This is a genomic window from Mesorhizobium hunchu (assembly GCF_040081975.1).
In the GTDB taxonomy this organism is placed as follows: domain Bacteria; phylum Pseudomonadota; class Alphaproteobacteria; order Rhizobiales; family Rhizobiaceae; genus Mesorhizobium; species Mesorhizobium hunchu.
In genome coordinates, this window is sequence record NZ_JBEBMG010000016.1 from 1 (window position 1) to 54,927 (window position 54,927).

Below are 54,927 nucleotides of genomic sequence, written 5' to 3' on the forward strand. Positions count from 1 at the left end.
CTCGCCGATCTCCTTGTTCGAATCCTCGAGAGCGGCAAGCGCCGAGCCCTTGACGATCGGAATGTCGTCGCCGGGGAACTCGTACTTCGACAGAAGCTCGCGAACCTCGAGCTCGACCAGTTCCAGAAGCTCCGGATCGTCGACCTGGTCGACCTTGTTCAAAAACACCACGATCGCCGGGACGCCGACCTGGCGGGCCAACAGGATGTGCTCGCGCGTCTGCGGCATCGGGCCGTCGGCCGCCGACACCACCAGGATCGCGCCGTCCATCTGCGCCGCACCGGTGATCATGTTCTTCACATAGTCGGCGTGGCCGGGGCAGTCGACGTGCGCATAGTGACGCGAAGGCGTCTCGTATTCCACATGCGCCGTCGAGATGGTGATGCCGCGCGCCTTCTCCTCAGGAGCCGCGTCGATCTGGTCGTACGCCTTGAACTCCCCGAAGTACTTCGTGATCGCAGCCGTCAGCGACGTCTTGCCGTGGTCAACGTGACCAATCGTGCCAATGTTCACATGAGGCTTATTACGCTCGAATTTACCTTTTGCCATAGTCTCTTTCCTTGAGGCTTTCCCTTGGACGGCGTGACCTTTTCACTCGGATGCGGGGCGCTTAGCGACAAAGGCTCTAAAACACAAGCCTCTTGTGGCCTGGGCGACCAAGGCCGCAGGCCCCATTTCGCGAAACGGCGAGCGTCGGCGGGGATGGATCCATGCCGATATAGGCGTTCGCGGCAGCCGCGCAAGGCCGCCGCTCGTGCCGTGGCACGCAACCGCGGCTAACCGATTCTCCCGCAGGTGAAGGAAGAAGCCGGTGGCGAAGAAAATCCGGAGGTTAGGCGCGCCGGCCGGTGATGGCGTGATAGGCCCACAGCACGACGATCGCGCCGATGACCGCGACGATCAGGCTGTAGATGTTGAGGCCGGTGACCCCGGAAGCGCCGAATGCGCTGAAAATCAAGCCGCCGACGATCGCGCCGACGATACCGAGCGCGATATCCATGATGATGCCCTGGCCGCTCTTGTTGACGATCTTGCTGCCCAGGAAACCGGCTATGACGCCGAGAATGATCCAACTGATAACGGACATGTCGTTCTCCATCTGCCCCCGGCGCCAATCATTTTCATATGATCGGCCCGGGCTCAAGTCAGGCTTGAAATCCGGCGTGGATGCGCCATTGTCTTCGACGGGCCGGGATGAACCTTTCTGGAGGTCTGCAAATGGGACTTTTCGACAACGCCGTGCCAGGCGGAAACATCGGCAAGCCGCTGCTCATTGCGCTCGGCGCGCTGCTCGTCGGCAAGATGCTGAGCGGCGGCGGCGATGAAAAGGCGGGGCAACCGCCCGCCCCTGCCCCGGCAGGCCAAGCTCCGGCGGACGCATCGACGGCGGACGGCGGCTTGCTGGGCGGTCTCGGAGGCCTGCTCGACCGGCTGAAGAATGCCGGACACGGCGAAGCCGCAGATTCCTGGGTGGGTGCCGGGCAGAACAAGCAGATCGACGCCGGCGCACTCGCCTCGGCGCTCGGACCCCAGGTGATCCGCGAAATAGCGCAGCGGACCGGCATGGACGAACAGGAATTGCTCAAGCAGTTGTCGGCAGCCCTGCCGGGCGTCGTCGACAAACTGACGCCGAACGGACAGGTGCCCCCGCATCACCAGGTCGCCACAGCGCTCAACACCTGAGCGATACCCAAGGGCCGGAGCGGCGTCGCTCCGGCCGCAGCGGACTTTTTTTTGCCGCCGGCGCCTCAATCGGATTTGAGAAGGCGCGCCCCGATCAAAAGGAAAGCGTGTCGATGACGATCAGCGGTCCAGGCACGCCGTCCTTTTTCATGGAACGAGGGCGCAACTGAACGAGGGCGACCTGATCGGCCCCGGCTACGCCTCCAATTACGGCAGCCGCAAAACCGCCCGCTACGTCTATTTCAGTGCGACGATGCACGCAGCCATATGGGGCGCCGAACTCGCCCAGGGCAACGGACGCGAGCGGATCTACATCGTCGAGCCGACCGGCCCTTTCGAGGACGACCCGAACCTGACGGACAGGAAGTTTCCAGGCAACCTGACGAAATCCTACCGCGCCCGCGACCCGATCCGCATCGTCGGCGAGGTGAAGGACTGGGAGCGCCACTCGGTCGAGGACCTACGGGCCATGAAGAACCGCCTTGCCGAGCTCAAACGACAGGGAATCGAGGCGATCGAGGATTAGCATCGGGCCGCAAACCGTCGTTTTCCGGCGAATATCGCCGGGAGCGCTGAATTGACGCGAAAGCAAAACCGTCGGAAATTGCCCGCCCCTTCCGCGCGCAGGATCGTGCCACCATGGCGAAATGGACCATCGAACCCTTGTCCGAGACCGGAAGCATGGAGCGCGCGCCGACCGAAGTGACGGCGAGGACCGCGCTCGCAGCCGCGAAGAAGGTTCTCAAGGAGAACCTGCACACCGACCACGCCCGCGGCGGTCGCCTGCGCGCCAGGGCGATAAGGCAGACAGAAGCCGGCGATCCACCCGAGATCGTCTATCTGTATCGGTGACAGCGCCTTGATCTGACATCCAAGGGCCCCTCCTTGGCAGGAGATCACGATGCACCTGACCTCATCGAAGCAGCCGCAATGGTCTGCGCTCTGCAGCATTTTTTGTCGCATCGCCACGACGGCTAAAAGTGGTAAACTCGATACCAGTTTGGAGTCGAGACATGGAAGAAAACCAAAACGGAAAGCCCGTGGTATTGTCGAGCGAAGCCGCCAGTGGCCGCGACAGCACGGCCAGCAGCCTGATGCCCATGCTGATCGCCGGTCTCGTTCTGATCGTCATCGGCGCGATCGTGGTAATGGAATTCGTCTGAACCGACGCGCAGATTCTTTTAAATCTGCCCTTTGGTAGAATGGCGGCCTGATGGAGTTCAAGTCGGGTTTGCCCGCCTGAGATGCCGTTTTTGCAGCCTTTGAGAGGCCGACTGTTCTGACGGACCGGCAACCGTGGAAGCGGCTCGGCGCTGATACGGCGCGTAGGGACCGATTGTTCTCAGAAGGACTTCGCCAAAAGAATTGGAGCGGGTACCGGGAATCGAACCCGGGTATTCAGCTTGGAAGGCTGCTGCTCTACCATTGAGCTACACCCGCGCCGCACTGTCATGCCACGCTGCCGATGCAAAAGCGAGGGCGTTTCGCGTGGATCGCGCGGCTCCGGTACGACAGTGGTGGAGGGGGCTGGATTCGAACCAGCGTACGCATAGCGAACGGATTTACAGTCCGTCTCCTTTAACCACTCGGACACCCCTCCGTACTGTCGCCGGAGCCATGCAACGAGGCATTTTCGCCTGCTTTCGGTTCCGCAGCGCGGCCTCGAAATCAGCGATGGGCCTTATGGCGACTGGGCGATGCGGTGTCAACCACGCCGCCCGGCTTTTCCTGCTTTCCCGGCTAGAAAACCGCGAGATATTTCAGCAGAGAAATGATGCCGATGATGATGATGACGATCTGCGCGATCTGCCGCGTGCGTCCGTCGAGCGGCAGACGTTGGACAAGGTAGAGAACCAATATGATCACCAGAAAGGTGATCAGAATGCCAATCAGAACCGAAGCGCCCAAAATGTCCTCCTGAATTTGTGTCGTTCAGGCCACCGTCGGCCCGTGAGCTGATGAGCACCCGATCGGGTGCTGCCTTGCCCGGACAAAACGGAAGACGTAGGCAAACGTTCCCTTGGCGGCTATAGAGCGCTCATGGTGGACCACAAAGACAAGCGCCGCGGAACGAAAGCTGAAGGCGGCAGCACCGGCTCGCCGAAGGATTCGCACTATGCACGCCTTCGGCGCGCGCATCGTGACGAGAAGGCCGGCGGCGCGCCGCAGCACCGCCCGCGCCCCAGGATCGAGCCAGGCGACGGCCCCGCCGACGGGCTGGTGTGGCTCTATGGCCTGCACACGGTGCGTGCCGCGCTCGACAATCCGGCGCGGAAAATCAAGAAAATGCTGGTCACGCGCAACGCCGCCGAGCGGCTGGCGATTGCCGACCTGTCCGCCCTGCCCTTTCCCGCCGAACTGGCCGAACCACGCGACATCGACAGGCTGACCGGGTCGGACGCCGTGCATCAGGGCGTGCTGATAGAGGCCGAGCCGCTGCGGCCGAAACGGCTCGACGCCCTGGGCGAAACGAATCTGTTGCTGGTGCTCGACCAGGTGACCGACCCGCACAATGTCGGGGCGATCCTGCGTTCGGCGGTCGCCTTCGGCGCCGGCGCGCTGATCACCACGGCCCGTCACAGTCCGACCGAAAGCGGTGTTCTGGCGAAATCGGCTTCCGGCGCGCTGGAACACATCGACCATATCGAGGTGCGCAACCTCGCCGAGGCGCTCGGCGAACTGCACCACGCCGGCTTCCAGACCATCGGCCTTGATTCGGAAGGGCCGGCGGAACTGGAAAAGACGTTCTCGGGAAAAAAGATCGCGCTCGTGTTGGGAGCAGAGGGCAAGGGCCTGCGCCAGAAGACGCGCGAGACAGTCAATGCGCTCGCCCGGCTCGACATGCCGGGCGCGATACGGTCGCTCAACGTCAGCAACGCAGCGGCGGTGAGTTTGTATGTGGCGGGGAAATGGCTCCGCGGCTCCCCTCCCCCTTGAGGGGAGGGTGGCAGGCCGCAGGCCTGACCGGAGGGGTCGCCGGCCGTAGAGCGTGACCTCGAAATTGACGTCGGAGCGGTTGAGGTTATCCCTCCCGGCCGCTGCGTGGCCACCCTCCCCTCAAGGGGGAGGGAAAGATGGCGCTAAGCCACCTCATGCCCCGCCATCCCCTCCAGCGCCTTGACTAGCCCTGAGTGATCGTCCTTCGCCCCCCCGTTGGCCGCGCAGGCGTTGAAAAGCTGCTGCGTTGTCGAGGTGTTGGGCAGCGCTACGCCGAGCGACCTCGCGCCCTCCAGCGCCAAGTTCAAATCCTTCTGGTGCAGTTCGATGCGGAAGCCGGGCGCGAAGGTGCGCTTGATCATGCGCTCGCCATGCACTTCGAGGATGCGCGACGAGGCCAGGCCACCCATCAGCGCCTGCCGCACCTTGGCCGGGTCGGCGCCTGCCTTGGAGGCGAACACCAGCGCCTCGGCGACGGCCTCGATGGTCAGGGCGACGACGATCTGGTTGGCGACCTTGGTAGTCTGGCCGACGCTGTTGGGGCCGACCAGCGTGATGTTCTTGCCCATCTTTTCGAACACAGGCTTGGCGCGGTCGAAAGCCTTGCCTTCGCCGCCGACCATGATGGTCAGCGAGGCCGCCTTGGCGCCGACCTCGCCGCCGGAAACCGGCGCGTCGAGGTAGTCGCAGCCGAGTTCGTTGATCTTTTTTGCAAATTCCTTGGTGGCGATCGGCGAGATCGACGACATGTCGATGACCAGCTTGCCTTTGGACAGGCCTGACGCCACGCCGTTCTCGCCGAACAGCACTTCGTCTACCTGCGGCGTGTCCGGCACCATGGTGATGACGATGTCGGCGGCCTTGGCGACAGCGTTCGAGCCGGTCACCGCCTTGAGGCCCTTGGCGACGAGGTACGCCGGCGGCTTGCCGCGATGGTCACTGGTGACGACGCTATAGCCGGCATCCAGCAGATGCCCCGCCATCGGCGCGCCCATGATGCCCAGCCCGATGAAGCCGATTGTGTCCATTGGTGTTATCCTTTCAAAATCTGACGCGGAACCCCTCCCCCTCACGGGGGAGGGATCACGCCGCAGCCTTGCCCGCGAATTCCCTGAACCAGCCCAGCCCAGCCTCGGTGCCGGCCTTCGGCTTGTATTCCGCGCCTATCCAGCCCGTGTAGCCGAGGCCGTCGATGAAGTCGTACAGGAAGGGATAGTTGATCTCGCCCGTCCCCGGCTCGTGACGGCCGGGATTGTCCGCAAGCTGGATATGCGCAATGCGGCTGAGGTTCGCCTCGATGGTCCGGGCGAGATCCCCCTCCATAATCTGCATGTGATAGATGTCGTATTGCAAATAGAGGTTCGGCGAGCCGACCTTTTCCAGGATATCGAGCCCCTGCTTCGTGTTGGTCAGGAAGAAGCCGGGAATATCGCGCGTGTTGATCGGCTCGATCAGCAGCTTGATGCCTTCCTGCCCGAGCTTTTCGGCGGCGAACTTGAGGTTCGCGACGAAGGTTTCCTCCAGCCTGGCGCGGTCGACGCCGGCCCGCGCGATGCCGGCAAGGCAGTTGACTTGGCCGCAGCCGAGCGCCTTGGCATAGGTAATGGCATTGTCGATGCCGGCGCGGAACTCGTCCACGCGGTCCGGCAGCACGGCGATGCCGCGCTCGCCGCCGGCCCAGTTGCCGGACGGCACATTGAACAGCACCTGGGTCAGCCCGTTCTTCTTCAGCCGCGCGACCACCTCGTCCGGCGTGTGGTCGTAGGGGCCGAGATATTCGACGCCCTTGAAGCCGGCGCGGGCAGCCGCGTCGAAGCGGTCCAAAAAGTCGTGCTCCTGGAAGAGCATGGAAAGATTGGCTGAAAATTTCGGCATTCTTTTTGTCTCCATATGTCCGGCAAGGACATCAATCTCAGCGTGCGTCATCCCGGCCAAGGAAGCGAAGCGACTGCGAGCCGGGATCCATTCCGTAACCTAGCCGTTGTTCCGGAATGGATCCCGGATAGCCATGCTTCGCTCCGCTTCGCACGGCTTCCGGAATGACGAGCTTTTTGCCTCAATCCAGCAGCACGATGGCCGTCGGCGCGTCCTCGTTCTTTTCGGCAAGGTCCTCGAATTCGGTGATATTGTCGATCTCGGTGCCCATGGAGATGTTGGTGACACGCTCCAAGATGAATTCGACGACGACCGGAACCTGATGCTCTTCCATCAGCCGCTTGGCCTCGGCGAGCCCTGCCGCGCAATCCTCCGGCCGGCGCACGCGCACCGCCTTGCAGCCCATCGCCTCGGCGACCGCGACATGGTCGACGCCGTAACCGACCTCGGCATGGCCGACCGTGTTGATATTCTCGAAGGCCAATGAGACCTCATAGTCCATCGAGAACCCGCGCTGCGACTGGCGGATCAGGCCGAGATAGGCGTTGTTCACGACGACGTGGATGTAGGGCAGCTTGTGCTGCGCGCCGGCGGCCAGTTCCTCGATCATGAACTGGAAGTCGTAGTCGCCCGAAAGCGCCACGATGTTGGCGTCCGGCCGTGCGGCACGCACGCCGAGCGCCGCCGGAAGCGTCCAGCCGAGCGGGCCGGCCTGGCCGCAGTTGATCCAGTTGCGCGGCTTGTAGACGTGCAGGAACTGCGCCCCGGCGATCTGGCTGAGTCCGATGGTCGAGACATAGGTGGTGTCGCGCGGAAAAGCCTTGTTCATCTCCTCGTAAACGCGCTGCGGCTTCATCGGAATCTGGTCGAAATGCGTCTTGCGCTTCATCGTCTTCTTGCGATGCGCGCATTCCTTGGCCCAGCCAGACCAGTCGCGCAGCTTGCCAGCCGTCTTCCATTCGGTGGCGACGTCGAGCAGCATCTTCAGCGCCGCGCCAGCGTCGGAAACGACACCGAGGTCCGGTGCGAAGACCCGGCCGATCTGCGTCGGCTCGATGTCGATATGGACGAACTTTTTCCCCCTGGTGTAGGTGTCGACGGAGCCGGTGTGGCGATTGGCCCAGCGGTTGCCGATACCCAGCACGAAATCCGACGCCAGCATGGTGGCGTTGCCGTAGCGGTGCGAGGTCTGCAAGCCGCACATGCCGGCCATCAGCCGGTGGTCGTCCGGGATCGTGCCCCAGCCCATCAGCGTCGGGATGACCGGGACGCCGGTGATCTCGGCGAACTCGATCAGAAGGTCGGAAGCATCCGCATTGATGATACCGCCGCCGGCGACGATCAGCGGCTTTTCGGCCGTATTGAGCATGGCCAATGCTTTCTCGGCCTGGGCGCGGGTCATCGCCGGCTTGAAGGCGGCAAGCGGCTCGTAGGCGTCGATGTCGAATTCGATCTCGGCAAGCTGCACGTCGACCGGTAGGTCGATCAGCACCGGGCCGGGACGCGAGGAGCGCATCAGGTGGAACGCCTTCTGCAACGCCATCGGCACCAGATAGGGCTCCATGACGGTCACCGCCCACTTCGTGACCGGCGCCGCGATGGCGGCGATGTCGACCGCCTGGAAATCCTCCTTGGTCAGCCGCGCGCGCGGCGCCTGTCCGGTGATGCACAGAATGGGAATGGAATCGGCGGACGCCGAGTAAAGCCCGGTGATCATGTCGGTGCCGGCCGGGCCGGACGTGCCGATGCACAGGCCGATATTGCCGGCGCTGGCGCGGGTGTAGCCCTCGGCCATATGCGAGGCGGCCTCGACATGGCGGGCGAGAACGTGGCGGATGGTACCCCTCGCCTTCAGTGCCGAGTAAAGCCCGTTGATAGCCGCACCCGGCACGCCGAAGCCGCAGGTGATGCCTTCCTTTTCGAGAACGAGAACTGCCGCATCGACGGCGCGCATCCTGGCCATGTCAGCCTCCTGCCGGTGATCCTTGATGGCGGCAATCTGCCAGCAGGCACGCTATTTTTCAATTTTTTCAAAATATTTTTTCATTATTGATTTTTTCATGTTACATTTTGATTTTCATCGGTTTTCTGTTTTTCAGTTTGCTCGACTAGGAAATTACAAAAAAATTTTTCATTGCGGCTTTTCGCGCATTCACCGACAGTAGGTCATGGACCAGGCAGAAAAACGCCAGCGTGGGCGGCCGCGCGCCTTCAATGCGCCGCAGGAAACCGCATCCGTCCAGTCGCTCGACCGTGCGCTGCGCATTCTCGCCATCGTGGCGGACAGCGCGGGCCTTTCGCTTTCCGAGATCGCCAACACGTCCGGTGTCCCCGCCCCCACCGCCTACCGTATGCTGACCACGCTGGAGGCGCACGGCATGGTCGAGTTCGACAAGACGAACCAGCTCTGGTCCGTCGGCGTCGAAACCTATCGCATGGGCTCGGCCTTCCTGCGCGGTCGCAAGCTGGTGGATCGTGCCCGCATCATCATGCAGGACCTGATGGAAAAGACCGGCGAGACGGCCAATCTCGGTGTCGCCGAAGACGATTGCGTCGTCTTCGTCAGTCAGGTCGAGACGCACCAGGCGATCCGCGCCTTCTTCCGACCGGGGACGCGCAGCCCCTTCCACGCGTCGGGCATCGGCAAGGCCGTGCTCGCCCACCTCGACGGCGACCGTGTCGCGGCGATCGCCAGGCGGACCGGACTGGAGGCCTTCACCGAAAAGACACTTGCTACCCTGCCCGCCCTTTCACACGACCTGGCCGGGATTCGTGCGCGCGGTTGGGCGATCGACGACGAGGAGCGAAACGAGGGCATGCGCTGCGTGGCGGCTGCCATCTTCAACGAGTTCGGTGAGCCGGTTGGCGGCGTGTCCGTCTCCGGCCCGACCGTGCGGGTCACGCCGGAGCGGGCCGCCGCGATCGGCCCCCAGGTGGAGGAAGCGGCCCGCCAGATCACGGCGATGATCGGCGGCAGGCGCCGCTGAAGGCGCAGGCGACGCCTCAACCCATGCCGGTGACATGGCGCAGCCAGAACGCCATGACGATAAAGGCGACGAATGCCGTGACACCGGTCCAGTCGACATCGGCCCGCCGTGCCGCCTCGATGGCCTTCATGGCCGCGAACCAGACCAGCGCGGCAAGCACAAGTACGATCAGCAAGCGGATCATGCGCACTCTCCCACCAATCATTCCATATCGTTCATATGGGGTGGAAAGCGGGCGAGTGCAGGTCGCCGTGAGCAAAGGGCGAAGCCGGCAGCCTTCCGGAGTTCTTCAGCCTCTTTACTGACGCGGCAGATGTGCTAACCGGAGACCGTGCCCTTGTAGCTCAGCGGTAGAGCAGCGGTTTTGTAAACCGAAGGTCGGGAGTTCAATCCTCTCCGGGGGCACCAGTCTTCATTGCTTTTCGCCAGTAGGCCGTTCGTCTCAATCCATCCTGGCCAGGCCCGGATTTGCACAAGGCGCGCCTGCCGCATCGTCGCAACGGCTGGACGCGGACTGGTCCGGACGCTGCGCGTCTGATTGGCGCACCAGTTCGGCAAAGCCGAGCGCGAAACCGACGACGAGGATGAAGACGATGAACAGGCGTGAAAAAGGCAAAACGGTTTCCCGACCGATTGGCCCCCGCCACCCGAGTGGTATGGACTAACATACCGGTCACGGCTTTACGACTGCTTAAGGTCGCGATTAACCCTCATCTTTTCTTTCCCCGAGAAACCGAACGGGAATCCGGCGAGGCCGCCTGTCCCTATGCAGGCGCGACCGCCCGTGCTACCTCGGCGCGGCACTGCCGCAGCACAGCGCCGCCGGAGATCATGAGCAGCACCAGCCGTCTCGCCTTCATCTCGTCCGACAGCCCCGACGCCATCGCCGCACGCGAGGCGCTGATCGGCCGCTATGGCCAGCTTCCGATGGAAGAAGCCGACGTGATCGTCGCCCTCGGCGGCGACGGATTCCTTCTTCAGACGTTGCGCGAGACCATGGGCAGCGGCCAGAAGGTCTACGGCATGAACCGCGGCACCATCGGCTTCCTGATGAACGAATACCGGGTCGGCGGGCTTGCCGAGCGCGTCGCCGCCGCGGTGTCCGAAACGATCAGGCCGCTCGAGATGGAAGCCGTGACGACCAGCGGCGAAACCGTTTTCGCGCTGGCGATCAACGAGGTGGCGCTGTGGCGCCAGTCCTACCAGACGGCCAAGATCCGGATCGCCGTGGACGACCAGATACGGCTGGAGGAACTGTCCTGCGACGGCGTCATGGTCGCCACGCCCGCCGGCTCGACGGCCTATAACCTTTCCGCGCACGGCCCCATCCTGCCGCTCGACGCGCCGCTGCTCGCGCTGACCCCGGTCAGCCCTTTCCGGCCTCGCCGTTGGCGGGGGGCGCTGCTGGCGAACAAGGCCACGGTGCGTTTCGACATTCTGGAAGCGGACAAGCGGCCGGTGAACGCGGCCGCCGATCATACCGAGGTGAAGGCCGTCGCGACCGTCACGGTGCGCGAATCGCCCGACCGCACCGCCACGCTCCTGTTCGATCCGAGCCATTCCTGGAATGAACGGATACTAGCCGAGCAATTCCGATACTGATTCGCACCGCGCATTAACGCTGGTGGTTAAGGTTAGGTTATGATTGGCAGCTTCATGACAACCCTTTAAGTTGACAAATTGCGGGGCAACGCCTATCGCGGTGCACCATATTGCAGGTGCGGGGCGCCTGCCACGGCGCTCTGCGCCGCGCTCCTCCGAAAGCGAAGACAGCCAGATTTTGTCCTCAGACACCCAGACCGCGCCAGAAGCGTTGCTTTTTTCGGACCTCGGCTTGTCGCCGAAGGTTCTGTCCGCAGTTACCGATGCCGGCTATACGCAGCCGACGCCGATCCAGGCCGGCGCGATCCCGCATGCCTTGCAGGGCAAGGACGTGCTGGGCATCGCCCAGACCGGCACCGGCAAGACGGCGGCTTTCGTTCTGCCGATGATCACCCGGCTGGAAAAGGGTCGGGCACGGGCGCGCATGCCGCGCACCCTCATCCTCGAGCCGACGCGGGAACTGGCGGCGCAGGTCGAAGAGAACTTCGTCAAATACGGCAAGAACCACAAGCTGACCGTGGCGCTGCTGATCGGCGGCGTCTCGTTCGACGAGCAGGAACGCAAGCTCGAACGCGGTGCCGACGTGCTCATCGCCACGCCCGGCCGCCTGCTTGATCATTTCGAGCGCGGCAAGCTGCTCTTGACCGGCGTGGAAATCCTCGTCATCGATGAGGCGGACCGTATGCTCGACATGGGCTTCATCCCCGACATCGAGCGCATCTGCAAGCTCATCCCCTTCACTCGTCAGACGCTGTTCTTCTCGGCTACGATGCCGCCGGAGATCACCAAGCTGACCGAGCAGTTCCTGCACGCGCCGGTGCGCGTGGAGGTGGCGAAAGCAGCAACCACCGCCTCGACGGTGACGCAACGACTGGTCAAGTCTGGTTCCAAGTCCTGGGACAAGCGCGAGACCCTGCGCAATCTGATCCGGGAAGAAGGCGACGGCATCAAGAACGCCATCATCTTCTGCAATCGCAAAGTGGAAGTGTCGGAGCTGTTCCGCTCGCTGGTCAAGCACGAATTCGACGCCGGCGCCCTGCATGGCGACATGGACCAGCGCGCGCGCATGACCATGCTGGCCAATTTCCGCGACGGCAAGCTCAAGCTGCTGGTCGCCTCCGACGTCGCAGCGCGCGGGCTCGATATCCCCGACGTCAGCCACGTCTTCAACTACGACGTGCCGATCCACGCCGAAGACTATGTCCACCGCATCGGCCGCACCGGCCGCGCCGGGCGCTCCGGCAAGTCCTTCACCATCGCCACCAGGTCCGACACCAAATATGTCGACGCCATCGAGAGGCTGATCGGCAAGGAGATCGAGTGGCTGGACGGCGATCTCTCGACCCTGTCGGCCAGTGACAGCGAGGACGAAGCGCCGCGACGCGGTCGCGGCGGCGCGAAGCGGTCCAGTCGAAAGGACGGTGAGCGCAGGGACGGGGATCGCAAGACGCGCGGCAGAACCGACGAAAAGGCCGAGAAGCCGTCGAAGCGTGAGGCGACCGACGGTGACGAGCGCCGCACCCGCAAGGCTGCGATCCGTTCCGATAACGCCGAGCGCAAGTCTGCCGACGAAGACAGGGCTCAGCGCGAGATGCGCGGCAGCCGACGCCGCCGCGATGACGAGGACGACGACAACAAGGTCGTCGGCTTCGGCGAGGACGTACCGGCGTTCATGAATATCCCCGTCAAGGCCTGACCGCTGCCGGCAAGCTTGCGGTGCCGACTTCCCGCCTGGGAAAAACCTGACCCTATATGAAAACGGCCCCTCTGAGGGGCCGTTCATTTTTCTGCCTGTGCTCGAACCGCTCAGGTCAGCGGCGAAAGCTGGATTTCCACGCGACGGTTCTGCGACCGGCCCTCGGCCGTCGCGTTCGAGGCGATCGGGCGCGACTCGCCGAAGCCGGTGACGGCGAAGCGGCGCGAATCGACGCCCTGCGCCGACAGGTAGTTGGCCACCGCCAGCGCGCGGCGCTGCGACAGGTCGAGATTATGCTGCTCGCTGCCGGTCGAGTCGGTGTGTCCGAACACGTCGACCAGCGTCTGGTTGTACTTCTTCAGCACCAGCGCGACCGAATTCAGCACCTGATAGAACTCGGGCTTCACCGTATCCTGATCGGTGGCGAAGGTGATGTCCGACGGCATGTTCAGGATGATCTGGTTGCCGTTGCGGGTGACGCTGACGCCGGTGCCCTGAAGCTGGGCCCGCAGCGCGTTTTCGTTCTGGTCCATCACGGAGCCGATGGCGCCGCCGGCCAGTGCGCCGACGCCCGCACCGATCAGCGCGTTGCGGCGGTCGTTGCCGCCGGCAAGCGTGCCGAGCGCGGCGCCTGCCAGGCCGCCGAGCACGGCGCCGCCCGCCGTATTCGAAACCTTCTGTTCGCCCGTATAGGGATCGGTGGTGCAGGCGGCGACGAGAAACGACGTCGCCATCACGGCAAGTACGGCCTTCTTCATAGGTTTCCCTCTCACATTACAGGCGCATCGATGCCGCCCGGTCGTCCTTCGGCGCGACTTGTAGCACACAATGCGGCGAAATGCGGACACGGCCGATGCCGCGATCCACGGCTTTTGCCGCATTTGTTCGTCAGCGGGCCCCGATATGCCCCTGCAAGCAACCTCGAAGTCGCCCGGTCAATCCAGGTCGGCGACCGGCTGGCCGCTGCCACCCTCGATGCGCTGGGAGAGCGACGCCTCCATGAAATCGTCGAGGTCGCCGTCGAGCACGGAGGACGGACTGGTCGATTCGACGCCGGTGCGCAGGTCCTTCACCAACTGGTATGGCTGCAGCACATAAGAGCGGATCTGGTGCCCCCAGCCGATGTCGCTCTTCGAGGCTTCCGTTGCGTTGGCGGCGGCCTCGCGCTTCTTCAGCTCTTCTTCGTAGAGACGCGAGCGCAGCATTTCCCATGCCTTGGCCCGGTTCTTGTGCTGGGAGCGCTCCGCCTGGCAGGCGACCGCGATGCCGGTGGCCAGATGGGTGATGCGCACCGCCGAGTCCGTCGTGTTGACATGCTGGCCGCCCGACCCGGACGAGCGATACGTATCGATGCGAACATCGGATTCCGACACATCGATCTCGATCGAATCGTCGATCACCGGATAGACCCAGGCCGAAGCGAAGGAGGTGTGGCGCCGCGCGTTGGAATCGTAGGGCGAGATGCGCACCAGCCGGTGGACGCCCGATTCCGTCTTGAGCCAGCCATAGGCGTTGTGGCCCTTTATCAGCACCGTGGCCGACTTGATGCCGGCTTCCTCGCCGTCGTGGATTTCCAGCACCTCGACCTTGAAGCCGCGGCGCTCGGCCCAGCGCGTATACATGCGCAGCAGCATGTTCGCCCAGTCCTGGCTCTCGGTGCCGCCGGCGCCGGCGTGGATTTCGAGATAGGTGTCGTTGGCGTCGGCCTCACCCGACAGCATGGTCTCGATCTGGCGCGCCCTCACCTCGCCCTTCATGGAGCGCAGCGCCGCCTCGGCTTCCTCGACGATGGAAGCGTCGTCTTCTTCCTCGCCGAGCTCGATCAGCCCGATATTGTCGTCCAGCGCCTGCGTCAGCCCCTTGACCGCGCCGATGCCGTCTTCGAGACCCTGGCGCTCGCGCATCAGCTTCTGCGCTTCTGCCGGATCGTTCCACAGCGCCGAATCCTCGGCGCGCGCGTTCAGGTATTCAAGCCGCTTGAGAGCCTGATCCCAGTCAAAGATGCCTCCTCAGCAGGGTAATCGCCTGCCTGATCTCGTCGATGATGTTCTGCGTTTCCGCGCGCACGATGCTGTTCCGATGCAAGAGGTTGATTGGTCGGCGCGATACATAGGCAGCGCACCGGAGCGTGTAAAGCGAAATGGATCGGAGAGGCGTCGGCCAACCGGCTACCGCGTCATCCCGAAAATCAAAGCCATTCTCACGCAGATCGTCATTCCGAGGCCGCGCAGCGGAGCCCGGAATGACGTAAGTAGAAGCACTCAACCCGCCCTCACGGCCGGGATGACGAAAGGCGTCAATAAAGTCCGCCGCCGCCGCCCTGGATGGCCTGCGCCGCCCCGGGAGACAGCGCCGCGCCGGGGCCGTTAGAGCCGTCGTCGCCCATGCCGATCACCCAGTAGCTGTCGGCCGGACCGGTGCCGGGCTTGAACGCCTCGATGAACGCGCCCGGGTCGCCCGGATTGGCCCTCATGCCCGTCTTGCGGTTGATGGCGATGAGCTTCATACCTTCCGGCACCTTGAAGTCGATCTTGGGCTGGCCGACAAGGTAGGTCTTCATGAAGTTCTTGAAGATCGGCGCGGCGAGGCCGCCGCCGGTGGCGCCGTGGCCGAGGCCGCGCGGCTGATCGTAGCCCATGTAGAGGCCCACCACGATGTTGGGCGTGAAGCCGATGAACCAGGCGTCCTTCTCGTCGTTGGTGGTGCCGGTCTTGCCGGCGATCGGATAGCCGAGCTGCGAGACCGTCACCGCCGTACCACGCTGGACGACGCCCTCCATCATGGAGGTGATCTGGTAGGCGGTCATAGGGTCGAGCACCTGCTCGGAATTGTCGATCAGCTCGGGTTCGGGCTGGTTGTGCCATTCGGTGGCGTTGCAGCCCTCGCAGGTCCGCTCGTCCTGCTTGAACACTGTCTTGCCGTAGCGGTCCTGGATGCGATCGATGAGCGAAGGTTTGATCGACTTGCCGCCGTTGGCCATGATCGAATAGGCGGTGACCATGCGCATGACGGTCGTCTCGCCGGCGCCCAGCGCCATCGGCAGATAGGGCGCCAGATGATCGTAGACGCCGAAGCGCTCGGCATATTCCACCACCAGCTTCATGCCCATGTCGTTGGCGAGGCGCACCGTCATCAGGTTGCGCGAGCGCTCGATGCCGGAACGCAGGGTGGCGGGGCCGGCGGTGCGCCCGTCATAGTTCTTCGGCGTCCAGGTCGTGTTGCCGGTCTGGATGGTGATCGGTCCGTCCATGATGACGGAGGCCGGCGTGTAGCCGTTGTCGAGCGCGGCCGAATAGACGATCGGCTTGAACGAAGAGCCGGGCTGGCGCATCGCCTGGGTGGCACGATTGAACTGGGATTCGGCATAGGAGAAGCCACCGACCATGGCGAGCACGCGACCCGTATGCGGGTCCATCACCACCATGCCGCCTTCGACCTCCGGCACCTGGCGCAGCATGTAGCCGTCGCCATCGTCCTTCTTCTGCACGTAGATGACGTCGCCGGGCTTGAGGACATCGGCAGGAGATTTCGCCTTCAGCGTCTTGCCGTCCTTCTTGTAGCGCATCGCCCAGCTCATGTCGTCCTTGGCGACGGTCGCCTGGGCACGCTCCTTGTCGAGCGCGCCGGACACCTCGTGCTTGGGCTGCAAGCCGACAGTGAGGCCCGATTTGTCGCTTTCCAGCACGACGGCGAGCGTCCATTCGGGCACGTCGCCGAGGTCCTTGATCTCACCGAGAGGGACGCCCCAGTCGCCCGAGACGTCGATGGTCTTCACCGGGCCGCGGTAGCCGCGCAGCGTGTCATATTTGATGAGGCCGTTCTGCATGGTCTTGCGGGCCAGCCGCTGCAGGCGCGGGTCGAGCGTGGTGCGCACCGAAAGGCCGCCTTCGTACAACGCGTTCTCGCCGTAGCGCGCGATGATCTGACGGCGCACTTCCTCGGTGAAATACTCGCCGGCGAACAGGTAGTTGCCGTTGCGCCGAGGCGTCACGCCGAGCGGCTCGGCCTTGGCCTTGTCGCCCTCTTCCCTCGTCACGTAGCCATTCTCGACCATCTGGTCGATCACCCAGTTGCGCCGTTCGATCGCCCGCTTGGTGTGTTTGAAGGGATGGTAGTTCGAAGGTCCCTTCGGCAGGGCAGCCAGATAGGCCGCCTCAGCCACCGTCAATTCGTTGACCGACTTGTCGAAATAGGTCAGCGCGGCACCGGCCACGCCGTAGGCGCCCAGTCCGAAATAGATTTCGTTGAGATAGAGTTCGAGGATACGGTCCTTCGGGTAGGCCTGTTCGATGCGGAACGACAGGATCGCTTCCTTGATCTTGCGGTCGATGGTCTGCTCGTTGGTCAGCAGGAAGTTCTTCGCCACCTGCTGGGTGATGGTCGAGCCGCCCTGCATCGGGCCGCCCGTCGCGTACCGCAGCGCAGCGCGTGCGATGCCCTGGATGTCGATGCCCGGATGGCTGTAGAAATTCTTGTCCTCGGCCGACAGGAAGGCGGCCTTGATGCGGTCGGGGATCGCCTGAATCGGCAGATAAAGACGGCGCTCATGGGCATATTCGGCCATCAGCGATCCGTCGTCGGCGTGAATGCGCGTCGTCACCGGAGGCTCGTACTTGGCGAGCACCTCGTAATCGGGCAGGTCCTTGGCGAGATGGCCGACATAAACGGCGACGCCCGCCGCGACCAGAAGCGCCAGCGTCGTTCCGATGCCGAAGAAATAACCGATGAGACGAATCATGCCCGCTCCAGTCCGGGGTTCGGCTCTGTCCTAAACCAGACAGCGCAAGGCGCAAGATGTCGGGACGGTTCCAGGCCGCGAGCCAAACCCCATGTCGCTCTGATGTGGACAAAATGCGGCAGCCGGCCCATTCGGCTCATAAAGTCGAAAAGTAACACTCTCTGTGTTGTCACCAGGCAACGCCGCAAGGGCTTGTGGAGACCGTGCCGCATCGCTAGCCGCCGGCCCGCGCATGTGCCGCGGCAAACAGCGCCACAGCCTTCGTGATCGATGCCGCCGCCTTGTCCCGCCAATCCGGATCCATCAGTTCGGCCTCGTCCTTGGGATTGGACAAGTAGCCCAGCTCGACGAGCACGGACGGAATGTCGGGCGCCTTCAGCACGCGGAAACCCGCTTCGCGATGCGGCTTGTTGATCAGGTTGACCGTGCTGGACAGCTGGCCGACCAGCGTATGCGCGAAACTGAGCGAGAAGGAATGCGTCTCGCGCCGGATGAGGTCGATCAGGATATCCGTCACTTCCTGATTGTCGTCCTTGATCTCCATGCCCGCAAACTGATCGGACAGGTTCTCGCGGTCGGCGAGCGCCTGCGCCTCCGGATCGGAAGCCTTGTCGGAAACCGTGTAGACCGTAGCGCCGCGCAGGCCCTTCACGGCGATGGTGTCGGCATGGATCGAGATGAACAGGTCCGCCCCGTGCTGCCTGGCGATGCGCACGCGATCGTCCAGGCGCAGGTAGACGTCGCTCTCGCGGGTCATGAAGACGTCGTACTTCCCGGTCTTGACGAGTTGGTTCCTCAGTTCGGTGGCGAAGGCCAGCGTGACGTTCTTTTCGATCGCCCCGGTAATGCCCTCTGCACCGCCGTCGATGCCGCCATGTCCCGGATCGATGACGACGGTGAAGCGATGGTCCGGCGTGGCGATCGGTCCGGTCCCGACGCGCTCACCCTTGCTGCCGGACACGGTGGAGCCGGTGGAGAGGACCTGATCGGCCAGCGCGGCGTCGAATTCGCGCTGCGACGCGGCCGAAATGTCGATCGCCATGCGGTAGCCCTGGCCGTCCTCGTTCTTCAACACGTCGAGCTTGTCGACGATGAACGGTCCCTTGCCGGCAAGGACGAGCCGCGACGCGCCGTTGGCGGTCGCGCCATAGCGCACGCTGCGGACCAACCCCCTCGCCTTCACGTCATCCGCATCGAAGAACAATTTCGTGTTCGGCAGATCGATGACCAGGCGGTCCGGCCCGCGCAGCAGGAACCATCTGGGATTCGGCTCGCCGTCGAAATTGACGACGACGCGCATGTCGGAAGCGTCACCCGCCATCTTGTAGTCGCGCGCCTTGATGAATTGCGGGCTGGCTTCGGCGGGCGCCGCGGGATCGGCAGCCGCCGGCGTTTCCGCGGCCCGGTCGCGCGGCTGCGCCGTCGCGGCCATCCCGCCAAAGGCGACGAGCACGGCCGCAAGCAGGAGCGCGCAGCAACAGGACTGCATGCGCGGCATCTGCCGCAACCTCTTGATTGTCGATGCTTTCAGCCCCATCTCGGTGCCAGTCGCTCCCGGTTTGGCTTCATGCGGCCGGTGACGGTGGTGCGGCAGTGCCGCAACCGTGATTAACGATTGGTATCCAGAGAAGGTTAACCAAGCCTTTTCAAGCGTCGCCGCCGCGCCCGTTCCGGACATTCCACAACGACAGTGCTTTTTGCCGGCGCGGGAAATCGGGGTTGCCTTCCCACACGCCAAATCATAAAAGCGACGGTGGATCGTTGCAATTCTGCAACCGGTTTTCCACCCGCACTTGTACCGCGGTCCAGGGAAGATCGGTACGCCGCCCACAGTTCGGCGGCACGACAGGATCAGGCGATTGCGATTGGATTTCGCAGGCGTGCGCCCGTGGCGGGGGAAGCGTCTGCGTGAAGGCAAACGGCAAGGGTTGCAACCTGCGCCGGCTCTGTTTGCAGAGCATCTAGCTGGTCCGGGTTTCCGGGCTTTGGTTCAAAAAGGTTCGCTGAGTCTCCATGGCTTCAGGCGCAAAGACAACAAGATCCGCAATGAACCGCGCCGTGACGGCAGCGGGCGGCATCTTCTTCGCGTCTTGCCCCCTCGTAGCGACCGTTCAATTATCCGGCACCCACAATCACCAGGCTTCACGGCGACGGGCTTTCCCCGTCCGGCCGTTGCTGGCGGGTGCCGGGAGGAAACGCAATAATGCCCAACAAAATGCTGATAGACGCCTCCCACCCGGAGGAAACCCGCGTCGTTGTCGTTCGCGGTAACCGTATCGAAGAATTTGATTTCGAATCCCAGGACAAGAAGCAGCTCAAAGGAAACATCTACCTCGCCCGCGTAACCCGCGTCGAACCTTCCCTTCAGGCAGCCTTCGTCGAATATGGCGGAAACCGGCACGGTTTCCTCGCCTTCAGCGAAATCCATCCCGACTACTACCAGATCCCGGTCGCCGATCGTCAGGCGTTGCTGCGCGCGGAAGCGCAGGAAGCCGAAGACGAGGAGAACGAAGAGAACGCCGGCGAGCAGCGGCAGGAGCGCGGCAAGGGACGCCGCGGCCGCCGCCGCGGCCGCAACCGCAATCATGGCGACGAGACGCGCGCGACCGAAAACGCAGCGGACGGGAACACCGCACAGGACGTTGACGATGACGAGGCGACCGCTGTCGACGGCGACGCGGCCGAGACCGCCGTCCTCGATGACGAAACCAACGTCACCATAGCTGCCAGCGCCGATGCCGAGATCGTATCGGAAGAGGTCCCGGACGAGGCCAGGGAACCCGCCGACGAGAGCGGCGACGACCATGACGCCGCCGATGACGACCACTCTTCGGATGACCACGCCTCGAACGGCGACGGCCACGAAATCGAGTCGGTCGGCGCCGAGGACGCGCTCGACGAAGTGCGCGCGCGCCGCAAGCCGACGCGCCGCCAGTACAATATCCAGGAAGTCGTCAAGCGCCGGCAGATCCTGCTCGTGCAGGTGGTCAAGGAAGAGCGCGGCAACAAGGGCGCGGCGCTCACTACCTATCTCTCGCTCGCCGGCCGCTATTCGGTGCTGATGCCCAATACCGCGCGCGGCGGCGGCATCTCGCGCAAGATCACCAATGCGCAGGACCGCAAGCGCCTCAAGGAAGTGGTTGCCGACCTCGAAGTGCCGCAGGGCATGGGCGTCATCCTGCGCACCGCCGGCGAGAGCCGCACCAAGGCGGAGATCAAGCGCGACTACGAATACCTGATGCGGCTGTGGGAAAATGTCCGCAGCCTGACGCTTCAATCCAGCGCCCCTGCCCTCGTCTATGAGGAAGGGTCGCTGATCAAGCGCTCGGTTCGCGATCTCTACAACAAGGACATCGACGAAATCCTGGTTTCCGGCGACGAAGGCTATCGCGAGGCCAAGGATTTCATGCGCATGCTGATGCCGAGCCACGCCAAGGTGGTCCAGCCCTATCGCGACGCGACGCCCATCTTCGCGCGCGCCGGCATCGAGGCGCAGCTCGACAGGATGGTGCAGCCGCAGGTGACGCTGAAGAGCGGCGGATACCTCATCATCAACCAGACCGAGGCGCTGGTCGCCATCGACGTCAACTCCGGCCGCTCGACGCGCGAGCACAACATCGAGGACACCGCGCTCCAGACCAATCTGGAAGCGGCGGAGGAAGTGGCGCGGCAGTTGCGCCTGCGCGACCTCGCCGGACTGATCGTCATCGACTTCATCGACATGGAGGAGAACCGGAACAACCGGGCGGTCGAGAAGAAGCTGAAGGATTGCCTCAAGAACGACCGCGCCCGCATTCAGGTCGGCCGCATCTCGCATTTCGGCCTCATGGAGATGAGCCGCCAGCGCATCCGCGCCTCGGTGCTCGAATCGACCATGAAGCCCTGCCCGCATTGTGGCGGCACGGGCCATGTCCGTTCCGACTCCTCGGTGGCGCTGCTGGTGGTGCGGGGGATCGAGGAATTCCTGCTCAAGGATTCCCGGCATCACATCACGGTCAAGACTCCGGTCGCCACCGCGCTCTACGTGCTCAACCACAAGCGCTCCACACTGGTCGAGATGGAGCAGCGCTTCGGCGTGACCATCGCCATCGAGGCGGACGACAGCGTCAGCACGCAGCACTACGTCATCGTACGCGGCGCGGTCGCGGAAAAGCCGGAAGGGTTCACGGAAGTCCGCGCCCTGCCCTTCGCCGCCGCCGAGGAACCCGAGGACGAGATCGTCGTCGAGGACGACGAGACCGACGAGGCCGAGGAAACCGCCCCGCGCCAGCCGGAGCGGCAGGCAGACCAGGGCGAAGGCCAGCGCAAGCGCAGGCGCCGGCGCCGCCGCCGTGGTGGGCGCGATCGCGACGGCGACCAGGCGGCCCCCACGCAGGACGATGGTGACGTCCAGGCTTCCGAGGATGCAAATGAGGACGCCGCGGAGGCCGATGCCACGGAGGCGTCCGCCGAGGACACGTCTGCCAAGAAGCGTCGGCGCGGCAAGCGCGGCGGCAAGCGTAATCGTCGCGAAGATGGCGACGCCGAGACCGTGACCGAGGAGGCCTCCGGCGAACAGGCGGAGGCTCAGGCGGCCGCGGAGCCGGAAGCCGAAGCGCCCGCGCCGGTGGAGGCGGATTCGCCTGTCGCCGCCAATGACGACGCTCCGGAACAGAAACCGAAGCGGACGCGCCGCACCGCAAAGGCAAAGAAAGCCGCCGAGGAGACGGTAGCCGAGCCAGCGGTGACCGAAGCGAAGGCGGCCACCGGCGAGGAGAATGGACCGGACGAAAAGGCGACCACGGTTGCCGCCGAGGAAGCCAAGCCCAAGGCACGGTCGTCGCGCCGTAAGACTTCGACCGAGCAGGCACCAGCGGAGCCGGTAGTTTCCTCGGTCGTGTCCGGTTCCTCCGACGAGGCGCCGGCGGCTGAAAAGCCGAAGCGCGGCGGCTGGTGGCAGCGCAAGGGCTTCTTCTGAGCCCGACGGATTCGATGGGTTGCAAAGACAAAGCCCCGGAGCGTCGCTTCGGGGCTTTGTCTTTCTGATGCGAATAGTTGGCTGAAACGCCGGCTACATCAGCCTTGGCTGTTCAGCGCCCTTCTTCGGCTTCATCATGTCCTTGGCCATGATGCCGCTGACCCGGCAGAAGGCGGCGAACGCGCGGCAGGCCTCTTCGGTGGAGACGACGCCAACACTGGCGCCGAAGCAGGCGTTGAACGCCGCCTGGTAGAGCTTGCCCTGGCGTCCCTTCGGCCATTCGGCCAGCACGTCGAGGGCCTGCTCGACGCTGTAGATCTCTTCGATCGGCATTTCCGGGAGCGTGCTCACCCGGACGGGGACGGCGAAATGCGAATTGTCCATGACGTGTCTTTCCTGTCGGCCCTGCGTGGGCGCAACGCCACTCAGATGGAAAGGTTGCGTTAAGATTTCAATTGTTCGGCATTATGTCGGCATTGCGGCACCTTTGTTGCAACGCGATATCAGCACCCGTTTATGCGCCATTTGCCGCCCGCGGCGGCTTCGGTTCCAGTCAAAGGTTGAAGCGAAGCCCGTTCGGTGTCACATGATAGGCGGATCAATCCTCGAGCCAGCAGTTCACATGGTCACCTATCTCGATGCCGCGGAGGCGCCGCTCCGCAACACCGGCCAGATTCGCCTTTACGGCGAGGACGGCTTCGCAGGCATGCGCAAGGCCTGCGATCTCACCGCGCGCTGCCTCGACGAACTCGCGACGATAGTGAAACCGGGCGTGACGACCAACGCCATAGACCGCTTCGTCTTCGAGTTCGGCATGGATCATGGCGCCATACCCGCGACGCTGAACTATCGCGGCTACACCAAGTCGGTCTGCACCTCGATCAACCATGTTGTCTGCCACGGCATTCCGGACGACAAGCCGCTGCGGGAAGGCGACATCGTCAACATCGACGTCACCTATATCCTCGACGGCTGGCACGGCGATTCCAGCCGCATGTATCCGATCGGCCAGATCAAGCGCGCCGCCGAACGCCTGCTCGAGGTCACGCATGAGTGCCTGATGCGCGGCGTGGCCGCGGTGAAGCCTGGCGTGCGCACCGGCGCGATCGGCGCGGCGATCCAGAGCTATGCCGAAGCCGAGCGCTGCTCCGTGGTCCGCGACTTCTGCGGGCATGGCGTCGGGCTGCTCTTCCATGACGCGCCCAATATCCTGCATTACGGCAACGCCAATGAGGGCGTGGAGATGCGACCCGGCATGATCTTCACCATCGAGCCGATGATCAATCTCGGCCGCCCGCATGTGAAGGTCCTTTCCGACGGCTGGACCGCCGTGACGCGCGACCGCTCGCTGTCGGCGCAGTACGAGCATACGGTCGGCGTCACCGAAACGGGATGCGAGATTTTCACGCTTTCGCCCGCCGGGCTGGATCGCCCGAGTCTCGCCTGATCGCCACGCTGCCTGTGAAAAGCGCGCCTGCGGGCTTTTCAATATCGCCCCGACATGAGCTATGATCGCCTCGGGGGTACCGATTGGGCGACGATCAGGACACGGAACGGGGATTTCTCGGCGAGCAACCGTTGCAACCGCTTGCCCGCGCTCCGGCTGACGCGGCGGCCAAGCCTCATTATATCGGCCACCGCGACCGTCTTCGCGAACGCTTCGTCACGGCGGGGCACGGCGCCCTGCCCGACTACGAGATGCTGGAGCTTCTCCTCTTCCGGCTCATCCCGCGTTCCGACACCAAGCCCGTCGCCAAGGCGCTGCTCGTCCGCTTCGGCACGCTGGCCGAGGTATTGGGAGCCCCCGAGCGTCTGTTGTGCGAGGTCAAGGGGGTCGGCCCCGCCGTCGCGCTCGACCTCAAGATCATCGCCGCCGCTGCGCATCGCATGCTGCGCAGCGATCTCAAGGCAAGGCAGACGCTGTCCTCATGGGCACAGGTGATCGACTATTGCCGCGCGGCGATGGCCTTCGAGGAGCGTGAGCAGTTCCGCATCCTCTTCCTCGACAAGAAGAACGCACTGATCGCCGACGAAGTGCAGCAGACAGGAACGGTTGACCATACGCCGGTCTATCCGCGCGAAGTGGTCAAGCGCGCCCTCGACCTCTCCGCCACGGCGATCGTCCTCGTCCACAATCACCCTTCGGGCGACCCGACGCCCTCGCGCGCCGATATCGAGATGACCAGGGAAATCGTCGAAGCGGGGAAAAGGCTCGGCCTGACCGTGCACGACCACATCATCATCGGCAAGAAGGGTCATGTCTCGATGAAGGGGTTGGCGCTGATCTAGGCATGTCGTTCAAAAGTGCGCGGCGGTTTTGGGACAACGACATTCGAAAAAACAGAAACTTGCGGCACGACATATGAATACGATCAAACGTGTGATGCTGTAGAGCGGCGGGGCAAGATCGACCGTCGACGACGGCGCCTGAGCCTCTCCGTGCCACCTACGATCGAGCCCGCCGGGAACCATAGCTATCCGGCCGCGGCGCAAACGAAAAAGGCCGCCTTGCGGCGGCCTTCCCGGTAATGGTTTCGGAGCAGCCTACTCGGCGTCCTTCGCCGCGGCCTTCTTCTTCGGCGCGGCTTTCTTCTTGGGCTCTTCGCCGGCTTCAGCCTTGTCGGCCTTCTTGGCCGAAGCCTTCTTCGCCGGCTTGGCTGCGGTCTCGGCCTCGTCGTCCTCGGCCATCAGCTCGTCCTTGCTCACCTTCTTGTCGGTGACCGAAATCTGACCGAGCAGGTGATCGACGACCTTCTCCTCGAACAGAGGCGCGCGCAGCGAGTTGAGTGCTTCCGGATTGGAGCGGTAGAACTCGAACACTTCCTGCTGCTGGTTGGCGGGGAAGCGGCGGACCTGCTCGAACAGCGAGCGCTGGAGTTCCTCGTCGGACACGGTCACGCCGGCCTTCTCGCCGATCTCGGCGAGCACAAGGCCAAGCCGCACGCGGCGCTCGGCGAGGCGCATATATTCGGCGCGCGCCTCTTCCTCGGTGGTGTCCTCATCGGCGAAGGTGCGGCCGGCTGCCTCGAGGTCGCGGTTCACCTGGGTCCAGATATTGTTGAACTCGGCCTCGACGAGCTTGGAAGGCGCCTCGAACCGATATTCGGAATCGAGCTGATCAAGAAGCTGACGCTTCACCTTCTGGCGCGTCATCGAACCGAACTGGTTCTCGATCTGCCCCTTGACGATCTCACGCAGGCGCTCCAGCGATTCAAGGCCGAGGCTCTTGGCGGTCTCGTCGTTGACCTCGAGCTTGCCGGGCTTGGCGACTTCCTTGACGGTCACGTCGAAGGTCGCTTCCTTGCCGGCCAGATGGGCGGCCTGATAGTTCTCCGGGAAGGTGACCGTCACCTGCTTCTCGTCACCGGCCTTGGCGCCGATCAACTGATCCTCGAAGCCGGGAATGAATTCCTTGGAGCCCAGCACCAGCGGCTGGTCGTTGCCGGCGCCGCCTGCGAAGGCCTCGCCGTCGATCTTGCCGACATAATCGATCGTCACCCGGTCGCCTTCGGCGGCCTTGCCGTCCTTGGCCTCGTAGGTACGGGCGGATTCGGCGACGCGCTGGACCTGCTCGTCGATCTCGCTCTCGGGCACGTCGTAGATCGGCCGCGTCACCTTGATGTTGGCGAAGTCCTTGATGTCGATCGGCGGAATGACTTCGTAGTTCAGCTGGAACTCGAAGTCGGCGCCGCCGGCCAGGATCTTCTCGGCTTCCTTCTCGTCCTCGGTCATCACGACTTCGGGCTGCATCGCGGCCTTCTCGCCGCGGCCGGTGATGATCGAACGGGAATCATTGAGGATTTCGTTCACGACCTCGGCCATGAAGGACTTGCCGTACATCTTGCGCAGATGCTGCATCGGCACCTTGCCCGGACGAAAGCCATTGATGCGGACCTTGTCGCGGGCGTCGGACAGCCGTGTCATGAGCTTGGCTTCCATGTCGGAAGCCGGCACGATGACCTTGATCTCGCGCTTGAGGCCGGAGTTGAGCGTTTCGGTGACCTGCATCATCAAACCTTTGTTTCAATCAATCGGACCGTCGAAGCGGAACCCGCCGCTTGCAGCCCTACCGAACAATCTTGGCCAGGATGGCTTTGGCGCGGGATTCGCCAACCTGGCCGCTGCCGCAGGCCAAAGCTTTCGAGACACGCTCCAAAATGTGATTAAGTCCTTGCTTTTCCGACTTCTTATCACATTCTACAGAAGCGGACCCTGGCATCCCGTCACATTCGACACGCCTTTTGTCACAGGCGAGCCGGATTTTCAACCATCTTCGCTATCCGCAACAGGACGCACAAAGCCGCCGAAAGCATGGCGGAAGGCGCTTTCGTGACAAAGGTAAAACCGGTCAACATATGCGAGATCGAAAACTGGTGCGGATGAAGGGACTCGAACCCCCACGCCTTTCGGCACTGGAACCTAAATCCAGGGCGTCTACCAATTCCGCCACATCCGCACGACCACCGGCAAATCCCACGTAGGAACCGCCCTGTCAATGTCGAGATTGCCGGGCCGAGATTGGGTCGAAGCTACCCCGATCAGGGCCGCAGGGCGTCAGTAGAGCGGCTCGTCGAACAACGTGGCGGCTCCGTCCATAAGAGCCTTGATTTGCGCCTGGCCGGAACTCGACACTGCGATCTTCACCTGGAAAGGCCGGGTGCGTATGTCCTTTTCGATCGCCTTCCCCTCCCCCTCGGGCAGGTAGAAGCGTTCGATGCCGTAGTCCGGCCAAAGCGTCGCGTCACTATCGCCGAGAGACGAGCCGGCTTTGATCGTACCGGCGATGTCGACCGCATCCGGTCCTGCCGCTTGAGGCGGAGAGCCGAGCCACGCCATCTGCGGATGCCATGTGCCGTCGTCGCCTTTCGTCAGCCTGACGACGATCGTCTGCTGATCCCGAGCAGCCTCGTCGGCCGAGACGTTTGCGACCAGTTTTGCCGGGATGCGCGAAATCTCGTAGGTCAGCCGCACATAGTCGCCGCGCAACAGGTCGCGCGGATCGACAGGTTCCACTTTAAGGACAATCTCCCTGCCGTCACGCAGGATGGCGGCCCTGCCGGCGATCATCCAGCCGAGAAAACCGATCTGGAGGAGTGCCACGGCGAAGGCGGCGGCAATCAGCCTTTTCGCGCTCATGCCGCTACCTCCCGCGCCGCCAACCGGCCCAGACGTTTTTCTATCCTGATAATGGCCACGGCAACGATGCCGAGGATGATGGCGGCGACAAGGAAGAAGCCGGCAGTGCCGAGCATGGTCTGCATCGTGACGGCATAGATGATGAAAAGTTCGAGCGCGAAGCCGAGATATGCGATCCAGCGCAGCCCCCTGCTCTCGCGTCCCGCCAGCACGATCGCGACGGCGATGCCGGCCAGCGCAACCGCCGATGCGACGGCGAAGCCCCGCACGTCACTGTCGGAAAATTCGAGTTGCAGCAGCAATACGCCGGTCAGGAAGCCGATCAGCCCATGCAGCGGCAGGCGCCCGCCCAACTGGACGATCCGGTCGACCGGTCGAGGCGAAAGGACGGCGAAAGCGAAGCAGGCGGCGGATACGACCGCCAGCGCCACAGCCACCTGCGCCACGTCATGGTCCGCCGCGAACAGCGCCGCATAGAGAATGAGCGACAGCAGGGCGAGGTGTCGCGCCGGCTGGCTGCGCGTCCAGTACGACAGACAAAAGAGGATGGCGACAATCGCGACGAACAGGTGCGGAAACGCCGTCGAGCCGAAGATATCGAAGCCGTTGAACAGCGTAACCACCAGCCAGGCGTCGGCTATCGCGACAGCCGCCACCGTCAGCGGGCCGGAGCGAAGCAGCAGGGCTGCCAACGCGGTTCCGGCGCACCAGGTCAGCAAAGCGGACGATTCGTCGCCCGACAGATGATACATCTGTCCGACAAGAGCGATGGAGCCGCCAAATGCGGCCGCGGCGACGATGAACAGCGCCTCGCCGACCGCCGGATGATCGCGGCCCTTCAGCACCGCACCGCCGACATATCCGGCCAGGATGAGAGCAAAAAGCGCGCCGACGCGCCCGAGTCGCGGGATCGCCTCCCAGTTGGCGGCCACGAAGATGAGAATGGCGGCGGCCAGCAACAGGGCCGCCATCATCGCCAGTATGGCGCCGAAGCTCAACGAGCGCCGCTCGTTGCGGTCGATGTCCAGGCTTAACGCGTTGGCGGTCTTGACGTCGATCAGGCCTGCCGCGCGCCAGCGCGCTATGTCCTGTTTGACCTTTGACGAATAGCCGACCATGAACGGTTTCCCCATCAGATCAGTCGAAATAGGAAACGGTGCCGCCAAGCCGTTGACGCCGCGTCGCTTTCCGATTCTGGCTCCATTGTGACGAGATCGCGACAAGGCAATCCATGTTGCGTTGCACAATTTGCATTGCTGCCATGCACCAACAGCGCTTTTAAATCGATAAGGGTGCTCCTATCTTCGCTTCGTACCCAAGAGACAGATGATCCGAAGCAAGACGAAAACAGATAAAGACGATGAACCTGATCCGCAACTACCGCAACTGGCGTCGTTACCGCGAAGCCGTCGCCGAACTGAACGGCCTGAGCAATCGCGAACTGAGCGACCTCGGAATTGGCAGGGGCGACATCCCCTACGTGGCCCGCAAGGCCTCCTGAGTTTCCCCGGATCCTGATCGATCCGATCGAGTTTGAGAGAATACGAAAATGAACCTGATCCGCAACTATCGCAACTGGCGCGCTTATCGCGACACGGTGTTCGAGCTGGGCCGCCTTTCGAACCGCCAGCTTCATGACCTCGGCATTGTCCGCGGCGAGATCAAGGCGGTCGCCCGCAAGGGCGCGCTCTAAGGAATTTCGCCAGGGTCGACCTCCTCCCCGACCCTGACGGATACGGTCAGCCTTCACCTCCTCCCGAGGGTTGACCACCGAAACGGCGCCCGCCGGACCTCCTCCCCCGGCGGGCGTTGTTCCCCAAGAAGGTTCCGCCCTTCGAAAAAATGCGGACGAAATTTCGTCAGAGCCGACCTCCTCCCCGGCGATGACGAATAGGGTCGATCCCCTCCTCCTCCCTGGGATCGACCGCCAAAACGACACCCGCCGGACCTCCTCCCCCGGCGGGTGTTGTTTTTTCAGCCTCCCGGATCCGTTCGCTCGCGGCTGCCTTGTGATTGCAAAGACCGCGGCAAGGGACTATCTCCCGCGCCCATGAGCACAAACCCCATTCACATTATCGGCGGCGGACTTGCCGGTTCGGAAGCCGCTTGGCAGATCGCCCAGGCGGGCGTGCCGGTCGTCCTGCACGAAATGCGCCCGGTGCGTGGGACGGATGCCCACAAAACCGAAGGGCTGGCCGAACTGGTCAGCTCCAATTCCTTCCGTTCCGACGACGCCGAGACCAATGCGGTCGGGCTGCTTCATGCCGAGATGCGGCTTGCAGGTTCTCTCATCATGGCCAGCGGCGACGCCAGCCAGGTTCCGGCCGGCGGTGCGCTGGCGGTCGACCGCGACGGTTTTTCGGCCGCCGTCACCGCGAAGATCGAAGCCCATCCGCTGATTACGGTCATGCGCGAGGAGATTTCCGGCCTGCCGCCTGCCGACTGGGACCAGGCGATCATCGCCACCGGTCCGCTGACTGCGCCCTCGCTTGCACAAGCGATCCGTACCGAGACCGGTGCCGATTCGCTTGCCTTCTTCGACGCCATCGCCCCGATCGTGCATTTCGACACGATCGACATGGACGTCTGCTGGTTCCAGTCGCGCTACGACAAGGTCGGACCGGGCGGCACCGGCAAGGACTACATCAACTGTCCGATGGACCGGGATCAGTATTTTTCGTTCGTGCAGGCGTTGATCGATGGGCCGAAGAGCGAGTTCAAGGAGTGGGAAGGCACGCCCTACTTCGACGGCTGCCTGCCGATCGAGGTGATGGCCGAGCGCGGCGTCGAGACCCTGCGCCACGGCCCGATGAAGCCGATGGGCCTCACCAACGCCCACGACCCTGCCACCAAGCCTTACGCAGTGGTGCAGTTGCGCCAGGACAATGCGCTCGGCACGCTCTACAACATGGTCGGCTTCCAGACCAAGCTGAAGCATAGCGAGCAGGTGCGCGTCTTCCGCACAATCCCCGGCCTGGAAAACGCCGAGTTCGCGCGGCTGGGCGGGCTGCACCGTAACACTTATATCAATTCGCCTATCCTGCTCGACGCCTCGCTGCAGTTGAAATCACGCCCCGGCCTGCGCTTCGCCGGCCAGATCACCGGCTGCGAGGGCTATGTCGAAAGTGCTGCCGTCGGCCTGCTGGCGGGACGCTTCGCCGCGGCGGCGCGGCTTGGCAGACCTGTCATGGCACCACCGCCGACCACGGCCTTCGGCGCCCTGCTCAACCACATCACCGGCGGTCATCTCGTCTCGGAAGACGAACCGGGCAAGCGATCCTTCCAGCCGATGAACGTCAATTTCGGCCTGTTCCCGCCGCTCGATACCGGCACGAAGCTGAAACCCGAGGGGTTCGAGGGGCGCTTTCGCGGCAAGGACAAGGCGGTCGCGAAGAAGAAGGCGCTCAGCGCGCGCGCGCTTGCCGACTGCCGCGACTGGCTCGGCCTATCGCAAGACGCACAAGCTGCGGAATAGGGATTACCAGCCGCGCGCGGCGCGGCGGTAGATCAACCAGTGGCGCTGCCACAGTGGCATCCGCGGTGTCTCGCTCGCCGCCCTCGCGCCAAACCGTTCGATCCTCTCAAGATAGGCGCCCGTCAGCGCCAGCGGGAGGTAGGCCGGGCGCAAGGCGGCAGGCAGCGACGGCGCTTCCTCCCGAAACGCCGCCAGATGCTCGCGCGCCAGCGCCGTCATGGCCGCAACGACGCTGCCGGCGGCCGCGCCGCCCTTCTCGGCGAGGAAAGATTCAGGCGACGAGCCGGCGGCGGCTAGGACATCGGCCGGTACGAAGCATTGTCCCCGCGCGCGGTGGCGCGGCATCAGAAGCAACAGCCCGGTGATCGCCTGCGCGCATCCGGCATGGCCGGCAAGCGCTGCGAAGCGAGGTGCCTGTTCCCTGTCCAGGATCAGTGCGGCAAGCTGGATCACCGTGGACGCCGTCTCGCCGCAATACCCCTCGAGATCGGTGCGCGACGGCATCGGATCGTCGTAAAGGTCGAAGATGCGCGCTTCGAGATAGTTGTCGAAGGCCTGGCGCGGCAGATCGTAGGCAGCGATTGCCGCCGTCAGCGCCTCGGCCGGCGGGTTGCCGGCGACGGCCTCGCCGCCACCAGCGTCGATCGCGTCGCGCCACCATTGCAGACGAACCTCGCCCGGCAGGGGCTCGCGGATCCTGTCGCGGACGCCCGCGATCTCCGCGTTGAAGCCATAGAGTGCGAACAGCGCCGCGCGCTTGTCCTCTGGCGCGTAGAGAGCCGAAACATAGCGATCCGGATCGGCCGCACGGACCGTTTCCATCACCAGCCGGCCGGCCTCGTCCATGTCAATCGACCGCCACGAAGGCGGCGGCGACCGCACGGTCCTCGGCCAACAGGACGTTATAGGTGCGCACCGCCGCGCCCGTCGACATCGGGTCGGCCGCGATCCGGGCATCCTTGAGCGCATCGCGCAATGCGGCAGGAAGGCGCCTGATGTCCTTGCCGGTGCCGACCAGCAGGATCTCGATGTCGGCGGCTTCCGCCAGCACTTTTTCGAAATCGGCCGAGGTCAGCGCCAAAGGGTCGGCAGGCTGCCAGCCGTAGATGCCGGACGGCAGGCACAGCAGAGACCCCCGATGCGACATGTCGGCGAAGCGGAACCCGCCATTGCCGTAGGCGGAGATCGGCGCGCGGCCCGGATAATGGGCCTCGCGGATGATGATGCCGGCCATCACTTGGCCGGCAATTGCTGCGCCGGGTGTGTGGCCTCGTATTCTTCCATTCCTTCCTTCGTGACAGGCCGCAGATGGAAGATGATGAGGATCGGCGCGGCGATGAAGATCGACGAGAAGGTGCCGATGAAGACGCCGAACAGCATGGAAGCGACGAACGATCGGATGACCTCGCCGCCGAGCAGGAACAGCGCCAGCAGAGCAAGGAAGGTGGTGACCGACGTCATCGTCGTGCGCGCCAGCATCTCGTTGTCCGACAGATCGAGCAACTGCCCGAGCGGCATCTTCTTGAAGCGCCGCAGATTCTCACGCACGCGGTCGTAGATGACGACGGTATCGTTGAGCGAGTAGCCGACGATTGTCAGGATGGCGGCGACCGTGGACAGGTCGAACTGGATCTGCGTCACCACAAGGAAACCGAGGGTCAATATCACGTCGTTGACCGTGGCCAACGTCGAGCCGATGGCGAATTGCCACTCGAACCGCACCCAGACATAGATCAGGATCGCGCCCATCGCGGCCAGAACGCCGAGGATCGCCGACCAGGCCAATTCGCCTGAAACGGTCGGCCCCACGACTTCGGTACGGCGAATATCATAGGCCGAGGTCAGGCTGTCCTGCGCCTTCTTGACCATGATATTGCCGGCCTCGTCGCCATCGGTGGAACTGATGGCGCCGATACGGATCAGGGCGTCGCTGGGCTCGCCAAAACCCTGGACCTGGATTTCCTTGACACCCGCCTCCGTCAGCCGCTCGCGGATATCGCCGGGGTCGGCCGCGCCGGACTTGGCGCGGACCTCGATCAGCGTGCCGCCGGTGAAGTCGATGCCGAAGTTCAGCCCTTTGGTGAACAGAAGGCCGACCGATGCCACGCAGAGCAGCACCGAGACCACGAAGATCTGCAGGCGCACCCGCATGAACGGGATTCGAGTCACTTCCGGCACGAGGCGGAAATAACCCTTCGGAAGTTCCTTCGGACGCCGGCTGCGGAGCCATACGGCCATGAGCCAGCGGGTCAGAGTGAAAGCGGTGAAAATGGTGGTCAGGATGCCGACCGCCAACGTCACGGCAAAACCCTTCACCGGTCCGGAACCGAGGAAGAACAGCACGAAGGCGGCGATCAGCGTGGTAATGTTGGAATCCAGGATCGTCGCCAGCGCTTTCTGAAAACCGGAATCGACAGATTGGAGAATCGACCGCCCGACGCGTCTTTCCTCGCGGATTCTCTCATAGATCAGCACGTTGGAATCGACCGCCATGCCGGTCGTCAGCACGATACCGGCGATGCCGGGAAGCGTCAGCGTCGCACCCAGCACCGAAAGGATCGCCACGATCAGGATCAGGTTGGCGAGCAGCGCCAGATTGGCGATCCAGCCAAGGAATCCATAGGCACCGACCATGAACAGGACGACCAGAGCCGAACCGACGACGGCCGACATCTTGCCGGCATCGATCGAATCCTGACCAAGGCCCGGGCCGACCGTGCGTTCCTCGATGACGGTGAGCGTGGCCGGCAGCGCACCCGCGCGCAACAGCACCGCAAGGTCATTGGCGCTCTGCGGGGTGAAGTTGCCGGAAATCTGCCCGGTGCCGCCGAGGATCGGCTCGCGGATCTGCGGCGCCGAGATGACGTGATTATCGAGAATGATGGCGAAGAGCTTGCCGACGTTCTGCTGGGTCGCCTGACCGAAGCGCTGCGCGCCTTTCGAATCGAAACGGAAGGAAACGACAGGCTCGTTGGTGCGCTGGTCGAAAGTCGCCTGCGCATCGACGAGGTTCTCTCCAGAGACGATGACGCGGTTTTCGATCAAATAAGGAACCGCCGGCTCGTCCTTGGAATACATGACGGTATCGCCCGCCGGCGGACGCCCGTTGATGGCGTCCTGCACCGGCATCGACTGATCGACCATCTGGAAGGTCAGCTTGGCGGTCTGGCCGAGAATATCCTTGAGGCGCTGCGGGTCCTGGAGGCCGGGCACCTGCACGAGAATGCGGTCGTCGCCCTGGCGCTGGACGATCGGCTCGGTCGTGCCCAGTTCGTTGACGCGGCGGCCGATGACTTCGATCGACTGCTCGACGGCGGTCGCGGTGCGATACTTGATGCCGGCATCGGTCAGCGTATAGCGCAAAAGTCCCGGCTCCGGCTCGTCCAGCGCCATTTCGGTCACCGAACCGCCGGTGAACAGACCGGCCGAAACCGGCGACGTCAGCGATTTCAGTGCCTCCTTGGCGGCATCGATCTGCGCGGCATCGCGGATGCGCACCTGCACGATCTTGCCCGAGCCCGAAAGCCCCGTATAGCCGATCTTGGCGTCGCGGAGCTGGGTGCGGATCTCGTCGCGCACCGTATTGAGCCGGTCCTTGATAAGGTCGTTCTGGTCGATCTTGAGCAGGATGTGCGAGCCGCCCTGCAGATCGAGACCGAGGGTCATCGGCGACTTCGGCAGCCAGGACGGCATTTTGGCCAGCATTGACGCCGGAATGACATTGGGAAGGGCGAACAGAACCCCGAGCAGGACGACCGCCCAGATTCCGATCGTCTTCCAGCGCGAAAAATAAAGCATATGTACGTTCCGTTCAGCCGTTCCGGCGGCGTTCCGCCCGCATTGCGGCTATTTCTGGGCGGCTGTCTGTAGGGCGGTTACTTCTTGGCGTTCTGGTTCGCGACCGGCTCGCCCTTGACGCGGACGTCGACGAGGGTCGAACGCAGCGCCGTCACCTTGGTACCGCCGCCAAGATCGATTTCCAGCTCATTGTCGTCGATCACCTTGGTCACCTTGCCGACGAAACCGCCGCCGGTGACGACCGTGTCGCCGCGTCGAACGGCGGCCAGCATCTCGCCCCGCTTCTTCATCTGCGTGCGCTGCGGCCGGATGATGAGGAAATACATCACCACGAAGATCAGCACGAAAGGCAGGATACTGATGAACACGTCAGGCGTGGCGCCAACGCCCTGAGCGTATGCCGGTGTAACGAACATCTTAGACTCCTGTTGAGGAAAGCCGCGACCGGCCCGAAAAATTTGGCCGGAATATAGTCGGTAAAGCGCCTATTGCAACCGGTCACCTGCCCGTTACTTCATGCCTGTGGAGGCCTGCGCCGCCAATCGGCGCGCGATTTCCGGGAGAGCTTGCAAATTCTGACTCGGCATGACAGAACCGTACGGTACGGTACTTATCCTATACGGCCACCCGCCGTCCCGGAGGAAACTATGAACGACAATGGGCTGGAAGCGCTGTCGGAAAAGCTCGACCGGCTGATCGAGGCGGTGTCGAGGCTGGCGCCCGCAGCGCCGCCTGAGTCCGACATCACCGCCGCGGACTGCTTCGTCTGGCAAGCCGAGCGCGGCTTTCTGGAACCGGTGCCGAAGGTCAACCGGGTCGATATCGGGTTGATCCGGGGCGTTGACCATGTGCGCGACATCCTGGTCGACAATACCGAGCGCTTCGCGTCCGGCCATCCCGCCAACAACGTCCTGCTCTGGGGCGCGCGCGGCATGGGCAAGTCGTCGCTGGTGAAGGCGACCCATGCGCAGATCAACGCGTCAGGCAAGTACCCCTCCCCGCTGAAGCTGGTGGAAATCCACCGCGAGGACATCGACACGCTGCCCAGGCTGATGACGATCCTGAAGGCCTCGCCCTTTCGCTTCGTGCTGTTTTGCGACGACCTCTCGTTCGACCATGACGACACGTCCTACAAGTCGCTCAAGGCCGCGCTCGAAGGCGGTGTCGAGGGCCGGCCGGCCAATGTCATCTTCTATGCCACGTCGAACCGCCGGCACCTTTTGCCGCGGGACATGATCGACAACGAGCGCTCAACGGCGATCAATCCGTCAGAGGCGGTGGAGGAAAAGGTTTCGCTGTCCGACCGCTTCGGCCTGTGGCTCGGCTTCCACAAATGCTCGCAGGACGACTATCTCGACATGGTCTCGGGCTATGCACGCCACTACGGCCTCGACGTCGATGTCGAAACGCTGCGGGCCGAGGCGCTGGAATGGGCGACGACGCGCGGCAGTCGCTCAGGCCGCGTCGCCTGGCAGTTCACGCAGGATCTTGCCGGGCGCCTCGGCAAGCCGCTTGCCGGCTGAGCGTCATGGCTGAAAGCGTCCCGAACTGAAAAAGCCCGCTCCGGAGAGCGGGCGAAGCCGGCGGACCGGACTGGAGGTCAGGCGGCCCGCGAATGTTTCTTGGTTGTTTATTCCAGGAAAGTGCGCGGATCGACTGGCGCGGAATTCTTGCGCACCTCGAAATGCAGCTTCGGTGCGTTGGCGTCACCGCTCATGCCCGACTGGGCGATCTCCTGGCCGCGCTTCACCTTCTCGCCGCGCTTCACCTCCAGCGACGACGCATGGCCGTAGACGGTGACAAGGCCGTCCTCATGGCGCACCAGCACGGTGTTGCCGAACTCCTTGAGGCCATTGCCGGCATAGATTACCACGCCGTTTTCGGCCGCCTTGATCGGCGTGCCTTCCGGCACGGAGATGTCGATGCCGTCGGAATCCTTGCCGGAGCCGAAAGCGGAGATGACGCGGCCGCGAACCGGCCAGCGCATCTTGCCTATGCCGGTGGAATCGGGCGCCTGCACGCCGTTTTCGGCCGCCTGGTCGATGATCTTGTCGGCCTTCTTCGGCGGCGTATAGGAAGCAAGCGTCTCGCTCGGCGTCGCCTTGGCTGGCGGCGGTGTGGAAGCCGTCTTGACCGGATCGACCTCGGCAGACCTGACCTTCGTCGGCGCGGAGCTGGCGACGGCCGTCGCATCGCCGGACGGGATCTTCAACGTCTGGCCGATGCGGATCAGGCCGTCATTCATACCGTTGGCCTGCTTCAACGCTGTTACGCTCACGCCGGTCTTCCTGGCGACGGCCGACAGCGTATCGCCCGGTTCGACCTTGTAGGTCCCCGCCGCGACCGCCTGCGGTCTCGCCTTGGGATCGTTCGACGCGGCGGCATCCGCCGGCAACGCCAGCTTCTGCTCCTTCAGCTTGGGCTGCTGCGGCAGCACAGCCACCTTTTCGAACGGCGCGCGGCTCGGCAGCGGAACCTTGTCATTGGGAACGTCGTACTTGGTGCCCCGCGAGGAGCGCGCATCGGCGACGTTGCGGTCATGATCGGGCGCGGAAACCGGCGCTTTCGCAGCGTAGACGTAAGTCGGGATAACGACTTTCTGGCCCGCCTGAAGCCCGTCGGCGGTGGCAAGGCCGTTCGTCCTCATGATGACGTCGGCAGGCACGCCGTAACGGCGCGACAGATTGTAGACGGTCTCCCCTTCGCGGATCGTGATCTGCGTGCCGCCGGCGCGTGACCAGCCCTTCGGTACGCCGTCTTCGCTCGCCATCTGCGGTGCGGCCGGCTTGAGCGGTTTCACAGAGGCCTGCTGGACGGTGCCGGTCGTGGTGGCATCGATCCGCGGCGCCGAGGCGACGGGGGCGGACCTGACCGCGGGAGCGGACGCCTGCTGCGACACCGGCGGCAGGCTCTGGACGGAAATAGGCTCGATAGAGGAGCGGCTGACCGACTGGGTATAACCGCCGTTGGCAGGCGCGGACGCCGTCACATCTCCAGGGTACGGCTGGGACGCCTGGAAAGACGGCTGCTTACTGATGATCGATTGCTGGTTCGGCGTGGAGGCGGTCGACGTCAGGTCGACACCGTCGCTGAAACGCGCCACCTGGGAGGAGCACCCCGCCGCAGCACCCGCAACCATCAGTATGGCGCATCCGCGCGCCAGGTTGCGCCCGTTTTCCCTCAACACACTGAAACGCATCGCACTTACCCGCATACCCGGTACAGACTGGGCATGATTAAAGCGCGTTAATGTTACCCATCGGTTAAACCGTTAGAATCAAGCGCGAATTTTCTTAGAAACTTAGGAGCTCAAACGGACAAGCTGCCGGTAGGCACCTTCATTTGCGTCATTCCGGGCCGCGTAGCGGAACCCGGAATCCAGTCCGCCGACCTTTTTCGTCCGACTTGGATTGGCACCGCTGTCGCTCTGGATTCCGGGTTCCGTTACGCGGCCCCGGAATGACGGTCATGTAGAGCCGTCTTCGATCTTCCGGCAAATGGCCTCAGAGCTTTGAAGCCAAGCCCGGCAGGATGGGCTGGAACCGGACCACGCCGATATCCTCGCGCTCAAAGCGGGAGCCTACCTTGGTGAGCTTGGCGAGCACCTGCTCGCCCTCCTCCGGGCCGATCGGCGCGATCACCACGCCGCCGCTGGACAGTTGATCGAGCAGGAAGCGCGGCAGGCTGTCGAATGCCGCCCACACGACGATGCGGTCAAAGGGGCCGTCATTCAGGCCGTTCGATCCGTCGGCCTGGCGCGCGATGGCATTGGTGATGCCCAGCGCTTCGAAACGCTGACGCGCCTGTTCGACAAGCGTCTTGTAGCGGTCGATGGTGACGACGCGCCCTGCCAGCCGCGCCATGACGGATGCGGTGAAGCCCGAGCCCGTGCCGATCTCCAGCACGCGGTTGCCCGGCTCGATCGCCAGCGCCGCGATCACCGCGGCCTGCAGATCGGCGCCCTCCATCGCCTCGCCGCATTCGATCGGCAGCATCCGGTCGCCCCAGGCGATGGCGTGATGCTGGCCGGAAAGAAAGCCGCGCCGCGGCGTCGATTCGAAAGCGGCGATCAACGGCTTAGGCACCATGCCCTTGCCTCTCAGCCGAAGCAGGAATGCAGCGAAACCTTCGCGATCCTCGACTGTCGGCGTCTGGTTCATGCGAGCGCCTTCGCCAGCCGGTCCTTCACCTCATAGGCCGTCAGGTCGAGGTGCAGCGGCGTCACCGACACGAAGCCGCTGTTCACAGCCTCGAGGTCGGTGCCGGCACGGCTGTCCGCCGGCTCGTGGCCGAAACGCATCCAGTAGTAAGGCAGGCCGCGGCCGTCGCGCCTCTCGTCCAGCCACAGGCTGTGCAGCAGCTTGCCCTGGCTGGTCACCAGCGTTCCCTTGACCTCGTGCGGCGCGCAATTTGGGAAATTGACGTTGAGCAGCACGCCCTCGGCCAGCGGCGTCTCCACAAGCGTCTTCAACAGCGCCGGCGCGAGCGCCTCGCAGGTCTCGTAAGGCACGACGCGCTCGTCATTGTCGACGTGATAGGCCTGGCTGACCGCGATGGACCGGACGCCGATCAGCGCCCCTTCCATGGCCCCTGCCACGGTGCCGGAATAGGTGACGTCGTCGGCGACATTGGCGCCCGAATTGACGCCCGACAGGATCAGGTCCGGCATCTGCGGCATGATCTTCTTGGCGCCCATGATGACGCAATCGGTCGGCGTGCCGCGCACCGCATAGTGCCGTTCGCTGATCTTCCTCAGCCTCAGCGGCTCGGAGATGGAAAGCGAGTGGGCATAGCCGGACTGGTCGGCCTCCGGCGCCACCACCCAGACATCGTCGGAAAGGCTGCGCGCGATGCGCTCCAGCACCTCGATGCCCTCTGCATGAATACCGTCGTCGTTTGTAATGAGAATGCGCATTATTTCGATTCGATCTTTTCCAATCCGCCCATGTAAGGACGCAGCACTTCAGGAATGGTTACGCTGCCGTCTTCATTCTGGTAATTTTCCATGACGGCAATGAGGGCGCGGCCGACAGCGGTGCCGGAACCGTTCAGCGTGTGGACGAAGAGGTTGCCCTTGCCGTCCCGGTCCTTGTAGCGCGCGTTCATGCGCCGCGCCTGGAAGTCGCCGCAGACCGAGCAGGATGAGATTTCGCGCCAGGCGTTCTGGCCGGGCAGCCAGACCTCGATATCGTAGGTCTTCTGCGCGCCGAAGCCCATGTCGCCGGTGCACAGCGTAACCGTACGGAACGGCAATTCCAGCTTCTTCAATATGGTCTCGGCGCATTCGGTCATGCGCTCGTGCTCGGCCAGCGAGCTTTCCTGATCGGTGATCGACACCAGTTCGACCTTGTAGAACTGGTGCTGGCGCAGCATGCCGCGGGTGTCGCGCCCGGCCGAGCCGGCCTCGGAACGGAAGCACGGCGTCAGTGCCGTCATGCGCAGCGGCAGCCTGTCGTGCGCGGTGATCTCCTCGCGCACGAGGTTGGTGAGCGGCACTTCGGCGGTGGGGATGAGACCCAGCCTTCCCTCGCCATGCGGCGTGAAGAAAAGATCCTCCGCAAACTTCGGCAATTGCCCGGTGCCGAAAAGCACTTCGTCGCGCACCATCAGCGGCGGCTGCACTTCCGTGTAGCCGTGCTCGGTCGTGTGCGTATCCAGCATGAACTGGCCGATCGCGCGCTCCAGCCGGGCAAGCTGGCCCGACAGCACCGTGAATCGCGAGCCGGAAAGCTTGGCCGCCCTCTCGAAATCCATCATGCCGAGACGTTCGCCGATCTCGAAATGCTCCTTCGGCTTGTTGCCCATGCGCGGCTGGCGCTTAGCGATCAGTTCCTCGCCGAAGCGGCGGACCTCGACATTGCCGTGCTCGTCGGCGCCCAGCGGCACGTCGGCGAGCGGCACGTTGGGCAGCACGGCCAGCGCGTCGGCCAGCGCCTTGTCGAGTTCGCGCTCGCGCGCCTCGCCGTTCTGGATGAAGCTTTTGATCTCCGCGACTTCCGCCTTTAGTTCCTCCGCCCTCGCCATGTTCTTGTCGCGCATGGCATTGCCGATTTCCTTGGAAGCGGCGTTGCGGCGTTCCTGCTTGGCCTGCAGTTCGGTCAGGTGGTCGCGCCGCGCCTCGTCCCTGGCGATCAGGTCGTCGACGGTCGATTGCGCCGCTTCGGCATAGGACGGACGCTTCTTCAGCGCCTCCACCAATACCTGCGGGTTTTCGCGAATCCACTTGATGTCGAGCATGGGGCGATCCTGATTGAGAGCCTGCGGGGTAAACCGCAAGAAGACCGGATGCAAGGGGGCCTGATTGCCACTGAACGGAGCGAAAAGCGAATCCGGAATCAGGCCCTCAAAGGCTCGAGCCATCGCGCCGTCGTCGTTCGGCGAGCGGAAAGGCGCCTCACCACATCGACTTCTTCGCCCGGTCGGGCCATTCCCTGTCATAGGCGTCGCCGTCGATGCGGGCGCGACTGGTGACTTCGAGGATGCGGCCGGGCGTCGGCAGCGATTTCGGATCGACATGCCGGTCCGCATTCCACAATTCGGAGCGGTGAACGGCGCGGGCGCACTGGAAATAGACCTTCTCGACGGCAATGACGAGGACCGAGCGGGCGGGCTTGCCCTCCACGGCAAAGGAGTCGCAGAGCGCCGGATCGACCGAGATGTGGGCACGCCCGTTGACGCGCAACGTCGTGCCCGAGCCGGGCACCAGGAACAGCAGGCCGACGCGCGGATCCTCGATGACGTTTTTCAGGGAATCGGCCCGGTTGTTGCCGCGCCGGTCCGGCATCATCAGCGTGTAAGGATCGACGATGCGCACGAAGCCGGCACGGTCTCCGCGCGGAGAACAATCCAGCCCGTCCGCGCCGCCGGTCGCCAGCGCGACGAAGGGCGAGGCCTCTATGAAGGCGGCATATTCAGGAATGACATGGTCCAGTTCCTTCACCAGCGACGCCTCGCCCGGTTTGCCGTAGAGTGCTTCAAGTTCCTCGGCCGTGGCGACCCGCTTTTCCCGATCGTCGACGCTATCCACGCGAAAGCCCCTTCTGTTCCAACTCGTCGAGATAGGATTGCCAGCGGGCGTCTTTCTCCCGCCCGAGCGTATGGAGATAGGTCCAGGTGAAGATGCCCGTATCGTGCAGATCATCGAAGACGATGCGCACGGCGTAGTTGCCGACCGGCTCGATCCGGCTGATCGCGACGTCGCGCTTGCCGGGCACCGTCACGCGCTGTTCGGGCGAATGCCCCTGCACCTCCGCCGACGGCGACAGCACGCGCAGCAGTTCAGCCGGCAGTTCGAACGGCGCGTGACCGGGAAAGGTCACGGTCAGCAGCCGCCGATCCTTCGAGACCCGCAGTTCTTTCGGAGCGGTCATTGCAAGAATTCCATTGTGCGCTTTCACTACCCCGCAGGAAGCCTGCAGAAAAGATCACGTTTCCATTTTCGTATGGCCGACACATCCACGTCGGCAACGGAATGGGACCAAAGGCCGAAGCCGTCCATCTTGAACGCATTGCCGGTTCGTATCACATAGCAGTATATAACGGCGCCCCGCAGGGCGAAGAAGAACGGAAACGCCGCATGGACATGATCGACCCGTTCGGTCGCACGATCAGCTATCTCCGCGTCTCGGTCACCGACCGGTGCGATTTCCGCTGCACCTATTGCATGGCAGAAGACATGACCTTTCTGCCGAAGCGCGACCTGCTCTCGCTGGAAGAACTCGACCGGCTCTGCACCGTCTTCATCGACAAGGGTGTGAAGAAGCTGCGGCTCACCGGCGGCGAGCCGCTGGTGCGCAAGAACGTCATGCATCTGATCCGCGAATTGTCGAGGCATCTCGAAAGCGGCGCGCTGGAAGAACTGACCTTGACGACGAACGGCTCGCAGCTTTCCCGCTTCGCCGACGAACTGGCGGCCTGCGGCGTCAAGCGCATCAACGTGTCGCTCGATACGTTGGATGCCGACAAATTCCACACCATCACGCGCTGGGGCCGTCTCGACAAGGTGATGGCCGGTATCGACGCCGCCCAGTCCGCCGGCATCAAGGTCAAGATCAACGCCGTCGCCCTGAAGGATTTCAACGACGCCGAGATCCCCGAAATGCTCCGCTGGGCGCATGGCCGCGGCATGGACCTGACGCTCATCGAAACCATGCCGATGGGCGAGATCGACGCCGACCGCACCGACCAGTACCTGCCGCTTTCCCTGATGCGCGCGCGGCTGGAGGACCGGTTCACCCTCAGCGATATCCCTTACAAGACCGGCGGGCCGGCCCGTTATGTCGAGGTCGCGGAGACCGGCGGACGGCTCGGCTTCATCACGCCGATGACGCACAATTTCTGCGAAAGCTGCAACCGGGTGCGGCTGACCTGCACCGGAACGCTCTATATGTGCCTCGGCCAGGAGGACGCCGCCGACCTGCGCGCGCCGCTACGCGCCTCCGAAGGCAACGCGCTTGTCGCTCAGGCGATCGACGAGGCGATCGGCCGCAAGCCGAAGGGCCATGACTTCGTCATCGACCGCCGCACCAGCCGGCCTTCCGTATCGCGCCATATGAGCGTCACCGGCGGCTGATTTTCGTCGCCTCGTGTCGGACGGACGGGCGGACTGCTGCGCTTGCCCTGTTCCTCGCGCGTGGCACAGCGTTTTGGCGTTGCTGTCTTTCAAGGGACTGATACGACCAGCCTGACCCGGCGGGAGGACCGCGTTCGGGACAAGTGAAGCGGAACCGGCCCTTGCCCCTCTCCCCGAACCTGCGCGGCGCTCTCTTCATGGTCGTCGCCATGGCAAGTTTCACGGTCAACGACGCGATCACGAAATTCTCCTCCGAATCCATGAGCATGGCGCAGGTGCTGTTCGTGCGCGGCCTCTTCGCCACGGCGCTTGTCGGGCTGCTCGCCTGGCGGCGTGGCGCGTTGGCCGCACCGCGGGCAGCCATGCAGCCGCTGGTGGGATGGCGCGTGGTGGGCGAGGCCGGCGCCACCGTCAGCTATCTGCTTGCCCTGTCGAAGCTGCCCATCGCCAATGTCGCGGCCGTGCAGCAGGCGCTGCCGCTGGCCGTCACCATGGGCGCGGCGCTGTTCTTCGGCGAGGGCGTCGGCTGGCGGCGCTGGATGGCCATAGCCGTGGGCTTCATGGGCGTCCTCATCATCGTGCGGCCGGGCTTCGCCGGCTTCAGCGCCTATTCGCTTCTGGTTCTGTGCTCCGTCGCCTTCTGCACGCTGCGGGATCTCTCCACCCGGCGCATCCCGCAGGACACGCCGACCCTGCTTATCTCGGCCGTCACCTCGCTCGCCATGACCGTGCTCGGCGCCCTGCTCCTGCCCGTCATGGGCGGCTGGACGGACATGAGCCTCGCGGCGACGGCCCGCCTGGCGCTGGCCGCCGTTCTGGTGCTGATCGGCTATCAGGCGATCATCGCCGCCATGCGCATCGGCGACATCTCCTTCATCGCGCCTTTCCGCTATACGGCGCTGCTGTGGTCGATCATCCTGGGCATCGTCGTCTTCGGCGATTTCCCCGACAGCGTCATGATCGCCGGCTCGCTGATCATCGTCGCCTCAGGCCTCTATACGCTCTATCGCGAGCACACCGTCGGCCGCAGCCAGGCGGCGACCGAAAGCACTGGACCGGACCTCGCTCCGGACGGCATATAGCCCGCAAGGAGCGAAACGCGGGCCCATGCACGAAACCATTGCAGGCATCATCCTGGCCGGCGGGCTGTCGCGCCGCATGGGCGGCGGCGACAAGCCCCTCGCCCGGCTTAACGGCCGGCTTCTGATCGAGCATGTCGCCGACGGACTGCGGCCGCAGGTCGACCTCCTCGCCATCAACGCCAATGGCAATCCGGGCCGCTTCGCGCCGCTTGGCTTGCCGGTCGTCGCCGACACGGTCGAAGGCCACCCCGGCCCTCTCGCCGGGGTGCTGGCAGGGCTGGAGTGGGCATCAACCACACAGGCGAGCCGGCTCCTGACGGCCGCCGCAGACACGCCCTTCCTTCCCGGCGATCTCGCTGAAAAGCTGCTTCGCGCCGTGCGCGGCCTGCCCGACGCAATCGCCGTGGCTCGCTCCGGCGGCCGCTCCCATCCGACTTTCGCGCTCTGGCCCATCGGCATCGCGGCTTCGCTTCGGCATGCGCTTGTCGAGAAGGACGAACGGCGGGTCTCAGCCTTCATCGGCCGGCATCCTCATGTCGAGGTCGATTTCGCCGCCCGCCAGATCGGCGGCGATGCGCGCGATCCGTTCTTCAACATCAACACGCCGCAGGACCTCGCGGAAGCCGACCGGCTGGCGCGAGCTTTGGACCCATGACGCAGCGCATCCTCGGGATCACCGGCTGGAAGAATTCCGGCAAGACGACACTGACCGAGCGGCTTGTCGCCGAACTGGTCCGGCGCGGCTGGAAGGTCTCCACCGTCAAGCATGCCCATCATGATTTCGACATTGACAAGGAAGGCGCGGATTCCTTCCGCCACCGCGCCGCAGGCGCGACCGAGGTGGCCGTGGTTTCCGGCCGTCGCTGGGCGCTGATGCACGAACTGCGCGACGAAGCCGAACCCGATCTCGCGGCGATCCTCCAGCGCATGGCGCCGGCCGACATCGTCATCGTGGAAGGCTACAAGCGCGAAGCACACCGCAAGATCGAGGCCCGTCGCCGGGGCGCAAAAAGCCGCGAGCCGCTTTCGCCGAACGACACCAACATCATCGCCGTCGCGGCCGACCACCCTCAGCCGGCGGAAAACCTTCCCGTATTCGATCTGGACGATATCGCCGCCATCGCCGATTTCGCCGAGCGCGTTACCGGCCTCAAGGCCTGACGCTCAAGCCGCCGCACGTTCGCTCGGACCTTCCCTTGCGTCGCCTCGCAACACCGCCAGGGAATCTTGGCCGGCTCGGTTTTGCAGTTGCTTTTTTGCGGAAAACAATGGGAGTATCCGCCCAGCGGGCGATCGGGAGCATCGCCCCAAGAAAGCCGTTCCAAAAAACGGCCGGGACCATACAGAGAGGATCATCATGCGTATTGGAATGCGTATCGCGCTGGCGGCATCAGCCGCCATGCTGACGCTGGGCGTCGCCCATGCGGAAGACAAGGTGCTCAAGCTTGGCACGGAAGGCGCCTATCCCCCCTTCAACAACCTCACGGCCGACGGCAAGATCGAAGGCTTCGACATCGATATCGGCAATGCGCTTTGCGAGCAAATGAAGGTGAAGTGCGAGTGGGTGACCCAGGATTGGGACGGCATTATCCCTGCCCTTCAGGCCGGCAAGTTCGACGCCATCATCGCCTCCATGTCGATCACCCCTGAGCGCGCCGAAAAGGTCGACTTCACGCATAAATACTACAACACCCCGCCGGCGATCATCGCGCCCAAGGATACCGACATCAAAGGCGTGACCAAGGAAGACCTCGCCGGCAAGACCATCGGCGTGCAGGGGTCGACCACCCATTTCAACTATTCCAGCCAGACCTATACGGATTCGACCGTCAAGCCCTATCCGACCGCGCAGGAATATCAGCTCGATCTCGCCAATGGCCGCCTCGATGCCGCCAATGACGACATCATCGTGCTGCAGCAGTTCCTCGATTCGCCGGAAGGTGCGTGCTGCAAGCTGGTCGGCACCATCAAGCCGGTGGTCGAGATCCACGGCCCGGGAGCGGGCATCGCGGTGCGCAAGGGCGACAAGGAACTGGTCGACAAGTTTAACGCCGCCATCGACGCCATCCGCGCCAACGGCAAGTACAAGGAAATCAACGACAAATACTTCAAGTTTGACGTCTACGGCGGCGATTCCTGATATCGGGAATTGCCTGCGGGCGACGAGAAATCTCGCCGCCCGCCAACCGGGCCGGAAAAGGGGATGACCGGCCACACCGGAAAACCGGGTAGAGGAGAACGGGCCAGCCGATGCAAAGCGCATGGACGCTGCTCAGTTGGGGGCCGCAGGGGTGGCTGGACGATATCGGCTATGGCGTCTTCGTCACGGCATCACTAGCCGTCGCGACGCTGCCCGTCGGACTGGCGATCGGCTTTTTCGTCGCTCTGGCGAAGCAGTCGCCGGAGCCGTCGTTGCGCATCGCGGGCAACATATACACCACCATCTTCCGCGGACTGCCGGAACTGCTGACGCTGTTCCTGGTTTTCTACGGCGCGCAGATCGGCCTGCAGAAACTCATTCATCTGGTCGATCCTGAAGCAACGGTCGAGGTCAACAGCTTCGTCTCAGGCATGGTCGCGCTCGGCGTCGTCTTCTCCTCCTATGCCAGCGAAGTCTTTCTGTCCGCCTTCAAGGCGGTTCCGCTGGGCCAGTACGAAGGCGGCTATTCGATCGGCTTGTCCAAGGGCCAGACGATGCGCCTTGTGGTACTGCCGCAACTGATCCGCATCGCGCTGCCCGGCCTCGCCAATCTGTGGCTCATCCTTCTCAAGGATACGGCGCTGGTGTCGGCCATCGGCCTTTCCGATATCCTTCGGCAGGCGGGCGTCGCCGCTCGCGTGACCAAGCATGCCTTCCTCTTCTTCAGCGTGGCCGCCCTCATTTATCTGGTGCTGGCGATCATCTCGTCGATCGGCATCCACGCCATCGAGCGATCCGTGAGCCGCCAGGAGAACGCGCGATGAGTGCTGCCGCCGCAGGCGCCGACACGATGGCCCCGCCACCGCCCGCGGCACGCGGCTGGTCGCGCCTGCGCATCCTCGGCCACGCGCTGATCGGCCTCTGGGCGCTTCTCGGCATCGCCCTCGTCGCCTATCTGATCTCGGCCTGGAACGCCGAGATCTTCACGAAATACGCGCCCATGTATCTTCAGGGGCTATGGGTGACGCTGTCGCTGGTGGCGATCTCCATCCTGTGCGGGGCGGTGCTGTCGGTTCCGATAGCCTATGCGCGCATGTCGAAGAACCGTTTCGTTTCGGCGCTGGCCTATGGCTATGTCTATCTGTTTCGCGGCACGCCGCTCCTGGCGCAGACCTTCCTGGTTTACTACGGACTCGGCTCCTTCCATGCGGAACTGGCGGACATAGGCCTGTGGGTCTTCTTCCGCGACGCCTTCAACTGCGCGCTGTTCGCCTTCTCGCTCAACACCGCCGCCTATCAGGCCGAAATGTTGCGCGGCGCCATCGAGAGCGTCCCGCGCGGCCAATGGGAGGGCGCCGCTTCGCTCGGCCTGCACAAGTTCCAGACCATGCGCAAGATCATCCTGCCGCAGGCCGCCCTGGTGGCGCTCAGGCCTTATGGCAACGAGGTGATCCTGATGATCAAAGGCTCGGCCATCGTCGCTATCATCACTGTCTACGACCTCATGGGTGTCACCCGGCTGGCCTTTTCGCGCACCTTCGACTTCCAGACCTATCTCTGGGCTGCGATCATCTATCTGCTGATCGTCGAGACGCTGCGATACGGCATCGAATGGATCGAACGCCGCCTCACCCGCCATCTCAAGCGCTGACTCTCCGGCACCTTTGCGATAGAGCATTTTGCAGCCAGGCGGAATCGTCCGGCGTCCGCATAAATGCGGCCAAGGAAAACAGACTGGAGCAGCGGAACTGCGTTCGTCAGGACGCCCGCTGCTTTGGAAAACCGACCGAACCGGTTTGAAAGGATTCGACTATGGCTCAAGTGGCGTTTCTGGGTCTTGGCGTGATGGGCTATCCGATGGCCGCCCATCTGAAGCACAAGGGCGGCCATGACGTGACCGTCTACAACCGCACCGTGGCCAAGGCCGAGAAATGGGTCGCCGAGCATGGCGGAAAGCTGGCGAAGACGCCGCGCGAGGCCGCCGAAGGCAAGGATTTCGTCTTCTCCTGCGTCGGCAACGACGACGATCTGCGCGAAGTGACCGTCGGCGGCGACGGCGCCTTCAAGGCGATGAAGAAGGGAGCCGTTTTCATCGACAACACCACCGCCTCTGCCGAAGTCGCGCGCGAACTTGCGGCGGCGGCGACGGCGAGCGGGTTCGCCTTCCTCGACGCGCCGGTGTCCGGCGGCCAGGCCGGCGCCGAGAACGGCGTTCTGACCGTCATGGTGGGCGGCGAGCAGGATGTATTCGACCGGACAAGACCGGTCATCGACGCCTATGCGCGCATGATCGGCCTGATGGGACCGGCGGGCGCGGGCCAGCTCACCAAGATGATCAACCAGATCTGCATCGCGGGCCTCGTGCAGGGCCTTTCCGAGGGTATCCATTTCGGCAGGAAGGCCGGCCTCGACATCGAGAAGGTGGTGGAGGTCATTTCCAAGGGCGCAGCCGGGTCCTGGCAGATGGAGAACCGGCACAAGACCATGAACGCCGGCAAATACGATTTCGGCTTCGCGGTCGACTGGATGCGCAAGGATCTCGGCATCTGCCTCGACGAGGCCGACCGCAACGGCGCCAGCCTGCCCGTCACCGCGCTGGTCGATCAGTTCTACAAGGACGTCCAGCAGATGGGCGGCAGCCGCTGGGACACGTCGTCCCTGTTGGCCCGGCTGGAGCGGAGCTGAAACCGGCGATAAATCCCGCCTACCGACCCCAAGCGCTCCGCGATTGACGGTTCGCCGCGACAGCGCTTTAGTTCGCCTGAACGAGGCAGGACAATTGCGGACATTCGCCACCACGGTCGCGCTTTTCATGCTTGCGGGCGCGTCGCCCGCTTCGGCAGACGCCAGGCAGGTTTTCTGGAAGGATCTGCGCCCGGCGAACCAGCCGGCGGCCGAGAGCCTCGGCCTGCCGGTCGTCGCCGCCAGCCTGCCCGATCACGGCGAGACGCTCGCCTGGAACGAGCCGGACACCACCGTCGAACTGAAGGGCTATGCCTTGCCCGTCGATCGCGAAGGCGAGATGGTCTACCAGTTCCTGCTCGTGCCGTGGAGCGGCGCCTGCAGTCACATGCCGACGCCGCCGCCCAACCAGATCGTGCTGATCACGCTGCCGAAGCCGTTCCATCTGGAACGGACCTATGCCGCGGTGGCGGTCACCGGGCTGCTCAAGCAGGACATGGAGCGTAGCCAGCTCTTCATCATGGACGGCCTCGCCGTCATTCCGTCCGGTTACGTCTTCAGCAAGGCCACGGTCGCGCCCGCAGACGGCGTCCCGGACGCCATCGAAGCGCCGCAGGGACCAAACCCCTGGGAATCGCTCCAGAAAAAGCAGTGACGCTCAGGCGGCGTTGACGCCCGATTCCTTGTCCAGCGCCATGTAATCCAGCGGCAATTGCGTGGTGAACTTGATCTGCTCCATCGCGAAGACCGACGACACGTCGCGAATCTCGATCTTGGTGATCAGCCGCTTGTAGAAGGCGTCGTAGGCAGCGATGTCGGGGACGACCACGCGCAGCAGATAGTCGACGTCACCGCTCATGCGGTAGAACTCGACCACCTCCGGAAACTCCTGGATGACCTCGGAGAACCGGCGCAGCCACTCATGGCTGTGCGAATTGGTGCGGATCGAAACGAACACGGTGACCCGCACGTTGACCCTCTCCGGATCGAGCAGGGCGACCCGGCGCTGGATGACGCCTTCCTCTTCCAGCTTCTGGATGCGCCGCCAGCATGGGGTGGTCGACAACCCGACCTTCTTGGCGACATCGGCAACGGCAAGCGTCGCGTCATCCTGCAGAAGGCGCAGGATTTTCCGGTCGAGGCGATCCATCTATGGTCTCCAGGAGAAATGATCGTCTATTCTTCCTGTTGTGGGGCGCAATCGCAAGAAAGAAGTTCTGCCGACAAGCCGGTTTGACAGATAATTTTTCCCAAGTTGTCAATCGAGACGACGACGGATTTCTGTCTTCAGGAAAGGAAGCAATTCCATTTCAAACCAGGGATGACGCTTCATCCAACTGGTGTTGCGCCAGGAGGGATGCGGCAACGGCAGCACTTTTCGGGCGGCGCCATCGTCCCAGGCCGTGCGCCAGCCGGCCACCGTCTCCGTCAGCGAGCGTTGCCGCGCCGCCCCCATGTGCCAGCGCTGGGCATAAAGCCCGATCGCCAGGACGAGGTCGATCTGCGGCATTGTCGCCATGATTTCGGATCGCCACGCGGGCGCGCATTCGCACCGGGGCGGCAGGTCGCCGCCCTTGGCGTCCTGCCCCGGAAAGCAGAACCCCATCGGCACGATGGCGAATTTGTCGGTGTCGTAGAACTCCTGTGCGGTAACGCCGAGCCAGTCTCGCAGCCTGTCGCCGGACGCGTCGGTGAACGGAGCCCCGCTGGCATGAACCTTCGTGCCGGGCGCCTGGCCGGCAATCAGGGTGCGCGCCTTCGCCGAGAGCCGCACCACGGGATGCGGCTCATGCGGCAAGGGCTTTCCTTTAGGCGTCTCCACGCAAATGCGGCAGGCCCTTATCCGCGCCGTCAGCCGCTCGAGTTCAGTGCTCATGGTCTCGTGCGCAAGTCCCGCAGATCAGGCCGCCGCGCTCGGCCGCGACGAAACCGCCGCATACCAGCGGCGTACGTTGGCGCAGTCGTCGGGCATCGCTATGCGCGCCGGCTTCATGAAATCGACGGCGATCATCCCGGTGATGTCGGCGATGGAGTAGCGGTCTCCGGCGGCGAATTCGCGGCTCGCCAGTTCGCCGTCGAAAAATCGCAGGAAGGCGATCGCCTTCGGCTTGTTGGCCTCGCCCCATTCGGGAATCTGCGGGATCTCCCAGTCCTTCATGGCCGGATGGATATGGCGGAATGCCTGGGCGACGAAGTTGAACAGGCCGAGTTCCAGTCGGCGCTGCCACATCTCGACCTGGGCCTTGCCGAGCGCGCCGGCGCCGAACAAAGCGGGTTCGGGATGAAGCTCCTCGAAATAGCGGCAGATCGCCACCGATTCGGTCAGCACCGTTCCGTCGTCGAGTTCCAGCACAGGCAGCCGCTGCAAGGGATTGCGCCTGGTGACGACTTCGTCCCTGTGCCCCATGGCGCCCATGTCGACAGGCACCAGCGGCACCTCAATCCCCTTCTCCGCCAGGAAAACCCTGACCCGGCGCGGATTGGGCGCGCGGCCTCCGTCGAACAGCTTCATCGTCTTCTCCTGATCGTCATTCTTCTTTGCCTGCCGGCGATTGCCCTCACCGTAACCCAAACAGATGGCGTATCCAGTCGCCAACATAGCTCAATACATCAGGCCTGGGCTCCGCCCGCCTGCCATGTGCGCGCCGCCAATCCTGCGGCCGGTCGAAATCTCCGGCCCAGATGCCTGCCCGCGCCGCGCGGGCCTGTCGCTCCTCCGCTGCATAGTTGCCATAGGCGACCGCCCAGCCGGCCAGCACGAGCGACCTGTTGAGGTCGAGGTCGGCTGCCCTGCACGCGCCGAGCAGCCGGTTGTAGCGGTCGCGCTGCCATCCGTCGCAGGAAACGACGCGTCCGCCGATGAGATCGACCAGCGCCTTGCGGGCCATGCGTCCGCAGGCATAGTCGCCTCCTGCTTTGCGGCATGTCTGCGTGTATTCCGGCGCATCGATGCCGCGCAGGCGAACGCGTTCGCCTTCGAGCGTCAGCGTGTCGCCGTCATTGACGACCGCCCTTCCCTGCTCGGTCCGCATCGCACTCCGATCGAGCCTCGCCGCCAGAAACGCCAGAAACGCGACAAGCGCGATGGTCAGGCCATAATCGAACAGCCGCCGCCAGGGACTGCGCTTCGACCGCGGAGGGAAACGGCGCGGGCGATTCCGCCGCATCCGACTCATATGGCAAACCGTTGGTTAATCATTCCGCCGTAGCGTTGAAACACGAAGCCGCTGCCCGCGTAAATTGAAGTTCTTCATGTCGTTGCAACGCTCGAACACAGCGGACAAGAATATTGTGGACCGTAGCAAGCGGCACCGCAACACCGATGTTGCGCGCGCTGTCCGCAAGACCAGGGACCGGCTTTCGCAGCAATCCGGCAATCCCGACTTCGACCGCGAACTGTTGAAACTGCACGCCCGCGCCATGGTCGGCGGCGCGACGGCGGTGCCGCTGATGGTCGTGGCGATCGCCGCAGCCGGCCTTCTCGCCGGCATGAGCGGCCAGGCGCTGGTCTGGGCGCTGATCGCCGTCTGCTGCTACTCGGCGCTTGCCATCGTCGCCCGGCGAGTCGACCGGACCGATATCGCCGACATCAAGCCGAGATCGGCGCGCTGGCAGTTTCTCGTCGCGCATTTTCTCAGCGGCCTGGGCTGGGCGTACTTCGCCTCGCTAGGCTGCGGCACCTGCGGCATCGACCAGTTCCAGGTCATCAAGGCGGTCATCCTGCTGCTGGCGATGGCGGTCACCGCCATCATGGCCTCGTCGCTGCGCAGCGCGCTGCTTTTGACCTTCGCGATGCCTGTGGCGGTGTATGCCTATTCGGGCGCCAGGCTATGGATGCCGGTCGAGACCATCATGCTCGGCCTGCTCGTGGTGGCGCTGCCATTCTTCGCCTATGTGGCACGCCACCTCAATCGCTCGTCGGTCATGCTGCTGTCGTTTCGCAGCGAAAAGGACGCGCTGATCGCCGAACTGGAAACCGCCAAGGCCATGTCCGACGAGGCGCGCCGGCGCGCCGAGGACGCCAACCTCGCCAAGTCGCGCTTCCTCGCCTCGATGAGCCACGAACTGCGGACCCCGCTGAACGCCATTCTCGGCTTCTCGGAGGTCATGGCCAACGAAGTGCTCGGGCCGATGGGCAATGCCAGCTACCGCGATTACGCAGCCGACGTGCATGCCTCGGGCCAGCACCTGCTCGACCTCATCAACGAGATTCTCGACCTGTCGCGCATCGAAGCCGGCCGCTACCAGCTCAACGAGGAGCCGGTTTCGCTGCTGACCATCGTCGAGGACTGCTGCCACATGATGGAATTGAGGGCGCGCAACAAGGACATCCGCATCGTCCAGGAGTTCGAGCCTGCCCTGCCCCGCCTCTTCGCCGACGAGCGCGCCGTGCGGCAGATCGCGCTCAACCTCATGTCCAACGCCATAAAATTCACGCCCACGGGCGGCGAGGTGCGGGTGCGAGTCGGCTGGACGGCTGGCGGCGGACAGTATGTCTCTATCAAGGACAACGGTCCGGGCATTCCCGCCGACGAGATTCCGGTGGTGCTTGCCGCCTTCGGCCAGGGCGCCATCGCCATCAAGAGCGCCGAGCAGGGAACCGGCCTAGGCCTTCCCATCGTGCAGGGGCTGGTTGCGATGCATGGCGGCGAATTCGATCTCAACTCGCGGCTGCGCGAGGGCACCGAGGCGATCGCCATCTTCCCGCCGACCCGGGTCATGGAAGAACTGCCTGCCGTGCCGATGAAGACCGTGGGCGGCGCCCGCAGACGCTCCGCCTGATGGTCAGTTCCGCCCGAAAACCAGCGCCGAGCCGGAAGCGACCGCCGCGACCGTCTTGACCAGTTCCGCGGCTAACGCACCGCCGGCGCCCTGCCCTTCGGCGATCCCGAGATCGAGCAGCGGTTCGAAGCCCAGCCGCGCCGCCGCCTTGGCCGTCGCCGGGTCGGCAGGCCGCATCGCCAGCAGGCAATGGTCGAGCGCGTGCGGATTAATCGCCTTCAGCACCGCGCCGGTCGCCAGCGCCGTCGCCCCGTCGAGCAGCACCGGCACCTTCTGCACACGCGCGGCGACGATCGCCCCTGCAAGCGCCGCGAATTCGCGGCCGCCCAGCCTGCGCAATGCTTCCAGCGGGTCACTCAGGTGAGGCCCGTGCAGCGCAAGAGCGGCGTCCACCGCCCGCTTGCGCGCCGCAGCATCGTCACCTTCACCGGAAGCCGTCCATTCTGCGGCCTCGCCCCCGAACAGTGCCGCGAAAAGCGCCGCTGCGGCGACCGCCCCGCCATCGCCCATTCCCGCAAGGCAAAGCAGGTCGACGTCGCCGGCGACCGCCTCCATGCCGAACGCCATGGTGGCCGCGCAGCCGCGCTCGTCCAGCGCCGCTTCGCGCGTGATGTCGCCGACCGGCAGGTGCAAGGCGAGATCGAACACCTTGAGCCCGAGATCGGCGGCGACGCAGGCCTGACTGACGACCGCTCCACCGGAAGCGATAAACTCGACAGCGTCGGCGGTGGCCGGCGAAGGCGGCGCCACGCCATGCGTTCCGGCGAAGACCGCCACCAGCGGCC

Annotated in this window: 55 protein-coding genes, 4 tRNA genes and 1 pseudogene (1 of these 60 only partly in view); 26 read left to right on the forward strand and 34 right to left on the reverse strand. The window is 64.0% G+C overall.

Annotated features, from left to right (window positions below; translation table 11 throughout):
- Positions 1-549 (reverse strand): GTP-binding protein (locus ABMA46_RS19810; protein WP_349001732.1); only part of this gene is annotated, 549 nt, incomplete at its 3' end.
- 283 nt (positions 550-832) lie between these two features.
- Positions 833-1,087, reverse strand: a complete 255-nt coding sequence (locus ABMA46_RS19815) for a GlsB/YeaQ/YmgE family stress response membrane protein (RefSeq protein ID WP_349001733.1) — start codon at positions 1,085-1,087, stop codon at positions 833-835.
- Between the two features lie 131 nt (positions 1,088-1,218).
- On the opposite strand from ABMA46_RS19815, the gene ABMA46_RS19820 reads away from it, so the two are divergent.
- The 4 genes and pseudogenes from ABMA46_RS19820 (at position 1,219) to ABMA46_RS19835 (ending at position 2,846) form a co-directional block, all read left to right on the forward strand.
- Positions 1,219-1,683 (forward strand): YidB family protein, encoded by a 465-nt coding sequence (locus tag ABMA46_RS19820; protein ID WP_349001734.1) that lies wholly within the window; start codon positions 1,219-1,221, stop codon positions 1,681-1,683.
- Positions 1,684-1,828: 145 nt separating this feature from the next.
- A pseudogene (gene arr, locus ABMA46_RS19825) lies at positions 1,829-2,209 on the forward strand (NAD(+)--rifampin ADP-ribosyltransferase); the annotation flags it as partial.
- A 113-nt stretch (positions 2,210-2,322) separates the two neighbouring features.
- Positions 2,323-2,535 carry a hypothetical protein gene (locus ABMA46_RS19830; protein WP_349001735.1) on the forward strand — a complete coding sequence of 71 codons (213 nt, stop codon included), beginning with the start codon at positions 2,323-2,325 and terminating at the stop codon, positions 2,533-2,535.
- 161 nt (positions 2,536-2,696) lie between these two features.
- Positions 2,697-2,846 carry a hypothetical protein gene (locus ABMA46_RS19835; protein WP_349001736.1) on the forward strand — a complete coding sequence of 50 codons (150 nt, stop codon included), beginning with the start codon at positions 2,697-2,699 and terminating at the stop codon, positions 2,844-2,846.
- A gap of 203 nt (positions 2,847-3,049) precedes the next feature.
- Here ABMA46_RS19835 and ABMA46_RS19840 read toward each other — a convergent pair.
- The 3 genes from ABMA46_RS19840 to ABMA46_RS19850 form a co-directional block, all read right to left on the reverse strand.
- Positions 3,050-3,123: transfer RNA gene (locus tag ABMA46_RS19840), tRNA-Gly, on the reverse strand.
- A 75-nt stretch (positions 3,124-3,198) separates the two neighbouring features.
- Positions 3,199-3,283: transfer RNA gene (locus ABMA46_RS19845), tRNA-Tyr, on the reverse strand.
- Positions 3,284-3,423: 140 nt separating this feature from the next.
- Positions 3,424-3,591, reverse strand: coding sequence for a Thivi_2564 family membrane protein (locus ABMA46_RS19850; protein ID WP_349001737.1), 168 nt, complete (start codon positions 3,589-3,591; stop codon positions 3,424-3,426).
- Positions 3,592-3,723: 132 nt separating this feature from the next.
- Here ABMA46_RS19850 and ABMA46_RS19855 point away from each other — a divergent pair, with 132 nt between their 5' ends.
- Positions 3,724-4,620, forward strand: coding sequence for a TrmH family RNA methyltransferase (locus ABMA46_RS19855; RefSeq protein ID WP_349001738.1), 897 nt, complete (start codon positions 3,724-3,726; stop codon positions 4,618-4,620).
- A gap of 143 nt (positions 4,621-4,763) precedes the next feature.
- Here the strand turns inward: ABMA46_RS19855 and ABMA46_RS19860 are convergent, their stop codons facing one another.
- The 3 genes from ABMA46_RS19860 to gcl all read right to left on the reverse strand — a co-directional run bounded on the left by ABMA46_RS19860 (position 4,764) and on the right by gcl (position 8,458).
- Positions 4,764-5,648 carry a 2-hydroxy-3-oxopropionate reductase gene (locus tag ABMA46_RS19860; protein WP_349001739.1) on the reverse strand — a complete coding sequence of 295 codons (885 nt, stop codon included), beginning with the start codon at positions 5,646-5,648 and terminating at the stop codon, positions 4,764-4,766.
- A gap of 55 nt (positions 5,649-5,703) precedes the next feature.
- A complete protein-coding gene (gene otnI, locus ABMA46_RS19865) occupies positions 5,704-6,495 on the reverse strand; it encodes a 2-oxo-tetronate isomerase (protein ID WP_349001740.1) in 792 nt (263 codons plus the stop codon).
- A gap of 181 nt (positions 6,496-6,676) precedes the next feature.
- Entirely contained in the window at positions 6,677-8,458 is a 1,782-nt protein-coding gene (gcl, locus tag ABMA46_RS19870) for a glyoxylate carboligase (protein WP_349001741.1), read from the reverse strand.
- Positions 8,459-8,663: 205 nt separating this feature from the next.
- On the opposite strand from gcl, the gene bhcR reads away from it, so the two are divergent.
- Positions 8,664-9,482, forward strand: coding sequence for an HTH-type transcriptional regulator BhcR (gene bhcR, locus ABMA46_RS19875; RefSeq protein WP_349001742.1), 819 nt, complete (start codon positions 8,664-8,666; stop codon positions 9,480-9,482).
- Between the two features lie 16 nt (positions 9,483-9,498).
- Here the strand turns inward: bhcR and ABMA46_RS19880 are convergent, their stop codons facing one another.
- Positions 9,499-9,666, reverse strand: a complete 168-nt coding sequence (locus tag ABMA46_RS19880; RefSeq protein WP_349001743.1) for a hypothetical protein — start codon at positions 9,664-9,666, stop codon at positions 9,499-9,501.
- A gap of 149 nt (positions 9,667-9,815) precedes the next feature.
- Between ABMA46_RS19880 and ABMA46_RS19885 the strand changes: the two genes are divergently transcribed.
- Positions 9,816-9,890, forward strand: a tRNA-Thr gene (locus ABMA46_RS19885).
- 34 nt (positions 9,891-9,924) lie between these two features.
- Here the strand turns inward: ABMA46_RS19885 and ABMA46_RS19890 are convergent.
- A complete protein-coding gene (locus ABMA46_RS19890; RefSeq protein ID WP_349001744.1) occupies positions 9,925-10,098 on the reverse strand; it encodes a hypothetical protein in 174 nt (57 codons plus the stop codon).
- Between the two features lie 215 nt (positions 10,099-10,313).
- Here ABMA46_RS19890 and ABMA46_RS19895 point away from each other — a divergent pair, with 215 nt between their 5' ends.
- Complete coding sequence (locus tag ABMA46_RS19895) at positions 10,314-11,084, forward strand: NAD kinase (RefSeq protein ID WP_349001745.1); 771 nt, start codon at positions 10,314-10,316, stop codon at positions 11,082-11,084.
- Between the two features lie 178 nt (positions 11,085-11,262).
- Positions 11,263-12,780, forward strand: coding sequence for a DEAD/DEAH box helicase (locus tag ABMA46_RS19900; protein ID WP_349001746.1), 1,518 nt, complete (start codon positions 11,263-11,265; stop codon positions 12,778-12,780).
- A gap of 110 nt (positions 12,781-12,890) precedes the next feature.
- Here ABMA46_RS19900 and ABMA46_RS19905 read toward each other — a convergent pair whose 3' ends face one another.
- The 4 genes from ABMA46_RS19905 to ABMA46_RS19920 all read right to left on the reverse strand — a co-directional run bounded on the left by ABMA46_RS19905 (position 12,891) and on the right by ABMA46_RS19920 (position 19,016).
- Positions 12,891-13,538: a YiaD family glycine zipper/OmpA-like lipoprotein gene (locus tag ABMA46_RS19905; protein ID WP_349001747.1), complete on the reverse strand. Its 648-nt coding sequence runs from the start codon at positions 13,536-13,538 to the stop codon at positions 12,891-12,893.
- A gap of 177 nt (positions 13,539-13,715) precedes the next feature.
- A protein-coding gene (gene prfB, locus ABMA46_RS19910; RefSeq protein ID WP_349001748.1) for a peptide chain release factor 2 occupies positions 13,716-14,847 on the reverse strand; the annotation gives its coding sequence in 2 pieces (ribosomal slippage) (positions 13,716-14,780 and positions 14,782-14,847; 1,131 coding nt in all).
- A gap of 229 nt (positions 14,848-15,076) precedes the next feature.
- Positions 15,077-17,518, reverse strand: a complete 2,442-nt coding sequence (locus ABMA46_RS19915; RefSeq protein ID WP_349001749.1) for a penicillin-binding protein 1A — start codon at positions 17,516-17,518, stop codon at positions 15,077-15,079.
- Positions 17,519-17,732: 214 nt separating this feature from the next.
- The gene (locus tag ABMA46_RS19920; RefSeq protein WP_349001750.1) at positions 17,733-19,016 is read right to left on the reverse strand and encodes an N-acetylmuramoyl-L-alanine amidase; all 1,284 of its coding nucleotides are present in this window, start codon (positions 19,014-19,016) and stop codon (positions 17,733-17,735) included.
- 705 nt (positions 19,017-19,721) lie between these two features.
- Between ABMA46_RS19920 and ABMA46_RS19925 the strand changes: the two genes are divergently transcribed.
- Positions 19,722-22,475 (forward strand): Rne/Rng family ribonuclease, encoded by a 2,754-nt coding sequence (locus tag ABMA46_RS19925; protein WP_349001751.1) that lies wholly within the window; start codon positions 19,722-19,724, stop codon positions 22,473-22,475.
- 93 nt (positions 22,476-22,568) lie between these two features.
- On the opposite strand, the gene ABMA46_RS19930 is transcribed toward ABMA46_RS19925, so the two are convergent.
- Complete coding sequence (locus ABMA46_RS19930) at positions 22,569-22,859, reverse strand: DUF982 domain-containing protein (RefSeq protein ID WP_349001752.1); 291 nt, start codon at positions 22,857-22,859, stop codon at positions 22,569-22,571.
- Positions 22,860-23,097: 238 nt separating this feature from the next.
- Between ABMA46_RS19930 and map the strand changes: the two genes are divergently transcribed.
- On the forward strand, positions 23,098-23,922 hold the full coding sequence (gene map, locus ABMA46_RS19935) for a type I methionyl aminopeptidase (protein ID WP_349001753.1): 825 nt from the start codon (positions 23,098-23,100) through the stop codon (positions 23,920-23,922).
- An 83-nt stretch (positions 23,923-24,005) separates the two neighbouring features.
- A complete protein-coding gene (gene radC / locus ABMA46_RS19940; RefSeq protein ID WP_349001754.1) occupies positions 24,006-24,764 on the forward strand; it encodes a RadC family protein in 759 nt (252 codons plus the stop codon).
- Between the two features lie 255 nt (positions 24,765-25,019).
- Here radC and tig read toward each other — a convergent pair whose 3' ends face one another.
- The 4 genes from tig to ABMA46_RS19960 all read right to left on the reverse strand — a co-directional run bounded on the left by tig (position 25,020) and on the right by ABMA46_RS19960 (position 28,729).
- Positions 25,020-26,483 carry a trigger factor gene (gene tig, locus ABMA46_RS19945; protein WP_349001789.1) on the reverse strand — a complete coding sequence of 488 codons (1,464 nt, stop codon included), beginning with the start codon at positions 26,481-26,483 and terminating at the stop codon, positions 25,020-25,022.
- A 363-nt stretch (positions 26,484-26,846) separates the two neighbouring features.
- Positions 26,847-26,931 (reverse strand) — tRNA-Leu (locus ABMA46_RS19950).
- A gap of 98 nt (positions 26,932-27,029) precedes the next feature.
- Complete coding sequence (locus ABMA46_RS19955; RefSeq protein ID WP_349001755.1) at positions 27,030-27,611, reverse strand: GDYXXLXY domain-containing protein; 582 nt, start codon at positions 27,609-27,611, stop codon at positions 27,030-27,032.
- On the reverse strand, positions 27,608-28,729 hold the full coding sequence (locus ABMA46_RS19960) for a DUF2157 domain-containing protein (RefSeq protein WP_349001756.1): 1,122 nt from the start codon (positions 28,727-28,729) through the stop codon (positions 27,608-27,610). Before ABMA46_RS19960 ends, ABMA46_RS19955 begins: the two co-directional genes overlap by 4 nt.
- A 242-nt stretch (positions 28,730-28,971) precedes the next feature.
- Here ABMA46_RS19960 and ABMA46_RS19965 point away from each other — a divergent pair, with 242 nt between their 5' ends.
- From ABMA46_RS19965 to trmFO, 3 genes are all read left to right on the forward strand, one after another.
- Positions 28,972-29,112: a DUF1127 domain-containing protein gene (locus ABMA46_RS19965; RefSeq protein ID WP_349001757.1), complete on the forward strand. Its 141-nt coding sequence runs from the start codon at positions 28,972-28,974 to the stop codon at positions 29,110-29,112.
- A gap of 48 nt (positions 29,113-29,160) precedes the next feature.
- The gene (locus ABMA46_RS19970; RefSeq protein ID WP_349001758.1) at positions 29,161-29,304 is read left to right on the forward strand and encodes a DUF1127 domain-containing protein; all 144 of its coding nucleotides are present in this window, start codon (positions 29,161-29,163) and stop codon (positions 29,302-29,304) included.
- Between the two features lie 357 nt (positions 29,305-29,661).
- Complete coding sequence (gene trmFO, locus ABMA46_RS19975; protein ID WP_349001759.1) at positions 29,662-31,086, forward strand: methylenetetrahydrofolate--tRNA-(uracil(54)-C(5))-methyltransferase (FADH(2)-oxidizing) TrmFO; 1,425 nt, start codon at positions 29,662-29,664, stop codon at positions 31,084-31,086.
- 3 nt (positions 31,087-31,089) lie between these two features.
- On the opposite strand, the gene ABMA46_RS19980 is transcribed toward trmFO, so the two are convergent.
- The 4 genes from ABMA46_RS19980 to yajC all read right to left on the reverse strand — a co-directional run bounded on the left by ABMA46_RS19980 (position 31,090) and on the right by yajC (position 35,300).
- Positions 31,090-31,932 (reverse strand): phytoene/squalene synthase family protein, encoded by an 843-nt coding sequence (locus tag ABMA46_RS19980; protein WP_349001760.1) that lies wholly within the window; start codon positions 31,930-31,932, stop codon positions 31,090-31,092.
- Between the two features lies 1 nt (position 31,933).
- A complete protein-coding gene (locus ABMA46_RS19985) occupies positions 31,934-32,323 on the reverse strand; it encodes an Mth938-like domain-containing protein (RefSeq protein ID WP_349001761.1) in 390 nt (129 codons plus the stop codon).
- Entirely contained in the window at positions 32,320-34,884 is a 2,565-nt protein-coding gene (gene secDF, locus ABMA46_RS19990) for a protein translocase subunit SecDF (protein WP_349001762.1), read from the reverse strand. Before secDF ends, ABMA46_RS19985 begins: the two co-directional genes overlap by 4 nt.
- A 77-nt stretch (positions 34,885-34,961) precedes the next feature.
- Complete coding sequence (yajC, locus tag ABMA46_RS19995; RefSeq protein WP_349001763.1) at positions 34,962-35,300, reverse strand: preprotein translocase subunit YajC; 339 nt, start codon at positions 35,298-35,300, stop codon at positions 34,962-34,964.
- Positions 35,301-35,531: 231 nt separating this feature from the next.
- Here yajC and ABMA46_RS20000 point away from each other — a divergent pair, with 231 nt between their 5' ends.
- Entirely contained in the window at positions 35,532-36,407 is an 876-nt protein-coding gene (locus tag ABMA46_RS20000; protein ID WP_349001764.1) for an ATP-binding protein, read from the forward strand.
- Positions 36,408-36,514: 107 nt separating this feature from the next.
- On the opposite strand, the gene ABMA46_RS20005 is transcribed toward ABMA46_RS20000, so the two are convergent.
- From ABMA46_RS20005 to ABMA46_RS20030, 6 genes are all read right to left on the reverse strand, one after another.
- Positions 36,515-38,083, reverse strand: a complete 1,569-nt coding sequence (locus tag ABMA46_RS20005) for a peptidoglycan DD-metalloendopeptidase family protein (protein ID WP_349001765.1) — start codon at positions 38,081-38,083, stop codon at positions 36,515-36,517.
- A 304-nt stretch (positions 38,084-38,387) separates the two neighbouring features.
- On the reverse strand, positions 38,388-39,044 hold the full coding sequence (locus ABMA46_RS20010; RefSeq protein ID WP_349001766.1) for a protein-L-isoaspartate(D-aspartate) O-methyltransferase: 657 nt from the start codon (positions 39,042-39,044) through the stop codon (positions 38,388-38,390).
- Entirely contained in the window at positions 39,041-39,799 is a 759-nt protein-coding gene (gene surE / locus ABMA46_RS20015; RefSeq protein ID WP_349001767.1) for a 5'/3'-nucleotidase SurE, read from the reverse strand. Before surE ends, ABMA46_RS20010 begins: the two co-directional genes overlap by 4 nt.
- Positions 39,799-41,121: a serine--tRNA ligase gene (serS, locus tag ABMA46_RS20020; RefSeq protein WP_349001768.1), complete on the reverse strand. Its 1,323-nt coding sequence runs from the start codon at positions 41,119-41,121 to the stop codon at positions 39,799-39,801. The genes surE and serS overlap by 1 nt, the downstream gene beginning before the upstream one ends.
- A 157-nt stretch (positions 41,122-41,278) precedes the next feature.
- A complete protein-coding gene (locus ABMA46_RS20025; RefSeq protein ID WP_349001769.1) occupies positions 41,279-41,911 on the reverse strand; it encodes a pyridoxamine 5'-phosphate oxidase family protein in 633 nt (210 codons plus the stop codon).
- Positions 41,904-42,254, reverse strand: coding sequence for a gamma-butyrobetaine hydroxylase family protein (locus tag ABMA46_RS20030; RefSeq protein ID WP_349001770.1), 351 nt, complete (start codon positions 42,252-42,254; stop codon positions 41,904-41,906). Before ABMA46_RS20030 ends, ABMA46_RS20025 begins: the two co-directional genes overlap by 8 nt.
- A gap of 206 nt (positions 42,255-42,460) precedes the next feature.
- On the opposite strand from ABMA46_RS20030, the gene moaA reads away from it, so the two are divergent.
- From moaA to ABMA46_RS20075, 9 genes are all read left to right on the forward strand, one after another.
- Positions 42,461-43,456 (forward strand): GTP 3',8-cyclase MoaA, encoded by a 996-nt coding sequence (moaA, locus tag ABMA46_RS20035; protein WP_349001771.1) that lies wholly within the window; start codon positions 42,461-42,463, stop codon positions 43,454-43,456.
- A gap of 161 nt (positions 43,457-43,617) precedes the next feature.
- Complete coding sequence (locus ABMA46_RS20040; protein WP_349001772.1) at positions 43,618-44,538, forward strand: DMT family transporter; 921 nt, start codon at positions 43,618-43,620, stop codon at positions 44,536-44,538.
- Between the two features lie 25 nt (positions 44,539-44,563).
- Positions 44,564-45,193 carry a molybdenum cofactor guanylyltransferase MobA gene (mobA, locus tag ABMA46_RS20045; RefSeq protein WP_349001773.1) on the forward strand — a complete coding sequence of 210 codons (630 nt, stop codon included), beginning with the start codon at positions 44,564-44,566 and terminating at the stop codon, positions 45,191-45,193.
- Complete coding sequence (gene mobB, locus ABMA46_RS20050) at positions 45,190-45,699, forward strand: molybdopterin-guanine dinucleotide biosynthesis protein B (RefSeq protein ID WP_349001774.1); 510 nt, start codon at positions 45,190-45,192, stop codon at positions 45,697-45,699. Before mobA ends, mobB begins: the two co-directional genes overlap by 4 nt.
- Positions 45,700-45,895: 196 nt before the next feature.
- Positions 45,896-46,678, forward strand: a complete 783-nt coding sequence (locus ABMA46_RS20055; RefSeq protein WP_349001775.1) for an ABC transporter substrate-binding protein — start codon at positions 45,896-45,898, stop codon at positions 46,676-46,678.
- 110 nt (positions 46,679-46,788) lie between these two features.
- Positions 46,789-47,502 (forward strand): ABC transporter permease, encoded by a 714-nt coding sequence (locus tag ABMA46_RS20060; RefSeq protein ID WP_349001776.1) that lies wholly within the window; start codon positions 46,789-46,791, stop codon positions 47,500-47,502.
- Entirely contained in the window at positions 47,499-48,329 is an 831-nt protein-coding gene (locus ABMA46_RS20065; RefSeq protein WP_349001777.1) for an ABC transporter permease, read from the forward strand. Before ABMA46_RS20060 ends, ABMA46_RS20065 begins: the two co-directional genes overlap by 4 nt.
- A gap of 161 nt (positions 48,330-48,490) precedes the next feature.
- Positions 48,491-49,363, forward strand: coding sequence for an NAD(P)-dependent oxidoreductase (locus tag ABMA46_RS20070; RefSeq protein ID WP_349001778.1), 873 nt, complete (start codon positions 48,491-48,493; stop codon positions 49,361-49,363).
- Between the two features lie 94 nt (positions 49,364-49,457).
- Positions 49,458-50,015: a DUF3299 domain-containing protein gene (locus ABMA46_RS20075; protein ID WP_349001779.1), complete on the forward strand. Its 558-nt coding sequence runs from the start codon at positions 49,458-49,460 to the stop codon at positions 50,013-50,015.
- Positions 50,016-50,018: 3 nt separating this feature from the next.
- Here the strand turns inward: ABMA46_RS20075 and ABMA46_RS20080 are convergent, their stop codons facing one another.
- The 4 genes from ABMA46_RS20080 to ABMA46_RS20095 form a co-directional block, all read right to left on the reverse strand.
- Complete coding sequence (locus ABMA46_RS20080; RefSeq protein ID WP_349001780.1) at positions 50,019-50,510, reverse strand: Lrp/AsnC family transcriptional regulator; 492 nt, start codon at positions 50,508-50,510, stop codon at positions 50,019-50,021.
- 108 nt (positions 50,511-50,618) lie between these two features.
- Positions 50,619-51,236 carry a uracil-DNA glycosylase family protein gene (locus ABMA46_RS20085; RefSeq protein ID WP_349001781.1) on the reverse strand — a complete coding sequence of 206 codons (618 nt, stop codon included), beginning with the start codon at positions 51,234-51,236 and terminating at the stop codon, positions 50,619-50,621.
- 24 nt (positions 51,237-51,260) lie between these two features.
- Positions 51,261-51,872: a glutathione S-transferase gene (locus ABMA46_RS20090; protein ID WP_349001782.1), complete on the reverse strand. Its 612-nt coding sequence runs from the start codon at positions 51,870-51,872 to the stop codon at positions 51,261-51,263.
- A gap of 46 nt (positions 51,873-51,918) precedes the next feature.
- Complete coding sequence (locus tag ABMA46_RS20095) at positions 51,919-52,527, reverse strand: thermonuclease family protein (RefSeq protein ID WP_349001783.1); 609 nt, start codon at positions 52,525-52,527, stop codon at positions 51,919-51,921.
- A gap of 85 nt (positions 52,528-52,612) precedes the next feature.
- Between ABMA46_RS20095 and ABMA46_RS20100 the strand changes: the two genes are divergently transcribed.
- Positions 52,613-54,142, forward strand: coding sequence for a sensor histidine kinase (locus ABMA46_RS20100; RefSeq protein WP_349001784.1), 1,530 nt, complete (start codon positions 52,613-52,615; stop codon positions 54,140-54,142).
- Positions 54,143-54,145: 3 nt separating this feature from the next.
- Here ABMA46_RS20100 and ABMA46_RS20105 read toward each other — a convergent pair whose 3' ends face one another.
- On the reverse strand, positions 54,146-54,927 hold the 3' portion of the coding sequence (locus ABMA46_RS20105; RefSeq protein WP_349001785.1) for a nicotinate-nucleotide--dimethylbenzimidazole phosphoribosyltransferase. 196 nt of this gene lie beyond the right edge of the window; the window shows 782 of its 978 coding nt (coding positions 197-978); its start codon lies beyond the right edge, outside the window — the gene reads right to left on this strand; the stop codon is at positions 54,146-54,148.

Bases quoted from the DNA above. Each gene is read 5' to 3' on its own strand.
- ABMA46_RS19815 (WP_349001733.1), bottom strand. From the start codon at position 1,087: ATGTCCGTTATCAGTTGGATCATTCTCGGCGTCATAGCCGGTTTCCTG.
- ABMA46_RS19820 (WP_349001734.1), top strand. From the start codon at position 1,219: ATGGGACTTTTCGACAACGCCGTGCCAGGCGGAAACATCGGCAAGCCG.
- ABMA46_RS19830 (WP_349001735.1), top strand. From the start codon at position 2,323: ATGGCGAAATGGACCATCGAACCCTTGTCCGAGACCGGAAGCATGGAG.
- ABMA46_RS19835 (WP_349001736.1), top strand. From the start codon at position 2,697: ATGGAAGAAAACCAAAACGGAAAGCCCGTGGTATTGTCGAGCGAAGCC.
- ABMA46_RS19855 (WP_349001738.1), top strand. From the start codon at position 3,724: ATGGTGGACCACAAAGACAAGCGCCGCGGAACGAAAGCTGAAGGCGGC.
- ABMA46_RS19860 (WP_349001739.1), bottom strand. From the start codon at position 5,648: ATGGACACAATCGGCTTCATCGGGCTGGGCATCATGGGCGCGCCGATG.
- otnI (WP_349001740.1), bottom strand. From the start codon at position 6,495: ATGCCGAAATTTTCAGCCAATCTTTCCATGCTCTTCCAGGAGCACGAC.
- gcl (WP_349001741.1), bottom strand. From the start codon at position 8,458: ATGGCCAGGATGCGCGCCGTCGATGCGGCAGTTCTCGTTCTCGAAAAG.
- bhcR (WP_349001742.1), top strand. From the start codon at position 8,664: ATGGACCAGGCAGAAAAACGCCAGCGTGGGCGGCCGCGCGCCTTCAAT.
- ABMA46_RS19880 (WP_349001743.1), bottom strand. From the start codon at position 9,666: ATGATCCGCTTGCTGATCGTACTTGTGCTTGCCGCGCTGGTCTGGTTC.
- ABMA46_RS19895 (WP_349001745.1), top strand. From the start codon at position 10,314: ATGAGCAGCACCAGCCGTCTCGCCTTCATCTCGTCCGACAGCCCCGAC.
- ABMA46_RS19905 (WP_349001747.1), bottom strand. From the start codon at position 13,538: ATGAAGAAGGCCGTACTTGCCGTGATGGCGACGTCGTTTCTCGTCGCC.
- ABMA46_RS19915 (WP_349001749.1), bottom strand. From the start codon at position 17,518: ATGATTCGTCTCATCGGTTATTTCTTCGGCATCGGAACGACGCTGGCG.
- ABMA46_RS19920 (WP_349001750.1), bottom strand. From the start codon at position 19,016: ATGCCGCGCATGCAGTCCTGTTGCTGCGCGCTCCTGCTTGCGGCCGTG.
- ABMA46_RS19925 (WP_349001751.1), top strand. From the start codon at position 19,722: ATGCCCAACAAAATGCTGATAGACGCCTCCCACCCGGAGGAAACCCGC.
- ABMA46_RS19930 (WP_349001752.1), bottom strand. From the start codon at position 22,859: ATGGACAATTCGCATTTCGCCGTCCCCGTCCGGGTGAGCACGCTCCCG.
- map (WP_349001753.1), top strand. From the start codon at position 23,098: ATGGTCACCTATCTCGATGCCGCGGAGGCGCCGCTCCGCAACACCGGC.
- tig (WP_349001789.1), bottom strand. From the start codon at position 26,483: ATGCAGGTCACCGAAACGCTCAACTCCGGCCTCAAGCGCGAGATCAAG.
- ABMA46_RS19955 (WP_349001755.1), bottom strand. From the start codon at position 27,611: ATGAGCGCGAAAAGGCTGATTGCCGCCGCCTTCGCCGTGGCACTCCTC.
- ABMA46_RS19960 (WP_349001756.1), bottom strand. From the start codon at position 28,729: ATGGTCGGCTATTCGTCAAAGGTCAAACAGGACATAGCGCGCTGGCGC.
- ABMA46_RS19965 (WP_349001757.1), top strand. From the start codon at position 28,972: ATGAACCTGATCCGCAACTACCGCAACTGGCGTCGTTACCGCGAAGCC.
- ABMA46_RS19970 (WP_349001758.1), top strand. From the start codon at position 29,161: ATGAACCTGATCCGCAACTATCGCAACTGGCGCGCTTATCGCGACACG.
- trmFO (WP_349001759.1), top strand. From the start codon at position 29,662: ATGAGCACAAACCCCATTCACATTATCGGCGGCGGACTTGCCGGTTCG.
- ABMA46_RS19980 (WP_349001760.1), bottom strand. From the start codon at position 31,932: ATGGACGAGGCCGGCCGGCTGGTGATGGAAACGGTCCGTGCGGCCGAT.
- secDF (WP_349001762.1), bottom strand. From the start codon at position 34,884: ATGCTTTATTTTTCGCGCTGGAAGACGATCGGAATCTGGGCGGTCGTC.
- yajC (WP_349001763.1), bottom strand. From the start codon at position 35,300: ATGTTCGTTACACCGGCATACGCTCAGGGCGTTGGCGCCACGCCTGAC.
- ABMA46_RS20000 (WP_349001764.1), top strand. From the start codon at position 35,532: ATGAACGACAATGGGCTGGAAGCGCTGTCGGAAAAGCTCGACCGGCTG.
- ABMA46_RS20005 (WP_349001765.1), bottom strand. From the start codon at position 38,083: ATGCGTTTCAGTGTGTTGAGGGAAAACGGGCGCAACCTGGCGCGCGGA.
- ABMA46_RS20010 (WP_349001766.1), bottom strand. From the start codon at position 39,044: ATGAACCAGACGCCGACAGTCGAGGATCGCGAAGGTTTCGCTGCATTC.
- surE (WP_349001767.1), bottom strand. From the start codon at position 39,799: ATGCGCATTCTCATTACAAACGACGACGGTATTCATGCAGAGGGCATC.
- serS (WP_349001768.1), bottom strand. From the start codon at position 41,121: ATGCTCGACATCAAGTGGATTCGCGAAAACCCGCAGGTATTGGTGGAG.
- ABMA46_RS20030 (WP_349001770.1), bottom strand. From the start codon at position 42,254: ATGACCGCTCCGAAAGAACTGCGGGTCTCGAAGGATCGGCGGCTGCTG.
- moaA (WP_349001771.1), top strand. From the start codon at position 42,461: ATGGACATGATCGACCCGTTCGGTCGCACGATCAGCTATCTCCGCGTC.
- mobA (WP_349001773.1), top strand. From the start codon at position 44,564: ATGCACGAAACCATTGCAGGCATCATCCTGGCCGGCGGGCTGTCGCGC.
- mobB (WP_349001774.1), top strand. From the start codon at position 45,190: ATGACGCAGCGCATCCTCGGGATCACCGGCTGGAAGAATTCCGGCAAG.
- ABMA46_RS20055 (WP_349001775.1), top strand. From the start codon at position 45,896: ATGCGTATTGGAATGCGTATCGCGCTGGCGGCATCAGCCGCCATGCTG.
- ABMA46_RS20060 (WP_349001776.1), top strand. From the start codon at position 46,789: ATGCAAAGCGCATGGACGCTGCTCAGTTGGGGGCCGCAGGGGTGGCTG.
- ABMA46_RS20065 (WP_349001777.1), top strand. From the start codon at position 47,499: ATGAGTGCTGCCGCCGCAGGCGCCGACACGATGGCCCCGCCACCGCCC.
- ABMA46_RS20070 (WP_349001778.1), top strand. From the start codon at position 48,491: ATGGCTCAAGTGGCGTTTCTGGGTCTTGGCGTGATGGGCTATCCGATG.
- ABMA46_RS20080 (WP_349001780.1), bottom strand. From the start codon at position 50,510: ATGGATCGCCTCGACCGGAAAATCCTGCGCCTTCTGCAGGATGACGCG.
- ABMA46_RS20085 (WP_349001781.1), bottom strand. From the start codon at position 51,236: ATGAGCACTGAACTCGAGCGGCTGACGGCGCGGATAAGGGCCTGCCGC.
- ABMA46_RS20090 (WP_349001782.1), bottom strand. From the start codon at position 51,872: ATGAAGCTGTTCGACGGAGGCCGCGCGCCCAATCCGCGCCGGGTCAGG.
- ABMA46_RS20095 (WP_349001783.1), bottom strand. From the start codon at position 52,527: ATGCGGCGGAATCGCCCGCGCCGTTTCCCTCCGCGGTCGAAGCGCAGT.
- ABMA46_RS20100 (WP_349001784.1), top strand. From the start codon at position 52,613: ATGTCGTTGCAACGCTCGAACACAGCGGACAAGAATATTGTGGACCGT.